We start from the raw sequence: 57,671 nt of genomic DNA, 5'->3' as shown, positions 1-57,671 counted from the left end.
TAAGCTAAGCCTTAATTTCTTAAGCCATCTTAGCTTTGTTCCTTTTTGTAGTAAAAGAAAGCGCCTTGGTTACCCTAGCGTTATCCCTTTTATATAAACGGGCAACTTCCAAAGTGTTTTCCAGACTAACTTCTTCCGTAGCAGTCTCGGTAACGATCGTCATTTCAACAGTGTCTATTTTAACCTCTTCAGTCGATGTTTGGGCTTGGGCGGTCAATCCGATAAAAAGAACAAAAATTAAAGTTGCGATAGTTTTCATGACTTGTGCGTTTATATATATAAAACGCCCAAAGCCCCATCCTGCCTAGGTTTCATTCGCTGAAAAACCCCATATTTTCGGTTAGCTGCACAACTTCGGTTCAAGTGTAAAAAACCACCGATGAACGTAATCGACCTACAAAACAGCTTATCGAGATTAAGTGTTTTTAATCGGAAAAGAATGCATTCCCCCTCGACAGATATCTCTATTTGGCCAATATCACAATTAGTTTCGTTCTAATATGTTTGCCATACCCCCATCCCATCAATAAAGTGCCTAACGATTATACTGCAATGTGATACATATTATATGTGAATTCCCTGTGGAATTATTCCCAAGACATCCCTATAGTTATATCTAGGCCGTACCAAGTCAATACGACTTTGTTCTATCGTGAGTATTTGCCACAAACAATTACCTAGAGAAATAGAAAAGTTATAAAAAGCCTAGGGAGACTGTTCTAAAAAAATATTGCTATGTATGTTGATGGGTTTGTAGAAAATAATCGATTAAGCCATTTTTGCTTTGTTCCTTTTTGTAGTAAAAGAAAGTGCCTTGATTACCCTAGCGTTATCCCTTTTGTACAAACGGGCAACTTCCAAAGTGTTTTCCAGACTAACTTCTTCCGTAGCAGTCTCGGTAACGATCGTCATTTCAACAGTGTCTATTTTAACCTCTTCGGTCGATGTTTGGGCTTGGGCGGTCAATCCGATAAAAAGAACAAAAATTAAAGTTGCGATAGTTTTCATGACTTGTGCGTTTATATATATAAAACGCCCGAAGCCCCACCCTACCGAGGTTTCATTCGCTGAAAAACCCCTTATTTTCGGTTAGCTGCACAACTTCGGTTCAAGTGTAAAAAACCATCGATGAACGTAATCGACCTCAAAAACAGCTTATCGAGATTAAGTGTTTTTAATCGGAAACAAGTGCTTCCTAGAACTGTAGATTCTTCATTTTTTAGTACCGCCACACACCTACTGTTTTTTAATTCTCCAAAAACCATGACTCGATGGTATCCATTCATATCTGATCAATCGCCGTAAGCTCCTCCGATTATTGTAAAAGTCTACAAGCTATAAGAAGCCCTTACATTCTAATATCCCCTTTATCATATTATCGAGAATCTTACAACGAAACCCACTGATTTTCAGACATTGTAATATTCCACTTACACAAAAAAGTTGGACTAACGATCAAGTCTCATCTTTTGTCGATTATTAGTTAATATTATTGTTCTGAGGCCGCCTTTTGAATATTTTGCAGCCACTTTTGAAAAAGAAAATGAATTAATTTAAAATCACTGAATTATGAGACGTAACTTACTAACAAGGTTAGTTCTGTTTGCCATGCTATTCGTGTCTTTCGTTATGGTACCGGTAGCATGCAGCAGCGATGATGGAGGAACTGGCACAGAACAACAACCCGAGCCAGACCCGGACCCAGATCCAGAACCCACTCCCGAAGCAGACCCAACAAATTCGAACACAACTTTAAACGCCACTGCTGCGGCCCATTCCGATGGAGTCAGTACTTCGACGGTAACAATCAAACTGGCGGATGCCGACGGAAATTTACTTAAGGCTAGTGGAGGTACCGTAGTATTGTCGGTTACCGGTAATGCCACCGTATCGGAAGTAACCGATAACGAAAACGGGACCTATACGGCAACAGTAAGTAGTGAAAACGAAGAAACCGTAACTGTATCCGCCAAGTTAGATGGCGTAGACATTACAAGCACTGTAGATATAACCTTTAATCCCGACGAATCGAATCCTGCACAAGAGGTCGCCCAGTCAACGGAGCCGCTTGGCCCAACCCTTCTTAGAATCAACTGTGGAGGCCCAGAGGCTACTTATGAAGGCAATCTCTTTTTAGCGGACCAACATTTTGACGGTCCTACCGAAGCCTATACCAATCCGCTTTTCACTGAAGAAGACACGGATATGAATGCCATCTTTTTAACGGAGAGAATCAGTGACAACACTAAGGTAAAGGGACCATTTTCCTATAAAATCCCTGTTACAAACGGCAGCTATACGGTTAAACTTTACTTCGCTGAAATCTATTGGGGCCTTGATAACCCAGAAGGACTAGAGGGCGGTGTCGGCAGTAGAATCTTTAATGTTACAATGGAAGACACTGAAGTTTTTACCGGATACGACCTTTACAAAGATATCGGAGCCGGAAAACCAGACACCCGTATGTACGATATTGAAGTTTCAGATGGTGAATTGACAATTACTTTTGAAGCATCTGTCAACAAACCTAAAGTTTCAGCTATAGAAATTTTAGGTACAGGAAGCGTCGAACCATAAGACACTCCCATCCCTATTAATAAGGCCTGTCCGATTTTTTCGAACAGGCCTTATTTTTTTGCCTATTTTTATTTTTAAGTAAGTTCTTCCCGTTTTTAAGAACTAATAATAAAAACAACAATGAAAATTCTAAAATTATACCTTTTGGCCCTTGGGCTTTCCCTTACCACTGCTTGCCAATCGAACAGCAATAAAAAAATCGCCCCTACAGAAAAAGAGGGTGTAAGCGAATTGACGAGACTCACGCCCCAAGACCTTGATACATATGAAACTGCATATTTTGCAAGTGGTTGTTTTTGGTGTGTTGAAGCCATTTTTGAAAGCGTAAAGGGAGTAAAGGAAGTGGTATCGGGTTATTCTGGGGGCACGGAAAAGAATCCTACCTACGAACAAGTTGGAGGAGGGATGACAAGCCACGCCGAAGCCGTTAAAATCTATTACGACCCAAAAGTCATTTCGTTTACGGCCTTGGTCCAAGTGTTCTTTGGTTCGCACGACCCAACAACCTTAAATAGACAAGGTCCCGACAAAGGGCCGCAATACCGTTCAATTGCGTTTTATAAAAACGACAAGGAAAAGCAGGTTATCGATGGGTATATACAAGCCCTAAAAGACCAAAACGTATACGACGGCGCTCCGATAACTACTGAAGTAGTCGAGTTCACCAAGTTTTACGATGCAGAAGACTACCATCAAGATTACGAACGCAAACACCCGAACAATCCATATATCACCAATGTATCGGTACCGAGATTAAACCGCTTTAAACAGAATTTTAAAGCGTATCTAAAAGAAGATGTCCATTGATCTGAGTAATTCCATTGTTTCAGGAATCGTTTCAAATTGCCTTTGCCTGTAAGAGCTGCAAGGCTAGTAATTTTAAAAAGATTTTGTACTGATGAGATTTCGTCTTCTGTTTTTTAAGTTTATTCCATTATAAGGACGAAAGAAGTATTCCCGTGTTGCAAAAAACCCATAATTTTGCAATAATTTTAATTCGAGACACTTGAAACAAGTTACGATACAGACAGAAAACATCATCTTAATCGTATTAGATTATGGTGCTGTTATTCAAAAATTGCTAGTAAAAGATAAGGACGGAAACTATACAAATGTAGTCGTTGGCCTTGACTATCCAAGTGCCTATCCGCAGGACAAAAAATTTATGGGAGCTTGCGTTGGTCGCTATGCCGGACGAATTTCCAAGGGTGGTTTCGTCATTGACAGACAGAACTACCCATTGCACAATATAAACGGGGTTCACTTACACGGAGGAAAAACAAGTTTTGCCCAAAAGACCTGGAAATTCGAGGAAGTCAACAATGGCCCTGAACCATTCGTCAAACTATCGTATTTCAGCAAGCATCTTGAGGAAGGCTACCCTGGCAACCTAAAGGTGGTCGTGACTTATAAACTATCGGGCAACGCCTTGGTCATCGACCATCAGGCCATTACCGACCGTACCACCGTAATAAACCTCACCAACCATTCGTATTTTAAGCTCGATGACACCGATTCTCTGGCCCACTACAACCTGCAGCTTAATTGCACCCACTATACGGAAGCCACCCAAGACAAGTTACCCACAGGCCAATTTGTTCCGGTAAAAGGAAATACGTACGATTTTCTTTCTGAACGTCCCATCGGCAACACGCGATTCGACATTCCCTTTGCCATTCACCCCAAGACAAATCTGGCGGCACGGGTTTCGTCAAAAAAATCAGGCATCAGTATGACGGTCAAAACCAATCAACCGGCCCTTATCGTCTATACTCCTCCTGAATTTACGGGCATATGTTTCGAGACACAGAACTTTCCCGATGCACCGAACCAACCGAGTTTTCCGAGTGCCCTGTTAAGGCCTAACGAAAAGTACCGCAATATCTCAAAGTATGAGTTTGCTCTCATATAAAGAAAGCCCTAAGAGCAATGCTTTTAGGGCTTTCTTCGTATTACAAGGCCAATCTTATTCCTCTACCAACAAATTCAGTTCCACCGTAATATTGTCTCTCGTGGCCTTACTGTATGGGCATATTTCATGGGCCGCATTGATCAAGTCTTCCCCTTTTTGCTTATCTACCGTAGGCAACAGGCAATCTAAAGTGGCATCGATGAAAAAACCATCTTCATCCTTATTAAAACCAACAATAGCGGTTACACTAAAATCACCTAAATCGTCAACATCGTGCTCTTTGGCAACTGCCTGAAGTGCCCCTGCAAAACATGTCGCATAGGCCGCTGCAAATAGTTGTTCCGGGTTGGTAGACTTTCCATCCGTATTACCTTGGGCATCCGGCATATTTATATCTAGGTCTAGGGTGCCATCGCTACTCTTTACGTGACCTCCCCTACCTCCGGTATTCGTTGCTTCTGTTTTAAAAATAGTTTTCATTACGTAGAATTTATAATTACACCATCAATTTAAGCCATGAATTTTTATAAGAAGATTATAGGTTATTAAATTATTGTGAAAAACATCTTTACGATTAAAAAAAGAAGGGATTACACACCTTATTCGTAACTTAGGTGAACCAAGACCGAATCATGAAACTATTAAAACGCTTACTCATCGGCATTGCGTGCGTCGGGCTACTTTTCGTTTTTGTAATAGGGCCCTATATGCGTAGACAGACCAAAAAGCATAGCCCAGAAAAAACGGCAACGTACACCCAGAACGGCATAGACCTACTGGTACGTTACTCCAGCCCTGCCAAAAAAGACAGAATCATTTTTGGCGAACTTGTCCCCTATGACGAAATTTGGCGTACAGGAGCGAACGAACCCACAACTTTCACTACCTCTACCGATATACTTGTAGCGAATTACCCTTTGGCCAAAGGCACCTATTCCCTATGGACGAGACCTGGCCGCCAGAGTTGGTCGGTCATATTTAACAGTCATATTCCCGACTGGGGCGTAACGGTCTTAAGTGGAGGAAAGAAGACGACCAGAATACCTAAGCACGATGTCTTAGAGGTAGAAATACCCACAGAAGAAACAAACCTGCCAATAGAAAACCTAACGATAGATTTCGAGAGGCAGAATCAACTATTTCTCGGTATTTCATGGGATAGAACAAAAATTAAAATACCTATTTCAAAATAACTTGAAACCAATAAAAAATACAGATTCCACCCATATTTCCGATATACGGAAAAAAAGGAAAGTTGCCCTGGACCCGAAAACATTGGCCGATGCCTTACAGCAAGGCGACAAAACGGCCTTGGGCAGAGCCATTACCCTAGTCGAAAGCAACCATCAAAAACACTATGGGCAGGCCAATGCCATCATTAAACAATGCTTAAAGCATAAGAACAAGAGTATTCGCATTGGTATTACCGGTGTACCAGGTGTGGGAAAAAGTACTTTCATTGAGACCTTGGGACGGTCATTGACCTCTGCAGGGCATAAAATTGCCGTATTGACGGTCGATCCCACAAGCACGCAAAGTAAGGGCAGCATACTTGGGGACAAAACCCGTATGGAAACCTTGGCCAAAGATTCCAACGCCTTTATCCGTCCTTCGCCCTCTGGCCTCTCACTTGGTGGTGTAGCCCGAAAGACCAGGGAAAGCATCGTTCTTTGCGAAGCCGCAGGCTACCCTATTATTTTGGTGGAAACGGTAGGTGTAGGACAAAACGAAACTACCGTACACGGAATGGTAGATTTCTTCCTCTTGCTCAAATTGGCCGGTGCCGGAGACGAGCTACAGGGAATTAAACGAGGGATCGTTGAAATGGCGGATGCCATAGTCATTAACAAGGCCGATGGCGACAACCGCCAAAAAGCAGAGGCGGCCAAAGCAGAATTCAAAAACGCCCTTCAGTTGTACCCACCGAAGGAAAATGGCTGGATACCAAAGGTATTGAGTTGCTCGGCATTGAAAAACGAGGGAATCACCGAAATTTGGACAATGATAGAGCAGTATGTCAAAGACACCCGAAAGAGCGGGGCCTTTGAAGAAAAACGCAAACAACAAAACGAGAAATGGCTTTATGAAGCCATTGAAGAACGGCTAAAATCAGATTTTTTTCAGACTGGGGAGATAAACAAAAACTTAAAAAAATACACCGAAATGATCACCGCAAAAGAAATCAGTCCGTTTCAAGCGGCCGAAGAATTGATAAGCATTTTTAAAACCAGCTCTTAAATAATTCACTTAATTTGCCACAAACTTCACCTGCCCCATGAATTTGGTAACAACATCACCGCTGTCTATTGTCATCCCTGTATTTAACGAGGTCGACAATATTGCCTTACTTACGAAGAAAATACACGAGAGCCTAGAAGGTTATAACTACCAGATCATCTACGTAGACGATTTTTCATTCGACGGTACGCGAAAGGCTATTAAAAACATGAAAGATGACCGGGTCCACCTTATCAGCCTCAAAAGAAATTACGGCCAGAGCTTGGCCTTGGCGGCCGGTATCGACTACGCACAGGGCGACTATATCATTACTATGGATGGCGATCTGCAGAACGACCCGAGCGACATACCCAAAATGCTGAAATACATAACGGAAAAAGACTATGACGTGGTTACGGGTATACGTGAAGAAAGGAAAGATTCCTTCGTAAAAAAAATCCCCTCGAAAATAGCAAACTCACTCATTCGTCGTACCGCAAAACTTGATATCAAAGACAATGGTTGCGCCCTTAAAATTTTCACCAAGGAAATAGCAAAAGACCTGAACCTATATGGTGAAATGCACCGTTTCATTACCCTATTGGCCCATTTTGAAGGTGCCCGCATCAAACAGGTTCCGGTAAAACACCATGCACGGCACGCAGGAAGCTCAAAATACGGCCTAGAACGCGTTTTTAAGGTAGTAGCCGACATTATGTTACTATTGTTCATCAGAAAGTATTTTCAGCGCCCTATTCACTTCTTTGGTATTTTTGGATTTGTACTTATACTTATTGGTATTGCCATCAACATGTATCTCCTCATCGTAAAATTCGGATTCGGGGAAGATATAGGAACAAGGCCCTTGCTTACTTTTGGTATGATGTTCATACTGGCCGGCATTCAATTGTTTACCATAGGCATAGTAATGGAGCTCTTGATACGTACTTACTACGAATCACAAAAGAAACGCCCCTACAGGATAAAGAGCATTACCATAGCCGACCAAGTTCAGCCGTAATCAGCAAAAAATTATCACCGCAAGTGGATAAGATGCATTTTTTTTAGGTTGCGTTTTCGTGTCGACGGGTTTAGGAACCCCATCGTAAGCATTGATATATTGTAGTCGTTCTCGATAAATTGTTGGTCCCAATCAAGACCGGCATCCTGCACCCTTCGTAAATCCTTATCGTTTACGTATAGCCAAATATCCTTTTTCTCCTGTACGTTCTTTAAAGACGTATGCTTTACACGCTGACGGTTGTAAAAATCAAGGGCCCAAGTATTAAAGTCCGATATCCTATAAATTCGATCTACCGGAATATTCTCATCCGCCACCACTTCTGCCATACTAGACCCGGCTTGGTACAATAGCAAATTAGGGTAAAAATGAAGGTTCATCACCGAATTCAAGAGTAATGAACTATACACCGATAGGGTAATTACACGTAAAAAACGAGCTTCCCTTTTTAAACAGAAATATACAATAATGCCGCAAAGAACGATTAAAAGCCCCCATGCCAGTAGGCTTTGGAATTCAAAGACGTAAAAACAAATGAACAATACCGCCGTAAATACCACGCTCAAGACAAAGTATTGAGCTCCCAAGAAGATTGTCAAGATTTTCTTATTATCAACTTTAACCAGATCAATTATATAAGAAGCGGTCAAAACCGCAAAAAGCGGAATTACGATATTCAGGTAATGGGGCAGCTTAAACTGTGAAAAACTGGCCACCAAAAAGAATATGGCGATGGTGCCCAAGGTCATGAATTCATATTGGGGATGATAAGCGAACCTTAGTTTGAATAGCGCCTTGACCCGAGATCCGACGGCAACCACTGCAGGAATGGTCCATGGAATGAACACCCAAAGAAATGTGTGAAAAAAGAAAAAATAATCGCTAGAAGTCTTCCCCATGGCACCTCCGCTACGCTCTAGACTCTGTTCCAAAAAAATAAAACGAATGCCACTATGACCCGTTGTACCGCGAATGACTTTCTCCGGATGCATATCGAACTGATGGTAGTATGCATAGAGCATAGGGGCAATAGCCATTGCAAAAAAGCCCAGTCCTACAAGGACTTTATAACTAAGGACACGTTGCCATTTATGGGTATATGCCAAATGACATATCAAAGCCGAACCAATAACAAACAGGGCTATCTGCCCTTTTGAAGAAAAGGCAAGGCCAGCCGCAACGGCACCTATGCATATCGAGGCCAATGAACCTTTTTCTATATAGCTGGTAAACTGCCAAATGGCAAGAATGGTAAATGCCGTAAGTGCGGCATCGGTTCGTACATCTATAACAGACAGAACGATCGTTTGGGCGGTCATAAAAATCAAGGCAGCCAACCTTCCCGTATCACGGTTGTAGAGCAACGTACCAAGACCGAAACAACTATATGCCCCGAGCAAGGTTACCAATATAGCGGGAAGCCTATAGGCCCATTCATAAAAACCAAATAGCTTAAAAGAGAATGCCGATAACCAAAAATGCAAATGGGGTTTATCGAGATATTGGGAGCCCCCTTTTATCAGGTTAAGAAAATCGTTCTCTTGCACCATTCGCATAGCCATTACTGCAAATTGGGCCGAATCGGGTTCAAAAAGGGTGACAAACATTCCGGCAACGTAGACCAGAACAATCAAAACTAATAAAAACCTATATCTAAGGTCTGATATCATACGTATATTTCTCAATTGCAAATATATACAACTTTGAAAATAACCAACTAAAAAACAGCCCTATTACAGCCCCTGAAAGCACATCCAATGGAAAATGTACCCCAATATACACCCGGCTAAAAGCAACCAAAATCGCCCAAGGTATCAAGAAAACTCCTATGTAGGCGTATTTATGTTTCAGTAAAAAAGTAAAGAAAAAAGCTACCGCAAAACTATTTGCCGCATGGGCCGAAAAATACCCGAATTTACCCCCACACGAGCTTTTTACCAACCGCATAAGTCCATCTAAGCTAGGATCATGGCAAGGTCGTAGGCGCTGTACCCCATATTTGAAGAAATTCGTCAACTGATCCGTAACTAAGATCATAAGGGCTACGGTTATCAAAACTCCCAATGTTTTCTTGGCCCCTAGTTGTTTATAGGTAATAAACAATAGCACGGCATACAAGGGTATAGCACTTAACTTATGGGTAATGAACAGCCAAAAGGGATCCCAAGTAGGGCTTCCCAAATTGTTCAAAAAAAGAAAAAGCTCTTTATCTTGTTGTATAAGTTCTTGCCACATGTCATTTAGTCTTCATATCGAGAGACCTCCCGATCATAAAATTCGGTGGCCTGCTCGATCAGGTTTTTGGCTTCCGATTCAAGTTCTTTTTCATCTTCCGCCGAAAAATCCTCCAACCATTCCACCTCATCGTTCTCTAGATTGATAATAAAGCGTGGGTACTCGGTATGTACTACGAATATAGCAGTCGGATAATCGGTGTTGTCACCTAACAAAAATTTCGGGAATTCCATCTTATGAATTTACTATTAACTTTTTGGTCAAATAATTGAAGCGAAGATACAACATAACGGCCGATGCACTAAGCCCGGTAAGTAACCCTACCCATATTCCTATGCTTCCTAAATCGGTATGTAGGCCCAAGTAATAGCTAACGGGAAAACCAATGGCCCAATAGGCGATAAAGGTGATCAGTGTAGGGATCTTTACATCCTGTAATCCGCGGAGGGCACCTAGGACTACCACCTGTACCCCATCGGATATTTGAAAAAATGCCGCAACCAGCAATAATTCCGCTGCAAGAACGACTACTTCCGTATTATCGGCAATGTTCATTGCATCGTCTAAATCAAGGTACAAAGTGGGAAACCAATGTCTTCCGAGAAGAAATAGGCCTGCAAAAAGTATTTCCAACAGAAGGGTCAGCAAGAATATTGACCGTCCGATCCGGCGTAGCTCCAAAAAATTGCGTAGGCCTTTTTGGTTACCCACCCTTATCATGGCCGCTATACCAAGTCCCATTCCGAACATAAAGGTCATACTGCTCAGGTTAAGGGCGATTTGGTTGGCCGCCTGGGCGTTCTTCCCTAGTACACCACTTAGCCATATGGCCGCCGTAAAGATGGCTACCTCAAAAAACATTTGCAAGGCCGAAGGAAAGCCCAGGTTTACAATTTTTTTGATAACCTTTTTTTCTATTTTTCTAAAATTGAACCCGGTTACGTAATCGTGAAATTTCTTTTTACTCTTAAGAAGGTACCAGATATAGGCCACCATCATAAAGCGTGAGACCAAGGTACCGATAGCGGCACCTACAATACCCATTTTCGGAAAACCAAAAGACCCAAAAATCAAAAGGTAGTTTATAATTACGTTTACCACATTGGCCATAATGGTAGCGTACATGGGATATTTGGTCTGCGAGAGTCCTTCCGAAAATTGTTTGAAGGCTTGAAAAATAATGAGCGGCACCAGTGAAAAAGCTACCAAATCCAAATACGGAACGGCCAAGGCCACCACCTCTTCAGACTGCTTCATGGAGTACATCAAGGGTTTTGCCAACATTATCACCCCAAACAACATCAGGCTAAGGACCGTACACAAGACCAAGCCATGCTTTAGGGCTTTTTTGGCATTCTCCTTATTACCCGCACCATCGGCCTCGGCCACCAAAGGGGTTATGGCCGTGGAAAAACCGATACCCAAGGACATGGCTATGAACACAAAACTATTGCCCAATGAAACCGCCGCCAACTCTGCCGTACCCAATTGCCCTACCATAATGTTGTCGGCCAATTGTACGAAGGTATGCCCTAACATTCCCAAGATTACGGGTACGGAAAGCTTTATGTTATATCTAAATTCTTTAGTGTATTGCTGAAACAAAACTGTTGTCTTTAATCTGAATCAAGTACAAAACGAAGTATTTTTTCAACGGCGTCATTGTACTTGTTCACTGCGTTATTTTTATTGTGCCTGTTTGGCTTCCTCCCAAAAAACATCCATTTCGGCCAAGGTCATTTCCTTAAGCTCTTTCCCCAGTTCCTTGGCCTTTCCCTCCAAATACTGAAAACGGCCAATAAATTTTTTATTGGTACGCTCCAATGCGTTTTCCGGACTGATATTAAGAAAGCGGGCGTAATTGACCATGGCAAACATGACATCCCCAAATTCCGATTCCATTTTATCTTGGTCGTTTATTTTTACTTCCGCTTGTAATTCACCGAGTTCTTCCTGAACCTTTTCCCATACCTGTTCGGGTTTTTCCCAATCAAAACCAACCCCGGCCACCTTGTCTTGAATACGACTGGCCTTTACCAATGCGGGCAAACCTTTGGGAACACCTTCTAAAACGCTTGTTTTCCCCTTGCCTTCTTTGAGTTTGATGTTTTCCCAGTTTCGTTTTACATCTTCTTCACTGGTCACTTTTACATCTCCATAAATATGGGGGTGACGGTTGATCAACTTCTCACATATATTGTTGCAAACATCTGCGATATCGAAATCACCGGTCTCACTCCCTATTTTTGAATAAAAGACAATATGAAGCAACACATCGCCCAGCTCTTTCTTAACCTCTTCAAGGTCATTTTCGAGAATGGCATCACCAAGTTCATATGTCTCTTCAATGGTCAAGTGCCGCAAGGTTTGCATGGTCTGTTTTTTGTCCCACGGACACTGCTCACGAAGCTCGTCCATAATGGTCAGTAAACGGTCAAATGCCTGAAGTTTTTGCTCTCTCGTATTCATACCCGAAAATTTCGGTAAAAGTACAAAGACCCACCTTTTAACGTGTCGAAAATTTAGAGTATTTTAGGAGTCTTTACCAAGATTTATCCATACCCAGTTATGATCTACACCAATAGAAGAAATTTTGTAAAACGGTCGAGCCTCGGCATTACCGGAAGCCTTTTACTACCCTCCATCGGTTTTGCCATGCCTAGCGGTGAGAAATACGGGGTACAGCTCTACACCTTTCGCAACGAAATGGCCAAAGACCCTAAAGGCACCCTAGAACAAATTGCGGCCCTTGGCATAAAAAAAATAGAATCGGCGCGAAGCAAGGCGGGACTCTACTACGGCTTATCGCCAAATGAAATGAAGAATACCTGCGATAGTTTGGGCATGCAACTCTGCAGCGGCCACGTGGCTTTGGATAAGGATTTTGACGATACCATGCGGCAAGCCGTTGAATCGGGCCAAGAATATGTAATCTGCTCTTCCCTCCCGAGCAAAGGCCAAAACATCGGGAATTACAAAAAGGTAGCCGAGGCATTCAATAAGGCCGGAAAAGCCTGTAAAAAATTAGGCTTGAAATTTGGTTACCACAATCACGAATACGAATTCGAATCCGATAAAGGCGAGGTACTTTACGATGTTCTTATGGACAATACGGATCCCGACCTTGTTCATATGGAGCTAGACTTGGGCTGGGTCGTCGTTGCCGGAAAAGACCCCTTGTATTATTTTAAAAAATACCCCGGACGCTTTCCCCTATGGCATCTAAAAGACATGAACATGCACGAAAAGATAAGTACCGAATTCGGTAAGGGCGGCCTTGATATAGCCACATTGCTACAGCACAAATCAGACTCGGGCATAAAACATATTTTTATAGAACAAGAAGAATATGCCAGTACACCTATGGAAAGCATGAAGCACAACATGAAATTTCTAAAAGCACTTTAAACATGAAAAACATTAGAATACCCTCCCTTTTATCGGTCTTCGCCGTTTTGGCGCTCTCTTCCTGCAAGGCACAACTCAATACACCCAAAGGAATTATCGCCCAAGACGCCCAACTGAGCTTGGTCTCGGAGGAATATGAATTTACCGAAGGGCCTGCCGTTGACAAAAACGGCGATGTTTATTTTACCGATCAGCCCAATGACCGTATTGTCAAATGGGATGCCAGCACCAATACGGTTTCCGACTACATGAAGCCCTCAGGACGGTCTAACGGACTCTATTTTGACCATGTGGGCAACCTTTTGGCCGCTGCCGATGAAAAGAACGAATTATGGAGCATTGCCCCAGATAAGAAAGTCACCGTGCTTATAGCGGATTACGAAGGAAAAAAGCTGAACGGCCCCAATGATCTTTGGGTCGATTTAGCAGGAGGAATTTATTTTACGGATCCCTTTTACAAAAGATCTTGGTGGGAACATACGGAGCCGGAACAAACTGCCCGAAGGGTGTATTACCTCCCAAAAGGAAGCACCGTTCCAAGGATAGTTGCCAACGGATTTGAACAACCCAACGGTATTATCGGTTCGCCGGATGGCAAAACACTTTACATAGCCGATATTGGCGCGAAGAAGACCTTTGTGTATACTATTGATGCCAACGGAAACCTTTCCAATAAAAAATTATTTACCGATATGGGCTCCGATGGTATGACCTTGGATAACCGCGGCAATGTTTACCTAACCGGTAAGGGCGTTACGGTATTCAATTCAAAAGGCGAACAAATAGAACATATCGATGTACCGGAAAGCTGGACGGCCAACGTAACCTTTGGGGGTGCTGAGCAAAAAACACTTTTCATTACCGCCATGGATTCGGTCTACACCTTAGAAATGACCGTTCAAGGCGTACGGTAAACCGTAAATTTTCAAAATCAAAAAAAGCCATTTCACGAATTTGTGAAATGGCTTTTTAAATTAAGAGTAAAAGTGTATTAGGAGTAAATCAGTTCCAACCGCCGCCCAAAGCACGGTATACATTAACCACGCTGCTCATTTGTTTTTGCTTGGTCTCTATTAGTTCAACCTTGGCTTCCAAGGCATCGCGTTGGGTCAAAAGAACCTCCATATAGTCTGCCCTAGCCGACTTAAATAGTCGATTCGAAATATCGATAGAGGCCGTAAGGGCTTCTACTTCCTTCGACCTTAAATCGTAACTTTTTTCCAAATTATCGATTTTGGCCAGCTGGTTAACGACCTCAACGTAGGCGTTCAAAATAGTCTGCTCATAATTATAGACTGCCTGCAGCTGTTTGGCACTCGCTCCATAGTATGCCGCTTTTATGGCATTCCTATTGATCAAGGGGGCCGTTACATCGCCCACTACCGAATAGAGTAGGGATTCGGGTGTTTCCAATAGGTACTTGGTATTGAATGACTGAAAGCCCACACCGGCGGAAATACCCAAAGAAGGATAGAAACGGGCCTTGGCGACTTTCACATCGAGTTTTGCCGCCATCAGATCCAGTTCCGCCTGTTTAATATCGGGCCTATTGGCCAATAATTGCGACGGAAGTCCCAAATGTACCGTTTCAGGCACCAAGTCTTCGAAGCCTTGATATTCCCTTTCAATAGGTTGCGGGTAACGCCCGAGCAAAAAGTTGATCCTGTTTTCGGTCTGTACGATTTGCTGTTGCAGTTCAAACTGTAAACTCTTGGTATGCAAGACTTCGGCCTCAAACTTCTTTACCGCCAGCTCGTTTACCTTGGCGGCCGCTTTTTGAAGCTTAACAATTTCCAAAGCGTTGCTTTGAATATCAATATTCTGCTTAACGATAGCCAATTGATTGTCTAAAGCCAACAATTCATAGTATGAATCGGCAATTTCGGCAATAAGATTGGTCACCATAAAATTACGTCCTTCGATAGAAGACAAATAACGGGTAACGGCTGCTTTTTTGGCATTTCTCAATTTATGCCAAACATCGATTTCCCAACTTGCCTCGGCCCCGATCAAGAAATCTCCCAGGGGTTCGGGAAATTCTTCGCCCGGACGTATATCGGTATTGGCATCATTGGCACCTTGACTGGTATAGCGCCCGACTTTCTCTAGGCCGGCACCGGCCCGTAGGCCTACAAAGGGAAGATACTCTCCTTTCTTTTCCCTTACTTCACTCTTGGCGATAGCAATTTCCTGTAAAACAATATTCAGTTCCTGGTTATTGGCTAGGGCCGTATCTATGAGATTACGCAAATGGGGATCCTTAAAATATTCGCGCCATGTAACCGTAGCCGTATTGGTCGAATCCTGCGAACCGTTATAACTTTCCGGCACCGCGGTATTCGCCGTTTTTTGCAATACGGCGGGGCTCTTACACGATGAAAACGTAAGGGATAGACATGCTATACCCAAACCCATATATATTATTCTTTTATACATTTCTCTAAATTTCGTTAGTGGTTTATTTATCCGCTATAGACTCTGCCAACAAGGGATGTTTGGGATCGTTATCAACGTAATCTTCCGACAATGGGTTTTCATCTTCGTATTTGATCAACTTGCGTTTCGCCGCGATTGTACCGAAGATGTAATAGAGTCCCGGTACCACAATCACACCGAAGACCGTACCAACGATCATACCTCCGGCAGCCGCCGAACCAATGGTACGGTTACCGATGGCCCCAGGACCGGTAGCAAAGACCAAGGGAATCAATCCTGCTATAAAAGCGAAGGAAGTCATCAAAATCGGCCTAAAACGCTCTTTGGCCCCGGCAATGGCCGCTTCAAGAACCGAAAGTCCCTGTTGGTGCTTCTGAACGGCAAACTCGACGATAAGGACTGCATTTTTACCTAAAAGTCCCACTAACATCACCAGCCCCACTTGGGCATAAATGTTATTTGACAGTCCCATTACCTTAAGCAATATAAACGAGCCGAAGACACCGGCGGGCAATGATAGAATAACGGCTAAGGGCAATAAGAAACTCTCGTACTGTGCGGCAAGGATCATATAGACGAAGGCCAGTACGATCAAGAAAATGTACAATACCTCGTTACCACGTCCCACCTCATCTTTTGAAAGTCCGGCCCAATCGATACCATAACCACGGGGCAATACCTCTTCCGCCACTTGTTGGATGGCCTCAATGGCCTCACCACTACTGTAACCCGATGCAGGGGATCCGTTTATTGAAGAAGTCGTATACAGGTTATAGCGGGTAATTTCATTCAGCCCTTGTTTTTTCTCCATTTTCATAAAAGCCGAATACGGAACCATCTCGTCATGATCGTTCTTTACGTACATTTTCATAACATCGGCCGGCAACCTTCTAAACTCGGGCGACGATTGCACATACACCTTAAAGAAGCTACCGAAACGCACAAAGCCCTGTTCATAGGTACTACCGATCAATATGGAAAGGTTGTCCATGGCGTTGGCAATGGATACCCCTTTTTGCATGGCGAGCTTATTATCGATTTTCAACTCGTATTGCGGATAATTTGCAGCGAAGAAGGTAAATAGACCCGAAAGCTCTTTTCGCTTTCTCAGTGCGGCCATAAACTCATCGTTTACCTTTTCAAACGCCTTATAATCGCCCGAATTCGTCTTGTCCAACAAGCGCAAGGCAAAGCCACCTGCCGCTCCGTAACCGGGCACTGCCGGTGGTTGAAAGAATTCAATGGTAGCCCCGGGAATATCCTTTGCCTTCTCCTCAAGCTCTTCTATGATCTCAACGGAAGACATTTCTCGTTCCGACCAGTCTTCAAGGTTGATGAGACAGGTTCCCGCATTGGATCCACGTCCCTCTGTCAAGACCTCATAACCCGCCAAGGCCGATACCGACCTGATGCCGGGTATCTCTTCCGCTATCTTCTGCAGTTTACGGGACACCTCGTTGGTCCGCTCAAGAGTAGAGCCCGGAGGGGTTTGTAAAATAGCATAGATCATGCCTTGGTCTTCATTCGGGATAAAGCCTGTCGGCAAGGTCTTACTCGTAAAAAATATACCCGCGCAAAAGGCAATCAAAAGTCCAAAAGTTACCGTCCGCCGGTTAACGATCAACTTAAGAAAGTTGGTGTACTTGCCCGTCAGCTTTTCAAAACGATGATTAAACCCGTCTAAAAACCGGTTCATCAGGTTTTTCTTTCTGGGTTCCCCATGATTATTTTTCAATATCATCGCACAAAGTACCGGGGTAAGCGTCAAGGCTACGACCCCTGAAATAACAATGGATGTGGCCATGGTAATGGCGAACTGTCGATAAAACACACCCACAGGTCCGGTCATAAAAGACACCGGAATGAACACAGCGGTCATCACCAAGGTAATGGCGATAATAGCCCCACTTATTTCGTGCACCACCATCTTTGAAGCCTTAAAGGGAGAGAGATGGTCTTCTTCCATTTTTACGTGTACCGCCTCGACCACCACAATAGCGTTATCGACCACGATACCAATGGCAAGAACCAGGGCAAAGAGCGTGATAAGGTTAATCGTAAGCCCGAACAGCTGCATAAAGAAAAACGCCCCGATCAAGGAAACGGGAACCGCTATGGTAGGAATCAAGGTAGAGCGCCAATCGCCCAAGAAAATAAAGACCACTAAGGCCACCAAGACAAAGGCTTCCCCAAGGGTGTGTACCACCTTGTCTATGGAGGCGTTCAAGAAACTGGAAACATCATAACTGATTTCGTAATCCATCCCCTTAGGGAAATTATCGCCTTTGATCTCTTCCAATTTAGCCTTAACCGCTTCAATTACATCGTTCGCATTACTTCCTGCGGTCTGTTTTAAGGTAATCGCCGCAGATGGGTGCCCGTCTAAGTTGGAATAGATATCGTAAAACTCACTTCCCAAATTAACATCGGCTATATCTTTCAAATACAGGATTTCACCATCAGGATTCGATTTTATGATAACATCCTGATATTGCTTCGGCTCGTTGTACCGCCCTTCATAGGTCAGCACATATTCCAGCGATTGTGAGCGTTTACCCGAACTACGGCCCAATCTACCGGGCGAACCTATAATGCTCTGCTCTTGCAAGGCTTCCATTACTTCTTCCGTAGAAACGTTATAGGCCCGCATTCGGTCGGGTTTTAACCAGACCCTCATGGCATATTGACGACTTCCTAATATTTTTGCCAGGCCTATACCTTTTATCCGCTTTAATTCCGGCAGTATATTTACGTTGGCATAGTTGTAAAGAAACTTTTCATCGGCATGTTCATCCTCGCTATACAGGTTTACGTACATCAACATATTGGGCTGAGCCTTTGAAATAACGATACCTTCACGCTGAACCAGTTCCGGTAAGCGACTGGTAACCTGCTCGATACGGTTTTTAACGCTTACTACGGCTTGGTTGGGATCTACGCCCAAGTCAAAAATAACCTGAATGGTAGCTTCGCCTGCACTAGTGGCATCGGATGTCATGTACTTCATACCGGGCGTTCCGTTAATGGATTTCTCCATTGGAATCAGCACCGAATTGACCAATACCTCGGCACTCGCCCCTGGATAGGCTATACTTACGTTTACCCTTGGTGGTGCAATGGATGGGAACTGTGATATGGGCAGTGTCTTGATGGCGAGCATGCCCAAGAACACGATGAACAGTGATATCACAATGGACAACACTGGTCTTTCTATAAATTTGTTAAACATATTCTTGCTATTTTTTTACGTTAGATTATTCAGAGTAAAGTTCTAGATGGGCGAGAACCTCATCGGGCTTTTCAAACTCGTAGGATATCTCATCGTTATCCCTAACCTTACGTAAACCTTCCAGCAAAATTTTATCGCCCTCCTTCAAGCCTTCGCTTACGGCGTAAAGGTCTTGCATATCGGCGCTAATGGTAATTTCTTTTGACACGACCTTATTGGTATCGTCCACTACAAAAACATATTTTTTATCGAGCACCTCAAAGGTGGCCTTTTGCGGAATGATCAATGCATCTTTCAATGGAACCGACATAAGCACATTACCCGTTTCACCATGTCTAAGCAATCCATCGGGGTTCGGAAAAGTGGCCCTAAAGGGAATGTTACCCGTTTCATTGTTGAAATCGGCTTCGATAGTCTCTACGATTCCCGGATGTTCAAATTGCCTATGATTGGCCATCAGCAAGTTTACCGTAGCCTTGCTATCATCCTTTAAATTGGTTTTATAATCAAGATATTCGGGTTCTGATACATTAAAGTACACCCACATTTTTCCATTGTCGGATAAACTGGTAAGCAACTCCCCTTCTTCAACTAGACTACCCGGCCTGACAAGAAAGCGGTCGATTATGCCATCAAAAGGTGCACGTATTTCGGTAAAGCCCAAATGCACCTGTGCCAAAGCCAATTCCGCATTGGCCTTGTCGAGCTTGGCCTTATCCATAGCCAGTTCGTTTTGTGATACTATGTTACTATCTGCCAGCGATTTGGTATTTTCATATTCTATTCTTGCCACTTCGGCTTCCGCTTGTGCCTTTTGCTGCTCCGCCCGATATAGTTTGGGCATAATTTGAAAGAGTAACTGGCCTTTCTTTACGAACTGGCCTTCATCGACAAACACTTTTTCCAGATAGCCCCGTTCTTGCGACCTGAGTTCAATGTGTCTTATAGACTGTATTTGACAAACGTATTCGTTAATTATGGTGGTATCTTTCTTTAAGGGGCTGGTTACCAAAAATTTTGTTTCCGATTCTTGGTGTTTTTTTTCCGATTTACAACTTGAGTGAAGCAATAGCACAGCCAAGCCCATGAGCATGAAAATTCTTCTCATAACTTAATATTTTAGTTTTGATAATGGTTTATGATGATGTCTTACAACATCGAAAATGATTGTTTTTCAAGTGCATTGTTCCGCATCGCACTGAAAAAAGAAGACAGCATTCGGCTTATAGTCACGACCGAACCCGATTTGAGATATCACAGTCGAAAAACGCTGAATATGAGGTGAAGGGACTTATACGTAGATAAGTAGGTAAAGTGTTCGTAAAACGAAAATTGCTTCTTTACCCGGTCAAAAAGGTAAGTAGTTCGATAGAAAATCGAGAAAGAACACAAAAAGGAAACCTTACTCGATTGATTTTTTAAAACGGTAGGTTCGCTCTCTTCTTCCTCACTATCGATACATTCCACCTTATGGCTGCGATGTTTTTCGGTGGAAGAAGAGCTCAAAATTGCTTGTTGCAACAATCCATCGACACTTATATCGACCGTGTCAGCATCGTTGGAATAATTCCCATAAATGAAAAAACCACCTTCAACAAGTGAATTTGCAACGCTTTGATTGCAAACACCTATCAGAAGTACAAAAAGAGATAAAAGATATTTAAGCACCTTTTTTTTCATCTGGAAGCAAAACTAGTACACGACCCTAATGTGGACAACATGTCTATCTTAAATGTTTGTTAACACAGACTTTTAATTCGTTATAAGCAGTTAAAGCCCCTTTTACCGACGAACTAAAAATAAAAGTTCCACTTTTTTTAAATATCTTTCGGTCAGACCATTTCACTTGTTGGTCTTTATTCTTTAAACCAGCCCACTATGAAAAATATATTCGACCCCACAGATGTTCAAGAACTTGTTTCGCGCATCAACAACCTCAACCCCCAAAGCCAGAACGAATGGGGCAAAATGAACGTGGCTCAAATGATGGCCCACTGCAATGTGGCCTACGATATGACCTATACCGACAAGTACCCGAAGCCTAAAGGCTTCAAAAAATTTATGATCAAACTTTTTGCAAAAAATATGGTGGTAGGCCCCAAGCCTTACAAGCGAAACCTCCGCACCGCACCTGAATTTTTGATTGTCGATGAACGCGACTTTGAAGTGGAAAAACAAAAACTAATCGCCTATTTGGAAAAAACACAACAACTGGGTGCCCCTCATTTTCAAAACAAAGAATCGCATGCTTTCGGGCCACTCACTTCCCAAGAATGGAACACTCTTTTTTATAAGCATTTAAACCACCACCTTCAGCAATTCAATGTTTGATTTTCCTTTTAGGGAAAAAATCTCAATATCAATCCATTAGTTACTTAAGGCTTATTTAATATTGACACCCCACGCCCTCAACAAGCGTAAAATTTTGTTTTTTTAGTATCTTTTCACCAACTAAACAACTCCACTATGATCGTTTACCTCTATGAATTTATCGGCACCGCCCTGCTTATTCTCATTGGCAATGGCGTGGTCGCCAACCTAGTTTTAAAAGGAACCAAAGGCCCCGACACGGGTTGGACAGGTATTTCCTTAGCCTGGGGTATTGCCGTCTTTATTGGGGTATATGTCAGTGCCGATGTAAGCCATGCCCATATAAATCCCGCCGTAACCCTGGCTTTGGCCGTAGCGGGGAAATTTAGTTGGCAATTGGTTCCCGGTTATATGTTGGCACAAATTTTAGGGGCCATGATGGGGAACTTTATGGTTTGGCTCAGTTACAAAAAGCACTACGATGCAACCGAAGACCAAGGTGCCATACTGGCCACCTTTTGTACCGCCCCGGCCATTAGGAGTCCTTTTTGGAATTTTGTTACCGAGGCCATAGGCACGTTTGTCTTGGTATTCGGTGTATTTTTTATCGCTGGTGGCACATTTGGTGACGAACCGATTTCACTCGGTTCCTTAGATGCTTTACCCGTAGCCCTCTTAGTAATGGGCATAGGATTTGGTCTTGGGGGACCGACAGGTTATGCCATTAACCCCGCGCGTGATTTTGGTCCGCGACTTTTGCACGCCATCTTGCCCTTAAAAGGAAAAGGAAGCAGTGATTGGGGTTACGCATGGATCCCAATTGTAGCTCCATTATGCGGTGCCGTTGTAGCCGCCTTGACCTATCTGGCCATTGCCGTTTAAACCGTAATCCATTACCCCTATTGTTACAACAACAGCACATGAAAAAACTTAGTCTCGTATTTTCTTTCTTGATCATTGTTCAGCTCGGCTTTGCCCAAGAATTTATAGAATTGCCCTATGAAGAGAGTACGACCGTGAAATGGGAGCATCAAGAAAAACAATACTTTTCGGAGATATGGAAAACAGAGGTGGTCACCAATGTATCGGTTCCTACGCTTCAAGTTTTTCAACCTAAAAAACCTAATGGAACTTCTGTTATAATTGCTCCTGGCGGCGCCCTGTACGCCCACAGTATCAATAGCGAAGGTAGAGACGTTGCCAAGTGGCTTGCCGATAAAGGCATAACCGCATTCGTTTTAAAATACCGCCTTGTGCCCACGGGCCAAGATGCCGTTCAAGAATATAGCACCGAAGGCAAAACCGATCCATCCCGTATAACCGAAAGAATAGCGGCCGTTTTCCCCTTGTCTATTGCCGATGGACTTTCAGCCGTTTCATATGTTAGGGAGAATGCAAAAAAATATCAATTAGATCCAAACAAAATAGGCTTTATGGGTTTTTCGGCTGGAGGCGCCGTGACCATGGGCGTAGCTTATAACTACAAAGACAAAGACAGACCCGATTTTATCGTTCCTGTATATGCATGGACAAGTGCCTACCCTGTTCAGGAAGCCCCGGAAAATGCCCCAGATATGCTTGTTATCTGTGCCAGTGACGATTCATTGGGCCTTGCACCCGGCAGCATTGAAATATATAATTCTTGGATCAAAGCCGGTCAACGGCCGGAACTACATATGTACGCCAAAGGCGGCCACGGCTTTGGCCTAAAAAAGCAAGGCTTACCGGCCGATCATTGGATACAACGATTTTATGAATGGTCCGTTGCCCAAGGAATTACCTCAACTTCTAATTAAATTCAAATGAAAACATCCCTTATCATATTCCTTTTAGCGAGCTTTTCCCTACATGCCCAAAGTGCCTTTAATAAAGAGGTAAAGGCCATTGTACAAAAATACGACAGCCTTTATGATGCCTCACAAGAGAGTATTGTGTTTACCGGAAGTTCCAGTATACGTGTCTGGAAAGACCTTCAAGAGCGCTTTCCCGAGCATCAGATCATCAATTCAGGATTCGGTGGCTCGCAGGCTATAGATTTACTTCAATTTACCGACGAGCTTATTCTACGCTACCATCCCAAAAAAGTTTTTATATACGAAGGGGACAATGACATCCAAAACAAAAAAAGGCCAAAAGATATTATTCGTACCATAACAGCGATCAAAGACAGTATCTTTAAGGAAAACCCACAGACCGAGATCGTTTTTATCTCAGCAAAACCGAGTTTGGCCCGATGGAAACTAAGAAGGAAATATAAAAGGCTGAACCGAAAGATGGAAAAAATGACATATACCGACGGCCGTTTGCTATATGTCGATGTCTGGAACCCTATGCTCGATGGCCGAAAAGTAAAGCAAGATATTTTTGTGGAAGACGGCTTGCACATGAACCCTAAAGGATATGAAATATGGTACTCCGTGTTAAAAGATTACCTCAACTAGACATGTAATACCCCAACCCCATAAAAACTACTTCGATGAAATCTAACTTGATCAAAGCATTGTTTATCAGCTGTATTTTCGTGGCGCTATTTTCTTGCGAACCAGAAAAAAAGAAACGCGTCTTGAACCTACCGCAGACCGATTTGGCCATGGAACCTATGATCCCTATGCCGATGAAGGTCATTCCTACGAATTCAGGCTTTGCCTTAGATAAGTTTACCGCCATATACACCTCGGAAAACGCCGATGGTTTTCCCGAAGTAGGTCGATTTCTTTCCGAAAAAATACACGCCAAGACTTCCTTGGATATCCCCGTAAATACGGAAGATACTCCAGAACGTGAAGGCGTTATCTACATCAACCAGTCCGACAGTTTAGAATTGAACGCCCCCGAGGCCTACCAACTGTACATCACCAAAGACTCCATAATTCTAAATGCGAATACCTCAACAGGTGCTTTTAGAGGGGTACAGACCATTCGTCAAATCATACCGGAAATACCGAACGATACCGTAGCTCCGTACCAAGTATGGAACATTCCCACCGGGAAAATTATCGACAACCCCGTTTTTGAGTACAGAGGAAGTATGCTCGACGTAGCCCGTCATTTTTTTAGTGTAGAAGATGTAAAAAAATATATAGACCTTCTCGCCTACTACAAATACAACGTCTTGCATTTACACCTATCCGATGACCAAGGTTGGCGTATTGAAATCAAATCATGGCCCAAACTCACGGAAGTAGGAGGAAGCACCGAAGTAGGAGGAAAATCAGGAGGATTCTATACGCAAGAGGAATATAGCGATATTGTCAACTACGCAGCCCAACGGCATATGACCATCGTACCTGAAATAGACATGCCAGGACATACGAATGCAGCCTCCGTTTCATACCCCTTCTTAAACGGAAATGGGAAAGAAGTAAAACTATACACGGGTATGCGAGTTGGTTTCAGCACCTTCGACACAAGAAAAGATACTACCTATGCCTTTATTGACGATGTAGTACGCGAGATTTCCGCTATAAGCCCTGGCCCCTATTTTCATATCGGTGGAGACGAAAGCCATGTTACCAAGAAAAAAGACTATGTGTACTTTGTTGAAAAAGTAGAAAAAATTGTGCAGAAATACGGCAAGCGGATGATCGGATGGGATGAGGTTGCTACCGCAAATATAGACTCCACCTCAATTTCCCAGTTTTGGTCAAGCAAAGAAAATGCCGACCTAGCCGTAGAAAAAGGAATGAAAATTATTATGTCTCCGGCAAAAAAGGCCTATCTCGACATGCAATACGACAGCCTATCTAAACACGGACTGCACTGGGCCGCCTATATCCCCACGGATACGGCCTATGAATGGTCTCCCGAAACCTATGAAGGGGTACCCCTGGAAAACATTTTAGGCATTGAAGCCCCCTTATGGTCAGAAACCATTAGTAACATTGACGAACTAGAGTACTTGGCATTTCCGCGTGCCATAGGTTATGCCGAATTGAGTTGGTCAACGCCCGAAAACCGCGATTGGGAGAAGTATAAAGTCCGTTTAGCCCAGCAAGCCCCTTTCTTGGATCGAATGAACGTAAAATACTATCCCTCTCCATTAATCGATTGGAAAAAAAGCGAATATACCTATAAAGAAATCAAAAAAGATTGACCCAATTTAAATAGAACCAGCTTACCCTATTGAAGGCAAAAAAATTGAAAATGGAAATGAAGTTAACATTCAAGTTTCTTTTTTTCCAAATTCAAAAGTAGGCGTTGTAAAACATCAAAATTCACGGGCTTCTCCAAATACTCATAGATATCCTTAAAAGTGGTCGCCTTAAACCTATCTTCCGGTCTTCCCGATGAAGTGGTTATGATAATGGGAATATTTGGACACAAACCCAGTCTTTTTTTAGCAGCAAGAAATTCCCAACCATCTAAAATTGGCATATTTATGTCCAATAAAATTAGATCCGGACAATCGTTGCCCTTTAAATAGTCTATGCCCATTTGGCCATTGGTTACAATGGCTATATGGTGCAGCCCTATTTCGTTCAACTTGGTTTCGGTAATAAAGTTGGTAACATCGTCATCTTCGATAATCAATATTTGAATCATTTTCATGGATTTTACTTGTTGCTAAAATTGGATCTTAAATTCAGTTCCCTTGTTCACTTGACTTTCGACCTCGATTTCCCCCCCGCTTTGGGTAACTATCGAATGAATAATGTAAAGGCCTATTCCCAAGCCTTCAACGTGTGTGTGCATTCTTTTGAAGAGTCCGAAAATTTTATCCGATAAAGCAGGATCAAAGCCCAAGCCATTATCCTTGAAACTCAAGTGTATCTTACCATGAACTTCCTTCGCCGATATTTTAATGATAGGCTTTCGCTTAGGATGTCGATACTTCAGGGCATTGGACATAAGGTTCTGAACAATACTCTCTATGTGGATAGGACTATATTTAAGAGATGGACAGCCCGAGAAGTCTTCCTTGATAATAGCCCTGCTTTTGATGATATCTTCTGAAAGGCCGGCCTTAACCTTGGCCACCACCTCGGAAAAAACCACTTTTTCGTGATTCCCGTTAAAATTGGACTTCACCGCAATAACTTCATTCAAGGCCCTAATTTTATCACACATAATTTTCGTCACCGACTGCATTCTGACAACTATGGGAGACAGTTCATCAGAAATAGGCCCTGCCTTTAAAAACATTTCAAAAAGGCTTTTTAAATTGGTAAGTGGAGCCCTCAGGTCATGCGCGGCCACATAGGAAAACTCTTCTAACTCTCGGTTCTTCCTTTTTAAGTTCACATTCACATCCTTTAAAGAACGCTGTGCTATTTTTAGTTGATCTATGGTGTTACTCAAGTTGGTTATATCACGAGTAGAAATCCCCAAATAATCTCCAATCTTGAAGGCTTTGACCATCCACTTATACTCAACATTGTCCCTTACGAAGGACAGTTCATCATATCCCGCCGGAACTCCCGTCTTAAGTACTTCTTTGTATGCATCATACCGCTCCGTACCTTTTAGATATGGAAATATGTCCAATAAATTTCTTCCTATAAAATTTTCTTTAGCAATTCCCACCGTAACTATGGATGCTTGATTAGCGTCCACAAAATTCATTTGGTCATCAAGGATAACAAAAGGAGAATACGCATTTTCGAAAAAGGCACTCTTTAAATCATTATTAATTGTAGTAGTAGGTTTTATCATATTTTTCGTATTTGGGACAAATCACAAGCGACTTATACCGCTAATTTATAGCCCTTTACAAAAAATAGTCGTTAGAAGAAGGTATAAAGCAAAAAGCTAAGGGTGAGTAACGATTAGTTGTAGACGAAAAACATTCAACAATGTCAAAATACAACACAAAACCCTAATAAACAGCTATTTAAACCACACAAGATTGTTATAAAAAAAGACAGCTATAACTCCCCCCTTCATTCTTGCCTCTTTAAATGTCGCATTGAAAAATATCAGGTATGGATACGTATGTGATCAAAAACCATTGATCATACAGGCATCTGGAATATTTGGGATTTGGGCACGCTATAGGTTATACCGAATTGGTATTTCTATGCCCCAACCGTGATTGAAAGAAATATAGAGGAATATGCCTTGAAACAGGCAAGTATACACCAACACTTTTTGAGGCACTACTGCCCTTTAGTCATTTTTACTGGCGTACTTGGTCTCCAATAATAGCTTGGTGGCGTTCCAGAACTCAATGGATGTGGGATTAGGAGATAATGAATTTTCAGGATTTTCAAAAAAGGTGCCTACCAATAATTTTAAATATTGAAGGTTGCTGTTCTCGGCCTTGAGGTGCTCGAAAGCCATACTCCAGCTTTCAAATTCCCTATTGTGGATCTTGCTTTCCGACAACAGGCTTACCTCTCGGTTTCTAGGGTCTTTCTTAATTCTCTCAAAAAGCTCTTTAACAACGGTCTCTTCACCTTCTAAGTATTGCACAAATCGGTCTTTATAGAAAAGCAAACAGCCCGTAATATTGTTGCGCTTATTGAAATCTCTCGCCCTTTCGAGCAATTCGTGAATTTCATGTGTTCCAAAATCAATATTCGCAATAGACGTATATACTAAACAGAACATGTAATTTGGTCGTATTTGGATTGGCTAGTTACTAGCTAAGGTAACGATAATATAACAAAGAAAATATGGAAAAAACTGTAATTCAGATAATTACAATATATTCTCTCAAATAAAATAAGTTTTATCTTACATGTTGATATTTGCATTAAATCGAGCCTATCAAAGGTCAAGAATGCAAAAAACCCTCGTTCAGAGGGTTTTATATTATAAATTACATCAGCAGGAAAACTTATTCTTCTTCAGTACTTTCTTTCTTATCCCCTGCAAAATCGGTAATACCATTATCATGTAGTATGTTGTACCATTGTATTACCTTCTTAATATCGCTGGCATATACCCTATCTTCATCGTAGTTGGGAAGAATTTCAAAAAAATACTCTTCCAACTTAATTTTTTCGGCTTTATGGGCAATTGAAGTTTTACCTCCCTTTTCCTTCACCTGTATCTTTAGGAATACTTCCCTTAGGGGCAATTCCTCATCCAAGGTATAAATTGCAATTTCAGACAGAATGCTTACGTTGCTTCGCATTCCAACGGTGATGCGTTTTTTATCGATAAGCGATTCAGCTACGAATCCCGTACGGGTTTGGGTGACCAATTTGTAAAGGCCTGGTTTACCTCCTATGGATAAGATTTTATCTAAACTCATATAAAAATTTACATTTTAGGAGCGCAAATATTGCACTTTTCAACGGATTACGATGAAATTTTAACGTCCTTTTTTTAGGTTTGGAAAACGCATGCGGTAATCGGCCCTAATGTTCCCTTTAGAAATATTGGTCAATTTGCTCTTTAGCATACGCTTCTTTAAGGTCGACAATTTGTCGGTGAACAATATGCCTTCGATATGGTCGTATTCGTGTTGAATGACCCGAGCCAGAAGTCCATCATAGGTTTCGGTATGCGCCTTAAAATTTTCGTCAACATAGCTTATGGTCACCGTATCCTTTCTCTTGACGTCTTCATGAATATCAGGAATACTCAAGCATCCTTCACTAAAGGCCCACTCATCACCCGTTTCTTCTTCTATTTGGGCGTTTATGAATACTTTTTTGAATCCGTTCAACTGCTTCTGTTCTTCTTCAGAAAGGTCTTCATCTTTTGAAAAAGGAGTAGTATCGACGATAAACAAACGGATAGGTAGCCCTATTTGCGGAGCGGCCAAGCCAACACCATTGGCGTTGTACATGGTCTCCCACATATTTTCTACAAGTTCTTTCAGCTTCGGATAATCATTGGGCAGGTCGGTACCTACCTTTCGTAATACGGGATCTCCGTACGCAACAATTGGTAAAATCATTTATATCTTATTTAAATAGGCTTGTAGGATAATCGTTGCGCTGATTTCATCAACCAGTGCCTTGTCTCTACGTTTTTTCTTTTTAAGGCCGCTATCGATCATGGTCTGAAAAGCCATTTTTGAGGTAAAACGCTCGTCTTGGCGTTCTATAGGAATTTGCGGAAAAACCTTGGCCAAACGATTTAAAAATGGAACGATCAAGGCTTCCGACTCGCTTGGCTCATTGTTCATCTGGCGCGGTTCGCCCACAATAAACCTATCTACCTTTTCTTTCGATACGTAATCTTTTAAAAAGTCTACAAGTCCGGCAGTAGGCACCGTCGTTAAACCAGAGGCAATCAGTTGTAACTCATCGGTAACGGCAATTCCCGTTCGTTTCTTTCCATAATCCAAAGCCAACAATCTTCCCACCCTCTCATTTATTTTTTGCAAAAATAACCTATAAATTGTTATAACCGTAAATTTGAATCCCGAAATCATATTTGAGCCCGTATATTTGCACTTTCAAAAAGACCTTGGTGATCATAAATCACTAAATGGCCTATGAAATACTAAACAAAAATTGGCATGTAGCGCAGCGTTAGCGCCATCGATAACATTTAATTCTACAAAAAATGACCGAGTTAAGAGAGACCATTGAAAAAGCATGGGACAACAGAGAACTTTTAAAAGAAACGGCTACCCAAGACGCCATCAGAGAAGTCGTAAACCTTCTGGATCAAGGTAAATTACGTTGTGCCGAACCAACGGCAGACGGATGGCAGATCAACGAATGGGTAAAGAAAGGTGTTGTTCTTTATTTTCCTATCCAAAAAATGGAAACACTTGAAGCGGGAATTTTCGAATACCACGATAAAATCCCCTTAAAGCGAGGTTATCAGGAGAAAGGTATTCGCGTGGTACCTAACGCCGTTGCCCGTCATGGCGCTTACATTTCTGCCGGTACTATTTTAATGCCTAGCTACGTAAATATCGGCGCTTATGTAGACGAAGGCACCATGGTCGACACATGGGCTACCGTTGGAAGCTGCGCACAAATAGGCAAAAACGTTCACCTCAGTGGAGGAGTAGGCATTGGCGGGGTCTTAGAGCCATTACAAGCAGCCCCGGTAATCATAGAAGACAACGCATTCATAGGATCTAGATGTATTGTAGTAGAAGGGGTTCGAGTAGAGAAAGAGGCCGTATTGGGCGCTAATGTGGTTCTTACGGCATCGACCAAAATTATAGATGTAACCGGTACCGAGCCCGTAGAAATGAAAGGTAGGGTACCTGCCCGTTCAGTTGTTATACCAGGGAGCTATACCAAGAAATTTTCCGCTGGCGAATTTCAAGTGCCTTGTGCTTTGATCATTGGCACACGAAAAGAGAGTACCAATAAAAAGACCTCTCTAAACGATGCTTTGCGCGAATATGATGTAGCGGTTTAAACGTGGTATAAAGGTTTTTTTTAAAAAAACATAATTTTTTTGTTTTTTAATTGTTATAAGAAGGTGGTAGTTTAATAAAGTTCGGAAACGCAACCCTTTCCGAACTTTTTAATCTACTAAGAAGAAGACCGAACCCTACCCAAACAAATTGCAATGATAAAAGAAAGAGAAAAGTTATCGGCCCTAATTATCACCTACAATGAAATGGGATACATTGAAAGGTGTATTGAGTCAGTTGAATTCGCCGATGAAATTATCGTAGTAGATTCTTACAGCACCGATGGTACTTACGAATATCTTTTAGCTCACCCTAAGGTCAAGGTCATTCAACACCCTTTCGCGAATTTTACTTCGCAAAAATCCTATACCTTAAAGCAAGCTACAAATGATTGGGTTTTGTTTTTAGATGCCGACGAAGTTGTCACCGAACCATTAAAGAATGAAATTAAAGAAGTTCTGAACGGCAACACGGAAAATGTAGCTTTTTGGTTTTATAGAAAATTTATGTTTCAAAACGAAGCTTTAAATTTTAGCGGATGGCAAACGGACAAAAACTATCGTCTTTTTAGAAAAAGTAAAGCAAGATTTTCTGATAAAAAAATTGTGCACGAGACCCTAGAAGTAAATGGGGCATCTGGTATTTTTAATGAAAAATTAATCCATTTCTGTTATAAGAACTATGAGGATTACAAACAGAAAATGCTTAGATATGGTAGGCTCAAGGCTAAAGAGTCGTTCTACCGAGAGAAAAAATTCACTTACCTGTTAATGATGGTTAAGCCTTTTTGGAAATTCTTTAATCATTATTTTTTACGTCTAGGCTTCCTTGATGGTAAAAAAGGAATTACAATATCCTATTTGAACGCTTTAGGTGTTTTGGAGTATTGTAAAGAATTAAAACGTCTTGAAAAAAAGAACGAACTAGCATATTATTTGGTAATGCCGTAATGTGTCCATACCAATTTTCTATTTCTGGTCTCCCTTCGTATTTTAACATTCTTGGCAATTGACTCAGGGGTTTTATACCCTCGTTTGTGGTCTAAGTGCACACATACCGCACTATATCTTAGTTGTTTGGATTTTATTCCAAAATTAAAGAGTCGTTCTCCCAACTCCCTATCCTGCCCCCCATATTGCATACGTTCATCGAAACCGTTAACATTCAGAATGTCTTTCTTCCAACCTGAAGAGTTATGACCATTCCAACTGGCTTTAGTAGGGGTTATTATATTCAACATTCTAGACATAAAGCCTTTAGCCGTTAACTTATTGTTTTTAAATGTCTTCGGAATACCTTTCTCTTTCAACCAATTAATATCAAAACAACTTTGTGCCTCTATATCTTCCTTGGTTATTAATTTTGAAATATTCATTGGCAACATGTAATATCCTCCTGAAATAAAGTAACCATGACTCTTATTCAGATAGTGTACATGCACAAAATCTTCTCGTGGTATACAATCCCCATCGGTCATGATAATATATTCCCCCTTACAATTTACCAGAGCCTTATTAAGTATTCTAGACTTTTGAAAGCCATCATCTTCCTGCCATACATGTACTATCGGATAAAAGACCTCTTCCCTCATTAAATCAATGAGGGCTTTCGTTTTAGGACCCGACCCGTCATCTGCTATAACTATTTCAAAATTCTTATAATTCTGACAGTTAAACCCCCATAACACTTTTTGAAGCCACTCTTCGGCGTTATAGGTACTGATAATTATAGAGATTTTTACACTTTCATCTACATTGGTATTCATAAGCTCAAAAATAGTAAACTACAAAGATATATCTTTGTACTATTCAATAATGTATTGCTATGCTAAGAAAATTATGGATAGGACTTCAGAAAAAACTAAAATTTTTGCCCCCACCAACATATGTTAAAGCATATTACGAATATTACGTAGGAAAGAAATTAGATTTAGAACGGCCTATAGAGTTCAACCAAAAAATACAATGGCTCAAAGTTTACTACAAAAGAGACCTTTTAACCCAACTAGTAGACAAATATGACGTTCGTGAATATGTCAAGGACAAAATTGGCGAGCAATACCTTAACGAACTTATCGGTGTTTATAAAAAACCTAGTGAAATAAATTTTGATGCCCTTCCCCAACAATTTGTCATAAAGGCCACACATGGCTTTCATTTTAACATTTTGGTCAATGACAAAACAAAACTCAACAAAAGAAAAGCCAAGCTATTACTCCATAAGTGGATTCGCAAAAACCAATATTGGCGTGGCGGGTTAGAATGGGCTTATAAGAACGCCGAGCCCAAAATAATCGTTGAAAAATATCTAGAGGAACTGGGCAAGGAAGATATCAACGACTATAAATTTTTCTGTTTTAACGGAGAACCCAAATTCTTGAACATAGATACAGATCGCGGTAGCACATTAAAACGAGCCTATTATGATATAGATTGGAACAAACTACCCGTTAGGCGCGCCCATATTCAACAATTGGAGGATGACCTCCCCAAACCTCCCAATTTTGAAAAGATGATAGAAGTTGCACGAACTTTGGCCTTTGATTTCCCCTTTGTACGTGTTGACCTCTATAACCTAGATGGGAAAATTATTTTTGGTGAAATGACATTTTACCCTGGGGATGGCAGATTAGACTTTTTCCCTGATGAATACAATACCATTTTCGGAAACTATATTAAATTACCAGAACCAATTTTATAGGCTTTGCTTAAATGTGTAATTTATGAAACTCATCAAAGAACTACCGATCTCCATTTACACTACGGTCAAACTCTCTTTAAAAAAATTCAATGTATCGGATTCGGGCCATCACAATGAAAGGACTGTACCGGTAATTGTTTCCTTAACCTCAATCCCTAGTAGATTGAACACCCTTCATTTGGTCGTAAAAAGTATATTAAATCAGTCTATGCTGCCCGAAAAGATTGTTCTTTGGCTTAATAACGACCTTAAGAATGCCATTCCTAAAAAACTTAAAGCTTTAATTGGTAACAGATTTGAGATACGGTTTTCTGATTTAACGTCATCCCATAGAAAGCTGATACACTCCCTCGTTGCATTTCCGGAGAAAACAATTATCACCATAGATGATGATTTAATGTATCGAAAGAATTTGATCGAACTTTTATACAAGGAACATCTAAAGGCCCCAAAGCATATCATAGCCAATCGCACCGTAAATTTAAGCTATGATGAAACGGGAAACCCTAAACCATTTAGACAATGGAAGAATTCTAAAAAAATGAATGATAAAGTAATGGTCCCTATTGGTGCATGGGGTATTTTGTATCCGCCAAACTCCCTGCACAAAGATGCTACCGACCTGGATAAGTTTATGGCCTTGACCCCAAAAGCAGACGACCTTTGGTTTAAAGCTATGGCCCTTTTGAAGGGCACACTATCCGTAGAAGCAACCCTTAGACCCAAAGACCCGATTCCTATTGGAAATACCCAGAAGGTATCACTTAAAAAAATAAATTTGGGCAAAGACCTAAATACCAAACAATGGGCACAGCTTGAGAAGGAATATAATATTAGAAGTATAATTTTTGATAAAAATGCAAAAGGAGATAGACCAAGCCATTAGCGTCTTACAACAAGGCGGCCTCATTCTCTACCCCACTGATACCGTCTGGGGTATTGGTTGTGACGCTACCAATGAGTCGGCCGTAAAGAAGATATACGACCTAAAGCAAAGGGAAGATAGCAAGGCCCTAATTTGCCTGGTAGCCAATGATGCCATGCTCGAACGAACCATAGAAGAGGTTCCCGATCTGGCCTATGATATCATGGACCTTTCTACCAAACCCACCACTATTGTCTACGACAATCCCAAGGGTATTGCCAAAAATTTGATCGCCGAAGATAATACCTTGGCCGTACGGGTAGCTTCCGACAAATTTTGCCGCTACCTGATCAACAAGTTCAAAAAACCTATTGTTTCTACTTCTTCCAACATTTCAGGGCGCCCAACGCCTAAAAGTTTCGGTGAAATAGACAAAGTTATTTTAAAAGGTGTAGACTATGTGGTAAATTTGCAGCCCGAAGAAAAAAACGCGGTGCCTTCTGCCATCATCAAATTGAGTAGTGACGGTACGGTAAAAGTAATACGCGAATAAATTTGATGTAACAAAATATTGGGCCTTATTTGTTATTCGTATTTTGGGCAGCCAACTAAAAATGAAATCTTTGAACTATAAACAAGCGCTTTCAAATCCAGTTTTCAAAATCGTTTCACAAGCTGCCGATGAATTGGGGGTGGACTGCTATGTTATCGGAGGATTTGTCAGGGATTATTTACTGCAAAGAGGCACTCCAAAAGATATCGATATTGTCGCCGTAGGAAGCGGTATTGACCTCGCCAGAAAAGTAGCTTCCTTGCTTGAAGGAAAGCCAAAGGTGAGTGTTTTCAAAAATTTCGGCACGGCCATGTTGCGCCACGGTGAAATTGAACTGGAATTCGTTGGAGCCCGAAAAGAAAGCTATCATAGGGATAGTCGTAAACCCGTAGTAGAGGATGGCTCATTGGCAGATGACCAAAACCGTCGTGATTTTACGATCAATGCCTTGGCCCTTTCCCTAAATCCAACTGATTTTGGGGAGCTACTGGATCCTTTTAACGGTCTTGCCGACCTCGACAAAAACATTATACGAACTCCCCTAGCTCCCGGAATTACGTATTCCGACGACCCCTTACGCATGATGCGGGCCATTCGCTTCGCCACGCAATTGAACTTTAAGATCGAAGATAATTCCCTCCAAGCCATTACGGTAAACAAAGAGCGGATAAAAATCATATCAAAAGAGCGAATCGTTGATGAACTCAACAAAATATTGGCCAGTAGCAAGCCTTCCATTGGCTTTTCCCTATTGCATAAAACAGGACTCCTGCCCTATATCCTTCCTGAACTGGTCGCATTACAGGGAATAGAGGAAATAGAAGGACAACGCCACAAAGACAATTTTTGGCACACCTTGGAGGTTGTTGACAATATTGCAATAACTACCGATAACCTTTGGCTGCGTTGGGCGGCCCTATTGCACGATATCGGCAAGGCTCCGACCAAGAAATTCCATAAAAAAATAGGATGGACTTTCCACGGACACGAGTTCGTTGGATCTAAAATGGTCTACAAATTATTCAAACGGCTGCGGATGCCCTTGAACGACAAGATGAAATTCGTTCAAAAAATGGTTTTGATGAGCTCTAGGCCAATCGTTCTATCCGAAGATTTCGCTACGGATTCAGCGGTACGCCGCCTCGTTTTTGATGCGGGGGAAAACGTAGAGGACCTAATGACCCTTTGTGAAGCCGATATCACCACCAAAAACCCAAAGAAACAAAGGAGGTATAAGAACAATTTTAAAATTGTCCGCCAAAAAATAATCGAGGTAGAAGAACGAGATCAAATACGTAATTTTCAACCCCCGGTGAGCGGTGAGGAAATTATGAAAACCTTCAACCTTAAGCCTTCAAAAGAAATAGGCATTATCAAAGAAGCCATTAAAGAGGCCATTTTAGAGGGCGAAATCCCTAATGAATACGAGGCTGCAAAAGAATTTATGCTCGCAAAAGGTAAATCTATCGGACTTACACCGGTCTAAATTTGTTGTAAGACCTTCTTTTTCCCATTGAAATACAATAAAAACAAAACCGTATCGTCTACTCCATTTCCTATTTTTTTTTTAAAAAGTGAAATCGATAAGCGCATCGATTTATTTTATCAATCGACGATTACAAGACTCCTAAACGGGAAAAATAAATATCTTTACCGAGATAGATACAACATTATCTTCTTTTTATCCAAATAAAAAGTCATGAAAAAATTCCTTCTGGCCGTACTCATTACCATTTCTTCATTAAGTGGTCTAAGTGCGCAACAAGACGCCCACTATACACAGTATATGTATAATACCATGGCCATCAACCCTGCTTATGCAGGTTCTAGGGGTGTTTTCAGTATTGCCGGACTACACCGCTCCCAATGGGTCGGAATAGAAGGAGCTCCCAAAACCCAAACCCTTAATTTTCACACGCCGGTTTCCGAAAGGGTCGGTGTGGGACTATCCATAGTCAATGACGATATAGGAAACGGCACTAGTCAAGAAACGTATTTTGACGGTGTTTTTTCATATACGGTACCTATTACCAGGGAAGCAAAACTTGCCTTCGGGCTAAAGGCAAGCGGACATGTACTGAATTTAGATTTTAGTAAACTGGCCAACTATAACGATGAAGTCGCCAGTACCAGCCTGACCAATATCGACAGAAAATTTTCACCGAATTTTGGCGCTGGGGTATATTATTACGACGAGAAGTTCTATATCGGTTTCTCCGTTCCAAACTTTTTGGCCACCAAACATTTCGATGGCAATGCTACAAGCTCATCCTTCTTGGCCAAAGAACGTATGAACTTCTATTTAATCACGGGCTACATATACGAATTGAACCAAAGGTGGAAGTTTAAGCCCACTTTATTGCTCAAAGCCGTAAATGGCGCCCCCTTACAGATCGACCTATCCGCTAATTTTATGTTCAACGACAAATTTATCTTGGGAGCGGCCTATAGATGGGATGCCGCGGTGAGCGGTCTTTTTGGTTTTCAAGCCTCTGACCAAATATTATTAGGCCTTGCTTATGACCGGGAAATTTCAGAATTGGGCGGTTCTAGGTTCAACGATGGCTCGTTTGAAATAGTGCTCAGGTATGAATTCCGATCTCGATTTGGAAGAAGGGCCATAGCTCCAAGATTCTTTTAAAAACTTAAATTATTCTATATCTTTTCTAAGATTGTTTCAAGGGGTTAAAAGCCTTGAAATCCACTTATTTATTCCAAAATACCTGCAATACATCCCTAAAAAAAGGTATTTCATCGAATTTAGCCTACACTTCACGGGTCTTATACATCTAGTTTTCCCCTGTATACAACATATAATTTGTCAGGTCTTACCATCACCCTAATTTTACAACATAACGTTGTAAGTCTTTATCTACAGCATCAAACGTGATATTTTTTTAGACTTTGTAAAATATATTCCCAATTGGCGAATCGTTTTAAACATTTTTTCGGGGCATTACTACTATTACTGTTCGCCCAAGTGGTAAGAGCACAGCAGACAACAAATTGGACACCGGTATCATCTTCCGTATGGGAGTCCGTAACCAATGATAGTTTGGTACGTGTCGAAGCCAGGGTTTCGGGTGGTGTTTCTATTGATGGTACCGGAGAAATGGGCTGTACCAGTGATGATACTTACAGCGAAACGAATGTCTTCGAAGAGCCTTCCTTGGAAATATCCGCCAGCTCATATGCTACCGGTACTATTAGTTTCTATTTCTTTGATGCCGTAACCGGTGATCCCGTATATATTGTGAAACCCATCCTACACGTAGACAAAGTAGGAACTTTTGACGTCGTTCCTTTTCTTGGAAGTGGTACTGCCACTGGAAATTTCAACCTTACCAACGGTACTTGGACGGAACTAGCATCCAACGGCCCCATCTTTCAATCTAGCCCTACCCAATTTAATATCGACGATGACGCGCTTTTGGCAAGTACCGGCGGCGAATGCGGGAATGGTATAAATAACGGAACTGGCGGAGGAAGTTTACGTGTTGAGAAAGTCACCCAATCCATTGAAATGGATGTAGACGTGACGGGCGGATTACTGAGCCTATTAGGGTTTATTCCCGTCATCGATGAAGTAGAGTTTGTTCTTACCGACCTAATTATCGCCGACCCTAAAATCGAAGCCACCAAAACGGTGGTCGAAAACTTTAGCGACCCTATCAGTACCGGAGATACCGTAGATTATACCATTACAATAGAGAACACGGGAAACACCACCCTTGACAATATAAGTCTAACGGACACTTTTACCGATATAGATACAAACTCTTTAACCCTAACAAGCGGACCTACGTTCCTCAGTGCCTCCGAGGGCTCTGCCGAAGGCTCCCTCGAAGCGGGTGAAACGGCAACCTATTCGGCAAGCTTTACCCTTAACGCACCGGTCTTGGAAGCGGGAGGCGTGGTAAACCAAGTAAGTGTTCTGGCCGACAGCCCATACGGAACCAATGATGTAAGTGATTTGTCGGATGATGGTATCGATACGGATGGAAATACCGAAAACGACCCTACAATCAGCTATTTTCCAACGACCACGGATGATACTGCTTCGGTTTGTGAAGAAGGAAGCATTGACATTGACGTACTCGCCAATGATGATTTTGGGGGAAACGGAGCTTCATCCGGAAGCATCTTTATTATTAGTCCTGCTAGCGGGGGAACGGCTGTCGTAAACGACAATGGTAGCCCTACTAACCCTACGGATGATTATGTCACCTATACCTCGTCTGTCGGTTACACCGGTTCGGATAGTTTTGTTTATGGTATAAGTGATAGCAAAGGATATACCCAACACGCCACCGTTACGATCACAGAACAAAAAGCTCCCAATGCAGGTACCGATGGGGCCTTGACCATATGCGCGGGAACCACAGTATCAGAATCACAACTATTCGCACGACTCAGCGACAACCCCGATTTAGGGGGAACGTGGTCGCCAACACTAGCAGGGGCGGGTACCTACACCTATACCGTAAGTGCTACTTCACCCTGTACCGTGGATGACACATCCGAGGTCGTGGTGACCGAACAGGCGGCACCCAATGCGGGTACCGATGGAACCTTGACCATATGCGCGGGAACCACAGTAACAGAATCACAACTATTCGCACGGCTAAGCGACAACCCCGATTCAGGGGGGACATGGTCGCCAACACTTGCCGGCGCGGGTACCTACACCTATACCGTTAGTGCAACATCACCCTGTACCGCAGCGGATACGGCCGAAGTGGTGGTAACAGAACAGGCGGCACCAAAAGCCGGAACCGATGGAGCCTTGACCATATGCGCGGGAACCACAGTAACAGAATCACAACTATTCGCACGGCTAAGCGACAACCCCGATTCAGGGGGGACATGGTCGCCAACACTTGCCGGCGCGGGTACCTACACCTATACCGTTAGTGCCACTTCTCCCTGTACCGCAGCGGATACGGCCGAAGTGGTGGTAACAGAACAGGCGGCACCAAAAGCCGGAACCGATGGAGCCTTGACCATATGCGCGGGAACCACAGTAACAGAATCACAACTATTCGCACGACTCAGCGACAACCCCGATTCTGGGGGAACATGGTCGCCTACCCTAGCAGGGGCAGGTACCTACACCTATACCGTAAGTGCAACATCACCCTGTACCGTGGATGACACATCCGAGGTCGTGGTGACCGAACAAGCGGCACCCAATGCGGGTACCGATGGGACCTTGACCATATGCGCGGGAACCACAGTAACAGAATCACAACTATTCGCACGACTCAGCGACAACCCCGATTCAGGAGGAACATGGTCGCCAACACTAGCAGGGGCGGGTACCTACACCTATACCGTTAGTGCAACATCACCCTGTACCGTGGACGATACCAGCATAGTTACCGTAGTGGAACAACCTGTTCCCGATGCAGGTTCCAACGGAGCATTGACTATTTGTGCGGGAACTATAGTAACGGAAGCAGACCTATTCGCGCAACTTGGGGGATCGCCCAACAGCGGCGGGACATGGACTCCTGCCCTAGCAGGCGCAGGAACCTACACCTATACCGTAAGTGCTACTTCACCATGTGCCGTAGATGATACATCCGAAGTGGTGGTAACAGAACAAGCGGCACCCAATGCAGGTACCGATGGGGCCTTGACCATATGCGCAGGGACAACCGTAACCGAAGCCCAGCTTTTTGCACAGCTAAGTGACAATCCCGATTTAGGGGGAACATGGTCGCCTACCCTTGCAGGCGCGGGAACCTATACCTATACTGTAAGTGCCACTTCACCATGTACCGTGGATGACACATCCGAGGTCGTAGTGACCGAACAGGCGGCACCAAAAGCCGGAACCGATGGAGCCTTGACCATATGCGCGGGAACTACCGTAACAGAATCACAACTATTCGCACGGCTAAGCGACAACCCCGATTTAGGGGGAACGTGGTCGCCAACACTCGCCGGCGCGGGAACCTATACCTATACCGTAAGTGCCACTTCACCATGTACCGTGGATGATACATCCGAGGTCGTAGTGACCGAACAGGCGGCGCCCAATGCAGGTACCGATGGTGTATTGACCATATGTGCGGGAACCACAGTCACCGAAGCCCAGCTTTTTGCACAGCTAAGTGACAATCCCGATTCTGGGGGAACATGGTCGCCAACACTAGCAGGGGCCGGAACCTATACCTATACCGTAAGCGCCACTTCACCCTGTACCGTGGATGACACATCCGAGGTCGTAGTGACCGAACAGGCGGCACCCAATGCGGGTACCGATGGTCTATTGACCATATGCGCGGGAACCACAGTCACCGAGGCCCAGCTTTTTGCACAGCTAAGCGATAATCCCGATTTAGGGGGAACATGGTCGCCAACACTAGCAGGGGCCGGAACCTACACCTATACCGTAAGCGCCACTTCACCCTGTGCCGTGGATGATACATCCCAGGTCGTGGTGACCGAACAGGCGGCACCCAATGCAGGGACCGATGGTCTATTGACCATATGCGCGGGAACCACAGTCACCGAGGCCCAGCTTTTTGCAACGCTAAGCGACAACCCCGATTTAGGGGGAACATGGTCGCCTACCCTTGCAGGGGCCGGAACCTACACCTATACCGTAAGTGCTACTTCACCCTGTACCGTGGATGACACATCCGAGGTCGTAGTGACCGAACAGGCGGCACCCAATGCAGGTACCGGTGGTCTATTGACCATATGCGCGGGAACCACAGTCACCGAGGCCCAGCTTTTTGCAACGCTAAGCGACAACCCCGATTTAGGGGGAACGTGGTCGCCTACCCTTGCAGGGGCCGGAACCTATACCTATACAGTAAGTGCCACTTCTCCCTGTACCGTGGATGACACATCCGAGGTCGTGGTGACCGAACAGGCGGCACCCAATGCGGGTACCGATGGAACCTTGACCATATGCGCGGGAACTACCGTAACAGAATCACAACTATTCGCACGGCTAAGCGACAACCCCGATTTAGGGGGAACATGGTCGCCAACACTTGCCGGCGCGGGAACCTATACCTATACCGTAAGTGCCACTTCACCATGTACCGTGGATGATACATCCGAGGTCGTAGTGACCGAACAGGCGGCACCCAATGCGGGTACCGGTGGTCTATTGACCATATGCGCGGGAACCACAGTCACCGAGGCCCAGCTTTTTGCAACGCTAAGCGACAACCCCGATTCAGGGGGGACATGGTCGCCAACACTTGCCGGCGCGGGTACCTACACCTATACCGTTAGTGCCACTTCTCCCTGTACCGCAGCGGATACGGCCGAAGTGGTGGTAACAGAACAGGCGGCACCAAAAGCCGGAACCGATGGAGCCTTGACCATATGCGCGGGAACCACAGTAACAGAATCACAACTATTCGCACGACTCAGCGACAACCCCGATTCTGGGGGAACATGGTCGCCTACCCTAGCAGGGGCAGGTACCTACACCTATACCGTAAGTGCCACTTCTCCCTGTACCGCAGCGGATACGGCCGAAGTGGTGGTAACAGAACAGGCGGCACCAAAAGCCGGAACCGATGGCGTCTTGACGATTTGCGCGGGAACCACAGTAACAGAATCACAACTATTCGCACGGCTAAGCGACAACCCCGATTCTGGGGGAACGTGGTCGCCAACACTAGCAGGGGCCGGAACCTATACCTATACCGTAAGCGCAACATCACCCTGTACCGTGGACGATACCAGCATAGTTACCGTAGTGGAACAACCTGTTCCCGATGCAGGTTCCAACGGAGCATTGACTATTTGTGCGGGAACTATAGTAACGGAAGCAGACCTATTCGCGCAACTTGGGGGATCGCCCAACAGCGGCGGGACATGGACTCCTGCCCTAGCAGGCGCAGGAACCTACACCTATACCGTAAGTGCCACTTCTCCCTGTACCGCAGCGGATACGGCCGAAGTGGTGGTAACAGAACAGGCGGCACCAAAAGCCGGAACCGATGGCGTCTTGACGATTTGCGCGGGAACCACAGTAACAGAATCACAACTATTCGCACGGCTAAGCGACAACCCCGATTCTGGGGGAACGTGGTCGCCAACACTAGCAGGGGCCGGAACCTATACCTATACCGTAAGCGCAACATCACCCTGTACCGTGGATGATACATCCGAGGTCGTGGTGACCGAACAGGCGGCGCCCAATGCAGGGACCGATGGAACGCTCATCATATGCGCGGGAACCACAGTCACCGAGGCCCAGCTTTTTGCACAGCTAAGTGACAACCCCGATTTAGGGGGAACATGGTCGCCAACACTTGCCGGGGCCGGAACCTACACCTATACCGCAAGTGCCACTTCTCCCTGTACCGCAGCGGATACGGCCGAAGTGGTGGTAACAGAACAGGCCGCACCAAAAGCCGGAACCGATGGAGCCTTGACCATATGCGCGGGAACTACCGTAACAGAATCACAACTATTCGCACGACTCAGCGACAACCCCGATTTAGGGGGAACATGGTCGCCAACACTTGCCGGCGCGGGAACCTATACCTATACCGTAAGTGCCACTTCACCATGTACCATGGATGATACATCTGAGGTCGTAGTGACCGAACAGGCGGCACCAAAAGCCGGAACCGATGGAGCCTTGACCATATGCGCGGGAACTACCGTAACAGAATCACAACTATTCGCACGACTCAGCGACAACCCCGATTTAGGGGGAACATGGTCGCCAACACTTGCAGGGGCCGGAACCTATACCTATATCGTAAGCGCAACATCACCCTGTACCGTGGATGATACATCCCAGGTCGTGGTGACCGAACAGGCGGCACCCAATGCAGGTACCGATGGAACGCTCATCATATGCGCAGGGACAACCGTAACCGAAGCCCAGCTTTTTGCAACGCTAAGCGATAATCCCGATTTAGGGGGAACATGGTCGCCAACACTTGCCGGGGCCGGAACCTACACCTATACCGTAAGCGCCACTTCTCCCTGTACCGTGGATGATACATCCGAGGTCGTAGTGACCGAACAGGCGGCACCCAATGCGGGTACCGGTGGTCTATTGACCATATGCGCGGGAACCACAATCACCGAGGCCCAGCTTTTTGCACAGCTAAGTGACAATCCCGATTTAGGAGGAACGTGGTCGCCTACCCTTGCCGGGGCCGGAACCTATACCTATACCGTAAGCGCAACATCACCCTGTACCGTGGATGATACATCCGAGGTCGTGGTGACCGAACAGGCGGCACCCAATGCAGGGACCAGTGGTCTATTGACGATTTGCGCGGGAACGACAGTCACCGAGGCCCAGCTTTTTGCACAGCTAAGTGACAATCCCGATTTAGGGGGAACATGGTCGCCAACACTTGCCGGGGCCGGAACCTACACCTATACCGTAAGTGCCACTTCACCCTGTACCGTGGATGATACATCCCAGGTCGTGGTGACCGAACAGGCGGCACCCAATGCAGGTACCGGTGGTCTATTGACCATATGCGCGGGAACTACCGTAACAGAATCACAACTATTCGCACAGCTAAGTGACAATCCCGATTTAGAGGGGACATGGTCGCCAACACTTGCCGGGGCCGGAACCTACACCTATACCGTAAGTGCCACTTCACCCTGTACCGTGGATGATACATCCGAGGTCGTAGTGACCGAACAGGCAGCACCCAATGCAGGGACCGATGGAACACTCACAATTTGTGAAATTGACTCCTTTACACAGGCCGACCTTTTTGCTCAACTGGGTAATTCTCCAGATACCGGGGGAACTTGGACGGACAACGGAGACGGCACCCATACCTATACCATAAGTGCCACATCACCCTGTACCGTAGACGACACCAGTATTGTTACCGTAGTGGTTCAACCCACTCCTGATGCTGGTTCCAATGGCGTACTAACCATTTGTGAAGGAACAACAGTCACCGAAGCACAGTTGTTTGCCCAATTGGGCGGAAGTCCTGATTCAGGAGGAAGCTGGTCACCTAGCCTAGCAGGCGCCGGGACCTATACCTATACCGTACCCGCGACAACACCTTGCACCGTAGACGATACCGCAAAAATTACAGTATCCGAACAAGCAGCTCCGGATGCCGGAATCAATGGAACGCTCACCATTTGCGTGGGAGAAACAGTTACTACAGCCCAGCTATTCGCCCAATTGGGTGGCAGCCCTGATTCTGGGGGAACATGGACACCTGCCCTTGCCGGTGCCGGAACCTATACCTATACCGTACCCGCAACAGCACCTTGTGCCATGGATGCTACCGCAGAGGTTGTCGTGACAGAACAGGCTTTACCGAACGCGGGTACCGATGGCACACTTACCATTTGTGAAGGAAGCACCGTAACCGAGGCTCAGTTATTTGCCCAATTGGGCGGAAGTCCTGATTCAGGGGGAACATGGTCGCCAACACTTGCAGGGGCCGGAACCTACACCTATACCGTAAGCGCATCGACACCTTGTACCGGGAATGACAGCTCAGAAATCGTCGTAACCGAACAGACTTTACCGAACGCGGGTACCGATGGCACACTTACCATTTGTGAAGGAAGCACCGTTACCGAGGCTCAGTTATTTGCCCAATTAGGAGGAAGCCCCGATACAGGGGGAACATGGACCCCTTCACTTGCAGGTGCCGGAACCTACACCTATACCGTTGAAGGGAATGCCTGCGAGGATGCGACCGCTATCGTAACCGTTACCGAGGAAGTGGAACCGAATGCCGGAACCGATGCTACACTTACGATATGTCCAGATACCACAGTTACCGAAGCCCAACTCCTTTCACTTTTGGGAACAGATGATAATCGAGGAACTTGGAGCCCTAATCCCGATGGTGCCGGTGCCGGAGTGTACACTTATTCCATCATGGGCAATATCTGTGGTGGCACCTCGACCGCCACGGTTACCGTTACTATTTCCAACCTGGATTCAGATGGGGATACTATATTGGACTGTAAGGAAATGACAGATGGAACCGATCCTTTTGACGATTGCGATTCCATCGGAGGCAAACCCTTACCTAGTAGTGATTGCGACAATGACAATCTTACCAAAGAAGAGGAAGAGGCATTGGGAACCGACCCTACCAACCCCGATACGGATGGAGACGGTGTCATTGACGGGCAAGAGGTAACCGATGCCACCAATCCTTTAGACCTTTGTGATTTTCTATTGGTGAGCCAGACCCTTACCCCTACAAACCATTGGAATATCGCCGATTGTGATATGGACGACCTAACCAACGAACAGGAAATAGATAGAGGAACCGACCCCACCAACCCCGATACGGATGGTGACACCATTAACGATGGCCAAGAAGTACGGGACCATACCGATCCCCTTGACCCTTGCGATTCAATCGGTGGGACCCCTCCAAGCCATATTGCATGCGAACTTTACGTAGAATTAGACTTGGTCAGGCCTGGGGATATTTTAAACGGCAGCTTTAGAATTATCAATATTGATCGTTACCCCGACCACCAAGTAGAGATATACAACAGATGGGGAATCTTAGTTTGGGAGTCTTCCAAATACGACAATAAGAACAATGCCTTCGACGGTCTGTCACAAGGAAGGATTACCATTACCGAAAATCAAAAACTACCCTCCGGAGTCTATTTTTATAAAATAAAGTATGTAGCTAAGGGCGAGGATAAAATGAAAGAAGGATATCTCTATTTACAGGACTAAGGAGAATAAATAAACATGAAAAGTACAATAACAAAAATCTTGTTTTTACTCTGTACGATGCCATTCTGCTTCGGCCAGCAAGACGCGCAATTCACTCAGTACATGTATAATACATTGTCAGTGAATCCGGCCTATGCAGGTTCTAGGGAGGCGCTCGGTGTTTCTGTATTGCATAGATCGCAATGGGTTGGCCTTGATGGGGCCCCTAGCACACAAACCTTTAACATTCAAAGTCCTTATAAGGATAAAATGGGATTAGGACTTTCCATTGTTCACGATGAGATAGGAAACAACACCAACCAAAACACAAGCTTCGATGTTGCTTTTTCATACAGCGTTCAGACCTCTGAGAAATACAAACTCTCTTTCGGGGTGACAGCTGGCGGACACTTATTGAACGTTGATTTCAATAAGTTGCGAAACTACAGTGCAAGTCTCGCGCCCTCGGTAGAAAACGAACTGTATAAAAAGTTCTCCCCCAATATCGGTGCCGGGGTTTACTTTCACTCCAACAAGTTTTACGTGGGCCTCTCGGTGCCCGGTCTGTTAGAGACCGAACACTTTCAAAACCCTGATGACGAAGGTTCCGTAATAGCTTCCGAACGAATGAACTTTTACTTGATTTCCGGATATGTCTTCGACCTTAACCCTACTTTAAAATTCAAGCCTGCATACCTTATAAAAGCGGTCGCCGGGGCCCCACTCCAAGTTGACCTATCCGCTAATTTCTTGATCAATGAAAAATTCACCTTAGGAGCGGCATATAGATTAGATGCGGCAATAAGTGCCTTATTCGGGTTTCAAATGGGGAAAAAACTCATGCTCGGGCTGGCCTATGACCGCGAAATATCGGAATTGGGCGGCACCCAATTCAATGATGGTTCCTTTGAAATATTCCTTAGATATGAATTTATCAAGAACAATAAAATTGACCTAACCCCAAGATTTTTCTAAAATGAGCATCCTGCCAATACATAAGCTAGTTCCGCTTCTTTTGCTCTTTTTGGGTGCTTACGGCCATTCCCAAATAAACAAGAAAGAAGGCGACACGGATAATTTTGACCACTATGCCTATATGCAAAATATTGAATCATATCCATCCCTATTAAAAAAAGGATATGACGAAATTACCATTTATAAAAAGCTGGGCAATGCCAATTACCACAACGCCAACTATGACGTAGCCACCTTCTGGTACGAAAAACTTCTTGAAAACGATGAGATCGCCATCTCACCCGACTACCTCTATCGCTATGCCCTTGCCCTTAAATCGATAAAAAGATATGAAGACTCGCACCATTGGATGGAAAAGTTCAAAAAGATAAAGAAGAATGACATCCGCGCCAGTCTTTATGCCGACAATACGGATTATTTAAAGGAAATACAGATTCCAAAAGAACAATACACCATAAAAAACCTGATCGACCTCAACTCTGAGGAATCTGATTTTGCCCCCTCATACCTTTCGGGGAATTTAGTCTTTACCACGGCCAGAGATCTCGATGTACAGACATACAATAAATTACCCTACCTTAATTTATACCAAACGGAAATTAAGGAAGATGGCCAAACAGGAAAAGCTTCGGGACTTTCAGAAACCTTGAACACCAAAGCCAATGAATCTTCTACCGCGTTTTCAAAAGACGGCAAAACGGTTTATTTCACTAGAAACAACTTCTCTAAAAAATCGTTTAAAAGAGATAAAAACGGAATAAGTAGGCTAAAAATATACAGGTCTCGGCTTACCGATGGTACTTGGAGCGAACCGGAAGACCTTCCCTTTAACAACTCTAATTATTCGGTAGCCCACCCCTCTTTAAGTAGTGACGGTACCAAGCTCTATTTTGCATCCGACATGCCCGGAGGTATGGGCGCATCTGATATTTATGTAGTGGATATACTATCCAATGGCAAGTTCGGGGAGCCCAAAAACCTAGGTAAACTTATCAATACGGAGGAAAAGGAAACTTTTCCGTTCATTTCCGATTCGGGTATACTATACTTCGCTTCCAATGGACATCCGGGCCTTGGAGGTCTCGATATCTTTAAAATAGACATCAACAAAAACGATAAGGTCTCCAATATGGGAAGCCCCATTAATAGTCCTGATGACGACTTTTCACTGGTAATGGACGCATCTGGCGAAATCGGCTATTTCGCTTCAAACCGAAAAGGGGGTATTGGCAATGACGATATTTATATCTTAAAGCGAAGTGATTCGGATTGTTTCACCTTTATTGAAGGAATCGCCCGTGACAAGGACACCGATAAGCCCCTGGCCGAGACCTTAATAGAAGCATTTGCCCATGACGGGGAAACCCTGTCGCAGACGGTAACGGCTTCGGATGGTTCCTACACCTTACGCATACCCTGTCAAAAGGAACAATACCAGCTGTCAGGCACCAAGGAAGGTTATGAAGCGTCCAACCTATATATGCTCACCCCTAAAGACAAAAAACAGGTTCAAGATGTCCATTTAGAGCTAGAACAATCGACCAAGGTGGCCGATTTAGGTTCCGACTTGGTCAAACTCTTGGAGCTCACTCCCATCTATTTTGACCTGAACAGTTCTTACTTACGGAAAGATGCCTATGCGGAACTGGACAAGGTGGTCGATTATATGAGTAAAAGACCCGATATAAAAATAGCCGTAGGTTCACATACCGATAGCCGGGAAGGGGATGCATACAATTTATGGCTCTCTAGGCGAAGGGCCATGAGAACGGTCGAGTATATTACATCGAAAGGAATCGACCCCTCTCGCATTTCAGGTAAAGGCTATGGGGAAACCCAATTATTGAACCGATGTGCCAACGGTGTCAAGTGCTCGGAAAGTGAACATCAGCTGAACCGACGTTCTGAATTCATCGTCATAGAAAAATAAGCTTTTCCTCTATAAGAAATAGCGGAAGAAGGGCCAAAATTCTTCAACTAGTCCTATTTTTGCACAAAGGAAACACACCTATGCAAAAAAAATTCAGACAAGTTGCGAAAGTAGCTTTGGTTCTCGTGTATTTCGTCATTATTGCCGGTGCCGTAGTACGTATGACCGGCAGTGGTATGGGCTGTCCGGACTGGCCCAAATGTTTTGGACATTATATTCCCCCGACAGAAATTTCAGAGTTGCAATGGCAACCCGATACCCCATTTAAAAAGGGCCAAATTATCATTGTTGACCAAACCCTTCAAGTTGCAGTGGAAGATTTTAATACCGGTTCTTCCTTTGACCGGTCGAAATGGAAAACCTACACAAAGCACGATTACGCCGAATTTAACGCTGCCCATACTTGGATCGAATATATTAATCGTCTTTTCGGGGCCTTGGCCGGTTTAGCTACCCTTGCCCTAGCTATTTTCTCGCTCAAGCTGTTGAAAACGAACAAAAAAATAACCTTTTTATCTTGGTTGGTGGTCTTCGGAATGGGATTTCAGGCGTGGCTGGGTGCCACTGTAGTCTATTCCCTTTTAGAGCCTGTAAAGATCACCGTGCATATGGTCATGGCCTTGGTAATCGTAGCGTTTATCCTCTATATTATACATGAGACCAAGCCCCTGGCCGAACGACCCAAAACGCATAAAAACATAGTACCGCTTTTATGGCTTGTATTGGCCTTGACCATAATTCAGGTAGTATTGGGCACCCAGGTCAGGCAATTTGTCGACGACCGTATAGACCTCCTTGGCGAAGCGGCAAAAGACCAATGGTTGACGAATGCCAACTGGCAATTTTACGTACATCGGACCTTTTCTATAATAGTTGTCTTGCTCAACCTATTATTGGCACAACGTATCTACAAGTACAAACTTCATTTTTTAAAGATCAATTGGGTATTGGCCTTTTTGTCTATTGAGGTCATTTCGGGCATTGCCATGTATTACTTTGATTTTCCGTTCGGTTCACAAACGGTTCATCTTGTATTGGCAAGCTTACTTTTTGGGGTTCAGTTTTATTTGCTTTTAGAGGCTTTAAGTGCCAAAAGAAGCTATAAATCTTCGTAACTTTGTCTTCCCTTAAAAATTGCGGTTATGATTTATAAGATACGTGTCATTTTAGATGCCCAAGAGGATATTTTCAGAGACCTCGAAATAGAGGCCAGTACTTCTATGGAAGAGTTTCACAATGCCATAGCACAGTCTTTTGGCTTTTTGGGCAATGAAATGGCCTCGTTTTATACCTGTGACGAAGAATGGAACCAAGACGAAGAAATAGCCCTTTTCGACATGAGTGAAAACGGGTCTGACGTTCGTTTGATGAACGAAACCTTCTTAGAGGATGTCATGACCGAAGAGAGTCCGAAACTTATCTATGTCTACGACTTTTTGAGTATGTGGACATTTTATGTCGAACTCGCCGATATTGTTTCCTATGAGGCCGGCATAACCTACCCGAACCTGTTGTTCAGTTTTGGGGAACTTCCGGAAACCCCTCCGGAAAAAAACTTTGAGTCGAAGCCTACCTTCGATTTCGACGATACCTTTGAAAATTACGATGATTTAGATTTTGATGAAAACTGGAACTGATATTTTCCTAAAATAGCATTCCCTTTCATTACATTTCATCCTTCTGGACGTACGGCACGTACCCAGACCTTTCTAAAATTAAAAAAACTATAGACATATGATTAACCTCTACCCTACCCAAATCGAAACGATTTCCCTGCACCGAGTGGGGAACAAGAATAAGAGTGAAGGTATTTTTCTTTCCGAAGAACCCTTCTCGCTCAATGATGAGACCACTGGTCTTTTAAAAGAGTATTTCTTCAAGCCTTTCCGCGAAAAAGAGGAGAACTATTTTAAATTGACGAATGATGTAGATGTAGAGTTCAACGAACTTTACAAGATCGTTTCCGCCATATTCGACGACCCGGAGAGCATGCATGCCAATTCGAAAAAAATTGCCACCCACCTTTTCGAACAATCGAACCACCCACATATTAAGAGCGGAGAGGTTTACGTGGCCCATTTATCAAACGTAATGCTCGACAATGTCAAGACCGAAGCCATCGGTATCTTTAAAAGCGAGCTTAAGCACGACTTTCTTCAGTTTGAAGAAAGGGGCAACAACCTAGATATCGTTATTCAACAAGGTATCAATATAAATAAGCTCGACAAGGGCTGTCTTATTTTTAATGTCAATAAGGAGGAAGGATATAAAGTACTTTCCGTAGACAGCAACCGCTACGACACCAAATACTGGCTCGAAAACTTTTTGGGTGTCGACCCCTTGGCCGATGAGAATTTCTACACCAAAAACTACTTGAAATTTTGTCAGAATTTCGCCAAAGACGTGGTATTACCTGCCGAAGACAAACAGCAAGAAGTGCTTTTCATGAATCGCGCAGTCAACCATTTTGCCAAAAACGATGCTTTTGAAGAGACCAATTTTTTAAACGAGGTACTCGAAAACCCCGAATTGGTGCCCGAATTCAAACATTACAAAGAAGAAAAAGGCCCAAAATACAGTATTGAAGATGTCTCCAATTTTGACATTGCCAACAAAGCGGTTTCCGATGCCCGTAAAAAGATAAAGAACGTCATCAACCTTGACACCAATATTCAGATAAAAATGGATTTTATCAACCCTGAGTCGGCAGAAAAATTTGTTGAAAAAGGGTGGGACGAAGAACGTCAGATGTACTATTACTTGGTATACTTCAACAAAGAGGAAAAAAGCTAGTACAAAATTGTTTCTTATCAAAAGCTATCGATTGCCAGTGCACTCGATAGCTTTTTTTTTAGATTTTTATTCGGTGTTCTATAATCTGTTTCATACTTACATCTTCGTAATTACGGCGTACAAAGTTCAAGGCCAGATCCAATACTTCCCCCATAGTTTTCGACTTTCTGAACTGCTGATCTAGCGTAAGTTCATAAATCTGCTCACGCAACATTTCAATATTTTCCTGGGTAGAAATAGTGTCTTTTTTCCCAATAGACCGCAATCGTTTTATACGTGCCCCCGAACTCAATATTCTCTTGGCTACGATCGATCTTTCCTCTAGTTTATACTGATCTACGGAATCACGCTTCAACTTCTTCCTGACCAACTCTACCATTTCAAAGTTCTCCTTAAAAAATTGAGGTCGATAGACCTTTAACTTTCCTTCAAAACACTGCTGGTCGAAATCTATGGCCCGTATGCGGTAGACAACATGATCAAAATCGTGTACAGGAACAATAACGTAATTATAAGATCTCATATCACCCAATAAGCGGATCATACAACGCTCATTGAACTTTACGAACTCTTTGGCCAATTGTGATTTTTCCGACTCGGTACAATTGGGCAACATATCCTTAATAAAAACATCACCGGGTATACCCGCTATGTGCTCTTCTATGAGCGTATCCTTATAAACCAAAAAATTCAGGTTATAAGGCGAAAGCATGTGCTCCAGTTCAAGTCCGTATATCCGCGACGCATCGGTTTTCTTTACATAGAAATAGGTGAAGTTATCGTTGAGAATATTTCTTACCTTGATTCGAAAAGGCTTTGAGTTTCCGAAGGTGCAAAAATCGACGGCATCTATATTAAGGTATTGGTGAATATTATTGCTTCCATCGGAATGTAGAATGGAATATACCTTTTTTAGGCTATTATCTATTTCAATCCTATCGAATTCAGAGTAGTAGACCCTGACCCACAATGTATCTTCATCATCCGCATCATAAACGACAACCGACCCTGAAAACCGCAACAAATCTTCATAAAAAATAGGGATCTCAATTTTTCGGCTGTAATGCTCTAAATATTGGTCCAATTTTTTACACACCGGATAGGCCGGCTTTTTTTTCGACATTAACCTCTCTTCTGACATACTATCAATTTACTTACAAATTAGGCAATTCTGCAAAATAATTTAAACCTAAAAAACAGGTTTTGCACTTAAAACAACAGAATATATACGATTGCCAACATTTTTTTAGCCATGTTATCAAAGTACGTTTTATTTGTTTGTTGTTCCACATCAAACCATCCATACCGATGATTAATTTGCTTAAACCATACCTTAAAGTAGTTCTTTTCTTTTTAACAGCGTTTAATGCATTTTTAGGTTTCTCCCAATTGAGCGACCTGCATTACCTTCCCCCATTAAAACAGGGGCAAAACAACCAAGCGATACAGCAACAGGCTATTTATCTTTCTACGCCTGAGCCCACCTCTTTTACGGTAAACGCCTATAGGGGAACAAGCGGTACTCCGATTGCTACTTTTAATATCAATAATGTTAGTCCGGCCGTTTATACCTTGAGTAACGGTGACAACAATATCACCTTAGTTGACAACAATCACACCGGAGTGGTATTGGACGATGCAGGCCTAAGGTTTGAATCTCCTAGCGGTAACCGATTTTATGTCAACTATCGCGGTGTTTCAGCGGCCCAGGCAGCATCTCTGACCTCCAAAGGTAGAGTTTCTATGGGTACCCGTTTCAAATGGGGAGGCTTGCCCAACCTTGGTTCACATAGTTCAAAATCGAACACCTTGGGCATTATGGCCACCGAAGACAATACCACAGTGCGTTTATACGGCTATGACCCCCGATGTGAATTCCGCCTACAAGGAGATCCCGATGGGCTTACCGACGATTCGTATACCATAACCCTAGATGCCAACGAATCTTTCGTATTCGAAACGGTTTTATCGGAATCTACCGCCCATGTAGACGGTTGGATCGGAGCAAGCATAGAAGCCAATAAAAATATAGTTATCAGTAATGGTGGACTTAACACCGGTAGACAGGCCGGCAACAGCAATAGGGATGCTGCCATCGACCAACCCGTGCCCGAAAATAGATTGGGCAAGGATTATGTTTTTGTTAGGGGAAATGGTACCAATTCGACCGAATTCCCCTTGATTATAGGTATTGCCGACAACACACAAATATTTGTGAACGGTAGCGCTACGCCTATTGCCACTATAGACAATGGCGAATATTTTGAAATTCCCGGCACCTACTATTCCAGTAGCTCGGCCGGAGCCAATATGTTGGTAACGACCTCAAAAGATGCCTATGCCTACCAATCAATGGCCGGTGGTAGTGCGGTTTATACCCACGGACTTAACTTTGTTGCCCCGGTAAACTGTCTCTTACCCGATGTAATGGACAACATTCCCGACATCAGAAATATAGCGGGCACTACGGTAACCGGAGGTGTTACCATCATTGCCGCCACCACCACTCCTGATGCCAATATTTCCGTAACCGATGGCAGCGGCCCGGTTGCACTACCGGCTTCGACCCCGGTGGCGGGATCTACCGACTGGAAAACGATTTTTATACCCAGCCTCACCGGAAACGTAAGCGTTCAATCAACTGGCCCTATTGCGGTCGGATTTTTTGGTTTGAACGGTGCACGTGGCGTGGCCGGTTATTTCTCCGGTTTTGACACCGTACCTGTCGTTGACCTAGGTATTCGCGGAGGAAGCGGTTGCTTTGTAGGTTCCGAAATTTTTGAGGCTACGGGAAATTTTGATGCCTACCAATGGTTTGGGGACGGAGTATTGATTCCCGGAGCAAATGGTGAAAGCTATGCCCCTTCCGTAGCGGGAGACTACTTCGTTAGAGGTACCAAAGGACCGTGTACCTACGATTCCCAACCGATATCGGCCTATTATTGCGACCCTGATGTCGTGGTGAACAAAACCGTAGACAAGTCTGAAATCGTGGAAGGCGAAATGGCAACCTTTACCATAAAAGTCAGAAACCTTGGTGTTGGCCCATTGACCAATTTAAGAATTACGGATGATATTCCCGCAGGACTGAGCCTTGTAAATGCACAGACCATAACAGGCACTTGGAGTGGTAACACTTGGAATATTGGAACCTTGAACGGTGGTGAAACCGCATTTTTGACCCTAGAGGTACAAGCGGATGAAATCGATACGCTGCCATTGCTAAGTTTGACCAATACAGCATATAACACACAAGATCAACCCGACACCAATATTACGGACGACAACCCCTCTGCCCATATCATCGTTCATAATGATTTTGACAAAGACGGTGTAATCGACATTGTTGACCTTGATGACGATAATGACGGTATTTATGACGAGGACGAGTGTGACACACTTTCCTACAACATTACTAACGGCACCCCGGTTACCAGTAACCTAATGAGTCTCAACAACTATTTGGTACTCGACGTATTTTCATTGGACAACTCGTTCTACTTAAGCATCAATGGGAATGATATTGCCGGGGAAATACAATTTGAAAATGGTGCCGGAGGGAATTACGCCCGCTTTTTAGATGGCAGCATACATGGAACAAACGGCAATTCGAGCATATGGACCGTAAGTGGCTCCAACGGTAATCCCGTAATTCGGATTGTAATCGACCAAAGCGGTACATTCGAACTATTTGGCAAAAGGACCACTGGTAGTCCCCTTGAACCCATGGTTCTTGACACCCCGCCCAGTACCATTGCCTGGAACCCCTCTGGAAATAATACCGTTACCATAGACCAAGATGTAAGGGGCCCCACCAATATGCGTGGCGTGCTTTTAACGGCCGGTTGTGATACCGATGGTGACAATTACCCCGATTCATTGGATTTAGATAGTGATGGCGACGGTTGTAGTGACGCCAACGAATTTTACAAAGACGACACCGCAGATGGCGGCGACGGTGGAGAGTACGGCACGGGAGTACCTGTAGTCGACCCTATCGACGGAACTGTAAATGCAGCTTCATACACCCAAGTCTATGCGCCTATCATTGTTTTAGGAAATACTTCAGAGGAACTTGGCGGAACAAACATTAACGGCCAAGACCTGAACTTGGGAGACACTTTTAACTATGTCATCCGTTTTCAAAATACAGGTGATGACGATGCCACCAATTTTACGATAAGAGATGTACTTCCCGACAACGTAACTTTAGACAATGTAGATTATAGTGATGCCCCAGGGGCTTCGCATACCTACGACCCCAATACGCAAACCATCAGTTTTACCATTCCTGATGATTTGGTGCAGATTGGCGACCCGGAGTACAAGATCAAAATAACGGTTTCCATTTCCGGTAATTGTTCCGAGTTCGTTGCCGCCTGTGCATCGCAACTTGAGAACCAGGCCTATGCCACTTATACCGGCACGGTGAACACCAATACTTTTTCGGACGAGGACGGCAGTAACCCTGCAGGAGCCTGTACTACTACATTGGAGGTTGCCACCAATAACGTAGCCAATGCGCTCACCAACTGTAATCTAGCCAGAACGGTCCTACTTTGTGGCGATAATGTAACCCTTACCGCCGGTTCCGGTTTTACCACGTACAACTGGGCAATTGATACTAACAACAACGGACAAATCGATTCTGGGGAGACCCTACCCAACAGTGGCGACCCAAGTACTTTTACCGCCACCACAGTAGGAAACTACATTGTTGAAAAATCAGGAGCTGCCGGATGTTCCGATCATGTGGAACGAATCACCGTAAATCGTTTTGGAACGGTCCAGACCAACCCTATTATCGATTACTTCAATCAAGTCAATAGTGATTCCAACCCCGATAATGACATTCAAGGTGAAGTTGTAGAATGCTCTATAGACGGAAGTTTGCTGCCCAACATTTTCCTTTGCGGCATCAATGACAGTGCTTCCATCCAATTGGGGATCACTGATGCACAAAGTATAACATGGCAAAAACTGGACGAATCAAGTTGTGGGGCCGTTAGCGATAAATGCGCCAACACAAACAGTACATGTAGCTGGGACGTACAGACGGTACAAAATAATTTTACAGTAACCGAAAGCGGAAGCTTTAGAGTGGTTATCGCGTATGAAAATGGATGTTTCAGCCGATTCTATTTCAACGTTTATCAAAACACCTTGGATTTCGATTATACCCCTTCGGATATTATCTGTAATACCGATGGCTCCATACGTATTACTGGTGTAGGTAACGGCTATGGTTATCAATTGTACAATGTATCGAACAATACTATAGAGGTTCCATTCAGCGCGGGACAAGGCCCTGATTTTAGCATTGCCACTAGTGGCACTTATAAAGTACAGGTTACCCAACTCGACCCTGCTACGGGAGCCCCTATTCCGAACGGTTGTGTTTTTGAAACCGAGGATATAGGAATTCAAGAACGAAACTTTCAGGTCAACCTAAGCAGTACCCCAGCGGATTGCGACGAACTTGGAACCGTTGCCGTACAAGCCTTGAACGTTTCACCTACTTACAGCTATGAGTTGTTCTTAGATGACGGCAGTAATGGAGGT

The 57,671-nt window shown here is 43.8% G+C and carries 47 protein-coding genes (1 of these 47 running past the window's edge); 27 read left to right on the top strand and 20 right to left on the bottom strand.

Annotated features, from left to right (window positions below; genetic code table 11):
- Positions 1–19 precede the first annotated feature (19 nt).
- Both ZOBGAL_RS13895 and ZOBGAL_RS13890 read right to left on the bottom strand, forming a co-directional pair.
- Positions 20–259, bottom strand: a complete 240-nt coding sequence (locus ZOBGAL_RS13895) for a hypothetical protein (RefSeq protein WP_046287501.1) — start codon at positions 257–259, stop codon at positions 20–22.
- Between the two features lie 509 nt (positions 260–768).
- A complete protein-coding gene (locus tag ZOBGAL_RS13890) occupies positions 769–1,008 on the bottom strand; it encodes a hypothetical protein (protein ID WP_013994277.1) in 240 nt (79 codons plus the stop codon).
- A gap of 561 nt (positions 1,009–1,569) precedes the next feature.
- On the opposite strand from ZOBGAL_RS13890, the gene ZOBGAL_RS13885 reads away from it, so the two are divergent.
- The 3 genes from ZOBGAL_RS13885 (at position 1,570) to ZOBGAL_RS13875 (ending at position 4,489) form a co-directional block, all read left to right on the top strand.
- Positions 1,570–2,577 carry a malectin domain-containing carbohydrate-binding protein gene (locus tag ZOBGAL_RS13885; RefSeq protein ID WP_013994275.1) on the top strand — a complete coding sequence of 336 codons (1,008 nt, stop codon included), beginning with the start codon at positions 1,570–1,572 and terminating at the stop codon, positions 2,575–2,577.
- A gap of 120 nt (positions 2,578–2,697) precedes the next feature.
- Complete coding sequence (gene msrA / locus ZOBGAL_RS13880) at positions 2,698–3,384, top strand: peptide-methionine (S)-S-oxide reductase MsrA (RefSeq protein WP_013994273.1); 687 nt, start codon at positions 2,698–2,700, stop codon at positions 3,382–3,384.
- Between the two features lie 199 nt (positions 3,385–3,583).
- The gene (locus ZOBGAL_RS13875) at positions 3,584–4,489 is read left to right on the top strand and encodes an aldose epimerase family protein (protein ID WP_013994272.1); all 906 of its coding nucleotides are present in this window, start codon (positions 3,584–3,586) and stop codon (positions 4,487–4,489) included.
- Between the two features lie 54 nt (positions 4,490–4,543).
- Here the strand turns inward: ZOBGAL_RS13875 and ZOBGAL_RS13870 are convergent, their stop codons facing one another.
- On the bottom strand, positions 4,544–4,969 hold the full coding sequence (locus ZOBGAL_RS13870) for an organic hydroperoxide resistance protein (protein ID WP_013994271.1): 426 nt from the start codon (positions 4,967–4,969) through the stop codon (positions 4,544–4,546).
- Between the two features lie 152 nt (positions 4,970–5,121).
- Here ZOBGAL_RS13870 and ZOBGAL_RS13865 point away from each other — a divergent pair, with 152 nt between their 5' ends.
- The 3 genes from ZOBGAL_RS13865 to ZOBGAL_RS13855 are packed head-to-tail and all read left to right on the top strand — an operon-like array spanning position 5,122 to position 7,727.
- Positions 5,122–5,682, top strand: coding sequence for a DUF2911 domain-containing protein (locus tag ZOBGAL_RS13865; protein ID WP_046287499.1), 561 nt, complete (start codon positions 5,122–5,124; stop codon positions 5,680–5,682).
- 1 nt (position 5,683) lies between these two features.
- Complete coding sequence (gene meaB, locus ZOBGAL_RS13860) at positions 5,684–6,727, top strand: methylmalonyl Co-A mutase-associated GTPase MeaB (protein WP_013994269.1); 1,044 nt, start codon at positions 5,684–5,686, stop codon at positions 6,725–6,727.
- 37 nt (positions 6,728–6,764) lie between these two features.
- Positions 6,765–7,727 (top strand): glycosyltransferase family 2 protein, encoded by a 963-nt coding sequence (locus ZOBGAL_RS13855; protein WP_013994268.1) that lies wholly within the window; start codon positions 6,765–6,767, stop codon positions 7,725–7,727.
- 14 nt (positions 7,728–7,741) lie between these two features.
- On the opposite strand, the gene ZOBGAL_RS13850 is transcribed toward ZOBGAL_RS13855, so the two are convergent.
- The 5 genes from ZOBGAL_RS13850 to mazG all read right to left on the bottom strand — a co-directional run bounded on the left by ZOBGAL_RS13850 (position 7,742) and on the right by mazG (position 12,431).
- Positions 7,742–9,397: an ArnT family glycosyltransferase gene (locus ZOBGAL_RS13850; RefSeq protein ID WP_013994267.1), complete on the bottom strand. Its 1,656-nt coding sequence runs from the start codon at positions 9,395–9,397 to the stop codon at positions 7,742–7,744.
- The gene (locus ZOBGAL_RS13845) at positions 9,381–9,962 is read right to left on the bottom strand and encodes a phosphatase PAP2 family protein (RefSeq protein WP_013994266.1); all 582 of its coding nucleotides are present in this window, start codon (positions 9,960–9,962) and stop codon (positions 9,381–9,383) included. Before ZOBGAL_RS13845 ends, ZOBGAL_RS13850 begins: the two co-directional genes overlap by 17 nt.
- Before the next feature lie 5 nt (positions 9,963–9,967).
- Positions 9,968–10,195 (bottom strand): hypothetical protein, encoded by a 228-nt coding sequence (locus ZOBGAL_RS13840; protein WP_013994265.1) that lies wholly within the window; start codon positions 10,193–10,195, stop codon positions 9,968–9,970.
- A 1-nt stretch (position 10,196) separates the two neighbouring features.
- Positions 10,197–11,567, bottom strand: a complete 1,371-nt coding sequence (locus ZOBGAL_RS13835; protein ID WP_013994264.1) for an MATE family efflux transporter — start codon at positions 11,565–11,567, stop codon at positions 10,197–10,199.
- An 81-nt stretch (positions 11,568–11,648) separates the two neighbouring features.
- Positions 11,649–12,431, bottom strand: a complete 783-nt coding sequence (gene mazG / locus ZOBGAL_RS13830; RefSeq protein WP_013994263.1) for a nucleoside triphosphate pyrophosphohydrolase — start codon at positions 12,429–12,431, stop codon at positions 11,649–11,651.
- Between the two features lie 99 nt (positions 12,432–12,530).
- On the opposite strand from mazG, the gene ZOBGAL_RS13825 reads away from it, so the two are divergent.
- Together ZOBGAL_RS13825 and ZOBGAL_RS13820 are read left to right on the top strand one after the other, a co-directional pair.
- Complete coding sequence (locus tag ZOBGAL_RS13825) at positions 12,531–13,370, top strand: sugar phosphate isomerase/epimerase family protein (RefSeq protein WP_013994262.1); 840 nt, start codon at positions 12,531–12,533, stop codon at positions 13,368–13,370.
- A 2-nt stretch (positions 13,371–13,372) separates the two neighbouring features.
- A complete protein-coding gene (locus ZOBGAL_RS13820) occupies positions 13,373–14,284 on the top strand; it encodes an SMP-30/gluconolactonase/LRE family protein (protein WP_013994261.1) in 912 nt (303 codons plus the stop codon).
- An 88-nt stretch (positions 14,285–14,372) separates the two neighbouring features.
- Here ZOBGAL_RS13820 and ZOBGAL_RS13815 read toward each other — a convergent pair whose 3' ends face one another.
- The 4 genes from ZOBGAL_RS13815 to ZOBGAL_RS13800 all read right to left on the bottom strand — a co-directional run bounded on the left by ZOBGAL_RS13815 (position 14,373) and on the right by ZOBGAL_RS13800 (position 20,715).
- On the bottom strand, positions 14,373–15,806 hold the full coding sequence (locus ZOBGAL_RS13815) for a TolC family protein (protein WP_013994260.1): 1,434 nt from the start codon (positions 15,804–15,806) through the stop codon (positions 14,373–14,375).
- Positions 15,807–15,828: 22 nt separating this feature from the next.
- Positions 15,829–19,035: an efflux RND transporter permease subunit gene (locus ZOBGAL_RS13810; RefSeq protein ID WP_013994259.1), complete on the bottom strand. Its 3,207-nt coding sequence runs from the start codon at positions 19,033–19,035 to the stop codon at positions 15,829–15,831.
- A 25-nt stretch (positions 19,036–19,060) separates the two neighbouring features.
- On the bottom strand, positions 19,061–20,143 hold the full coding sequence (locus tag ZOBGAL_RS13805) for an efflux RND transporter periplasmic adaptor subunit (protein ID WP_013994258.1): 1,083 nt from the start codon (positions 20,141–20,143) through the stop codon (positions 19,061–19,063).
- A gap of 146 nt (positions 20,144–20,289) precedes the next feature.
- Positions 20,290–20,715, bottom strand: a complete 426-nt coding sequence (locus tag ZOBGAL_RS13800) for a hypothetical protein (RefSeq protein ID WP_013994257.1) — start codon at positions 20,713–20,715, stop codon at positions 20,290–20,292.
- 198 nt (positions 20,716–20,913) lie between these two features.
- Here ZOBGAL_RS13800 and ZOBGAL_RS13795 point away from each other — a divergent pair, with 198 nt between their 5' ends.
- From ZOBGAL_RS13795 to ZOBGAL_RS13775, 5 genes are all read left to right on the top strand, one after another.
- Positions 20,914–21,366: a DUF1569 domain-containing protein gene (locus tag ZOBGAL_RS13795; RefSeq protein ID WP_013994256.1), complete on the top strand. Its 453-nt coding sequence runs from the start codon at positions 20,914–20,916 to the stop codon at positions 21,364–21,366.
- 135 nt (positions 21,367–21,501) lie between these two features.
- Entirely contained in the window at positions 21,502–22,227 is a 726-nt protein-coding gene (locus ZOBGAL_RS13790) for an MIP/aquaporin family protein (protein WP_013994255.1), read from the top strand.
- Positions 22,228–22,265: 38 nt separating this feature from the next.
- Entirely contained in the window at positions 22,266–23,141 is an 876-nt protein-coding gene (locus ZOBGAL_RS13785) for an alpha/beta hydrolase (protein WP_013994254.1), read from the top strand.
- 6 nt (positions 23,142–23,147) lie between these two features.
- Positions 23,148–23,786, top strand: coding sequence for a GDSL-type esterase/lipase family protein (locus ZOBGAL_RS13780; RefSeq protein ID WP_013994253.1), 639 nt, complete (start codon positions 23,148–23,150; stop codon positions 23,784–23,786).
- 35 nt (positions 23,787–23,821) lie between these two features.
- Entirely contained in the window at positions 23,822–25,438 is a 1,617-nt protein-coding gene (locus tag ZOBGAL_RS13775; protein ID WP_013994252.1) for a family 20 glycosylhydrolase, read from the top strand.
- 62 nt (positions 25,439–25,500) lie between these two features.
- Here ZOBGAL_RS13775 and ZOBGAL_RS13770 read toward each other — a convergent pair whose 3' ends face one another.
- The 6 genes from ZOBGAL_RS13770 to ruvX all read right to left on the bottom strand — a co-directional run bounded on the left by ZOBGAL_RS13770 (position 25,501) and on the right by ruvX (position 29,605).
- Entirely contained in the window at positions 25,501–25,887 is a 387-nt protein-coding gene (locus ZOBGAL_RS13770) for a response regulator (protein WP_231854763.1), read from the bottom strand.
- Between the two features lie 21 nt (positions 25,888–25,908).
- Positions 25,909–26,997: a sensor histidine kinase gene (locus ZOBGAL_RS13765; protein WP_013994250.1), complete on the bottom strand. Its 1,089-nt coding sequence runs from the start codon at positions 26,995–26,997 to the stop codon at positions 25,909–25,911.
- A gap of 453 nt (positions 26,998–27,450) precedes the next feature.
- Positions 27,451–27,894 (bottom strand): BLUF domain-containing protein, encoded by a 444-nt coding sequence (locus ZOBGAL_RS13760; RefSeq protein WP_013994249.1) that lies wholly within the window; start codon positions 27,892–27,894, stop codon positions 27,451–27,453.
- A 229-nt stretch (positions 27,895–28,123) separates the two neighbouring features.
- Entirely contained in the window at positions 28,124–28,543 is a 420-nt protein-coding gene (locus ZOBGAL_RS13755; protein ID WP_013994248.1) for a DUF5606 family protein, read from the bottom strand.
- 60 nt (positions 28,544–28,603) lie between these two features.
- Positions 28,604–29,194, bottom strand: a complete 591-nt coding sequence (gene def / locus ZOBGAL_RS13750) for a peptide deformylase (RefSeq protein WP_013994247.1) — start codon at positions 29,192–29,194, stop codon at positions 28,604–28,606.
- Positions 29,195–29,605, bottom strand: a complete 411-nt coding sequence (gene ruvX, locus ZOBGAL_RS13745) for a Holliday junction resolvase RuvX (RefSeq protein ID WP_046287935.1) — start codon at positions 29,603–29,605, stop codon at positions 29,195–29,197.
- 203 nt (positions 29,606–29,808) lie between these two features.
- On the opposite strand from ruvX, the gene ZOBGAL_RS13740 reads away from it, so the two are divergent.
- Together ZOBGAL_RS13740 and ZOBGAL_RS13735 are read left to right on the top strand one after the other, a co-directional pair.
- Positions 29,809–30,624 carry a 2,3,4,5-tetrahydropyridine-2,6-dicarboxylate N-succinyltransferase gene (locus ZOBGAL_RS13740; protein ID WP_013994245.1) on the top strand — a complete coding sequence of 272 codons (816 nt, stop codon included), beginning with the start codon at positions 29,809–29,811 and terminating at the stop codon, positions 30,622–30,624.
- A 153-nt stretch (positions 30,625–30,777) separates the two neighbouring features.
- Positions 30,778–31,572: a glycosyltransferase family 2 protein gene (locus tag ZOBGAL_RS13735; RefSeq protein ID WP_013994244.1), complete on the top strand. Its 795-nt coding sequence runs from the start codon at positions 30,778–30,780 to the stop codon at positions 31,570–31,572.
- Here ZOBGAL_RS13735 and ZOBGAL_RS13730 read toward each other — a convergent pair.
- A complete protein-coding gene (locus ZOBGAL_RS13730; protein WP_013994243.1) occupies positions 31,554–32,387 on the bottom strand; it encodes a glycosyltransferase family 2 protein in 834 nt (277 codons plus the stop codon). The two genes, ZOBGAL_RS13735 and ZOBGAL_RS13730, sit on opposite strands and share 19 nt — an antisense overlap.
- Positions 32,388–32,446: 59 nt before the next feature.
- Here ZOBGAL_RS13730 and ZOBGAL_RS13725 point away from each other — a divergent pair, with 59 nt between their 5' ends.
- From ZOBGAL_RS13725 to ZOBGAL_RS13675, 11 genes are all read left to right on the top strand, one after another.
- Entirely contained in the window at positions 32,447–33,322 is an 876-nt protein-coding gene (locus tag ZOBGAL_RS13725; protein WP_013994242.1) for an ATP-grasp fold amidoligase family protein, read from the top strand.
- Positions 33,323–33,344: 22 nt separating this feature from the next.
- Positions 33,345–34,208 (top strand): hypothetical protein, encoded by an 864-nt coding sequence (locus tag ZOBGAL_RS13720; protein WP_013994241.1) that lies wholly within the window; start codon positions 33,345–33,347, stop codon positions 34,206–34,208.
- Positions 34,180–34,740 (top strand): L-threonylcarbamoyladenylate synthase, encoded by a 561-nt coding sequence (locus ZOBGAL_RS13715; RefSeq protein WP_013994240.1) that lies wholly within the window; start codon positions 34,180–34,182, stop codon positions 34,738–34,740. Before ZOBGAL_RS13720 ends, ZOBGAL_RS13715 begins: the two co-directional genes overlap by 29 nt.
- 61 nt (positions 34,741–34,801) lie before the next feature.
- The gene (locus ZOBGAL_RS13710; protein ID WP_013994239.1) at positions 34,802–36,226 is read left to right on the top strand and encodes a CCA tRNA nucleotidyltransferase; all 1,425 of its coding nucleotides are present in this window, start codon (positions 34,802–34,804) and stop codon (positions 36,224–36,226) included.
- Positions 36,227–36,439: 213 nt separating this feature from the next.
- Entirely contained in the window at positions 36,440–37,381 is a 942-nt protein-coding gene (locus tag ZOBGAL_RS13705) for a PorP/SprF family type IX secretion system membrane protein (RefSeq protein WP_013994237.1), read from the top strand.
- A 282-nt stretch (positions 37,382–37,663) separates the two neighbouring features.
- The gene (locus ZOBGAL_RS13700; RefSeq protein WP_013994236.1) at positions 37,664–46,432 is read left to right on the top strand and encodes a T9SS type B sorting domain-containing protein; all 8,769 of its coding nucleotides are present in this window, start codon (positions 37,664–37,666) and stop codon (positions 46,430–46,432) included.
- A gap of 15 nt (positions 46,433–46,447) precedes the next feature.
- Complete coding sequence (locus tag ZOBGAL_RS13695) at positions 46,448–47,386, top strand: PorP/SprF family type IX secretion system membrane protein (protein WP_013994235.1); 939 nt, start codon at positions 46,448–46,450, stop codon at positions 47,384–47,386.
- 1 nt (position 47,387) lies between these two features.
- Positions 47,388–49,316 carry an OmpA family protein gene (locus ZOBGAL_RS13690; protein ID WP_013994234.1) on the top strand — a complete coding sequence of 643 codons (1,929 nt, stop codon included), beginning with the start codon at positions 47,388–47,390 and terminating at the stop codon, positions 49,314–49,316.
- 80 nt (positions 49,317–49,396) lie between these two features.
- Positions 49,397–50,431: a COX15/CtaA family protein gene (locus ZOBGAL_RS13685; RefSeq protein WP_013994233.1), complete on the top strand. Its 1,035-nt coding sequence runs from the start codon at positions 49,397–49,399 to the stop codon at positions 50,429–50,431.
- Positions 50,432–50,458: 27 nt separating this feature from the next.
- A complete protein-coding gene (locus ZOBGAL_RS13680; RefSeq protein WP_013994232.1) occupies positions 50,459–50,953 on the top strand; it encodes an IS1096 element passenger TnpR family protein in 495 nt (164 codons plus the stop codon).
- Between the two features lie 97 nt (positions 50,954–51,050).
- Positions 51,051–52,109: a nucleoid-associated protein gene (locus tag ZOBGAL_RS13675; protein WP_013994231.1), complete on the top strand. Its 1,059-nt coding sequence runs from the start codon at positions 51,051–51,053 to the stop codon at positions 52,107–52,109.
- Between the two features lie 58 nt (positions 52,110–52,167).
- Here ZOBGAL_RS13675 and ZOBGAL_RS13670 read toward each other — a convergent pair whose 3' ends face one another.
- Positions 52,168–53,250 carry a hypothetical protein gene (locus tag ZOBGAL_RS13670; protein ID WP_013994230.1) on the bottom strand — a complete coding sequence of 361 codons (1,083 nt, stop codon included), beginning with the start codon at positions 53,248–53,250 and terminating at the stop codon, positions 52,168–52,170.
- A gap of 167 nt (positions 53,251–53,417) precedes the next feature.
- Between ZOBGAL_RS13670 and ZOBGAL_RS13665 the strand changes: the two genes are divergently transcribed.
- Positions 53,418–57,671, top strand: the start of a protein-coding gene (locus tag ZOBGAL_RS13665) for a T9SS type B sorting domain-containing protein (protein ID WP_046287498.1). Its footprint extends 8,049 nt past the window's final position; the window shows 4,254 of its 12,303 coding nt (coding positions 1–4,254); the start codon lies at positions 53,418–53,420; its stop codon lies off the right edge, out of view.

It is taken from the genome of Zobellia galactanivorans (genome assembly GCF_000973105.1).
Lineage (GTDB): Bacteria > Bacteroidota > Bacteroidia > Flavobacteriales > Flavobacteriaceae > Zobellia > Zobellia galactanivorans.
Note: the sequence above shows the minus strand (reverse complement) of the source record. Positions and strands in the feature narration are given on the sequence as shown.

What these genes read in the sequence shown, in the direction of transcription:
- ZOBGAL_RS13800 (WP_013994257.1), bottom strand. Translation starts at nt 20,715, where the DNA reads ATGAAAAAAAAGGTGCTTAAATATCTTTTATCTCTTTTTGTACTTCTG.
- ZOBGAL_RS13765 (WP_013994250.1), bottom strand. Translation starts at nt 26,997, where the DNA reads ATGATAAAACCTACTACTACAATTAATAATGATTTAAAGAGTGCCTTT.
- ZOBGAL_RS13795 (WP_013994256.1), top strand. Translation starts at nt 20,914, where the DNA reads ATGAAAAATATATTCGACCCCACAGATGTTCAAGAACTTGTTTCGCGC.
- ZOBGAL_RS13720 (WP_013994241.1), top strand. Translation starts at nt 33,345, where the DNA reads ATGAAACTCATCAAAGAACTACCGATCTCCATTTACACTACGGTCAAA.
- mazG (WP_013994263.1), bottom strand. Translation starts at nt 12,431, where the DNA reads ATGAATACGAGAGAGCAAAAACTTCAGGCATTTGACCGTTTACTGACC.
- ZOBGAL_RS13710 (WP_013994239.1), top strand. Translation starts at nt 34,802, where the DNA reads ATGAAATCTTTGAACTATAAACAAGCGCTTTCAAATCCAGTTTTCAAA.
- ZOBGAL_RS13890 (WP_013994277.1), bottom strand. Translation starts at nt 1,008, where the DNA reads ATGAAAACTATCGCAACTTTAATTTTTGTTCTTTTTATCGGATTGACC.
- ZOBGAL_RS13855 (WP_013994268.1), top strand. Translation starts at nt 6,765, where the DNA reads ATGAATTTGGTAACAACATCACCGCTGTCTATTGTCATCCCTGTATTT.
- ZOBGAL_RS13690 (WP_013994234.1), top strand. Translation starts at nt 47,388, where the DNA reads ATGAGCATCCTGCCAATACATAAGCTAGTTCCGCTTCTTTTGCTCTTT.
- ZOBGAL_RS13810 (WP_013994259.1), bottom strand. Translation starts at nt 19,035, where the DNA reads ATGTTTAACAAATTTATAGAAAGACCAGTGTTGTCCATTGTGATATCA.
- ZOBGAL_RS13740 (WP_013994245.1), top strand. Translation starts at nt 29,809, where the DNA reads ATGACCGAGTTAAGAGAGACCATTGAAAAAGCATGGGACAACAGAGAA.
- def (WP_013994247.1), bottom strand. Translation starts at nt 29,194, where the DNA reads ATGATTTTACCAATTGTTGCGTACGGAGATCCCGTATTACGAAAGGTA.
- ZOBGAL_RS13705 (WP_013994237.1), top strand. Translation starts at nt 36,440, where the DNA reads ATGAAAAAATTCCTTCTGGCCGTACTCATTACCATTTCTTCATTAAGT.
- ZOBGAL_RS13805 (WP_013994258.1), bottom strand. Translation starts at nt 20,143, where the DNA reads ATGAGAAGAATTTTCATGCTCATGGGCTTGGCTGTGCTATTGCTTCAC.
- ZOBGAL_RS13775 (WP_013994252.1), top strand. Translation starts at nt 23,822, where the DNA reads ATGAAATCTAACTTGATCAAAGCATTGTTTATCAGCTGTATTTTCGTG.
- ZOBGAL_RS13760 (WP_013994249.1), bottom strand. Translation starts at nt 27,894, where the DNA reads ATGTTCTGTTTAGTATATACGTCTATTGCGAATATTGATTTTGGAACA.
- ZOBGAL_RS13850 (WP_013994267.1), bottom strand. Translation starts at nt 9,397, where the DNA reads ATGATATCAGACCTTAGATATAGGTTTTTATTAGTTTTGATTGTTCTG.
- ZOBGAL_RS13695 (WP_013994235.1), top strand. Translation starts at nt 46,448, where the DNA reads ATGAAAAGTACAATAACAAAAATCTTGTTTTTACTCTGTACGATGCCA.
- ZOBGAL_RS13895 (WP_046287501.1), bottom strand. Translation starts at nt 259, where the DNA reads ATGAAAACTATCGCAACTTTAATTTTTGTTCTTTTTATCGGATTGACC.
- ZOBGAL_RS13725 (WP_013994242.1), top strand. Translation starts at nt 32,447, where the DNA reads ATGCTAAGAAAATTATGGATAGGACTTCAGAAAAAACTAAAATTTTTG.
- msrA (WP_013994273.1), top strand. Translation starts at nt 2,698, where the DNA reads ATGAAAATTCTAAAATTATACCTTTTGGCCCTTGGGCTTTCCCTTACC.
- ZOBGAL_RS13770 (WP_231854763.1), bottom strand. Translation starts at nt 25,887, where the DNA reads ATGATTCAAATATTGATTATCGAAGATGACGATGTTACCAACTTTATT.
- ZOBGAL_RS13680 (WP_013994232.1), top strand. Translation starts at nt 50,459, where the DNA reads ATGATTTATAAGATACGTGTCATTTTAGATGCCCAAGAGGATATTTTC.
- ZOBGAL_RS13780 (WP_013994253.1), top strand. Translation starts at nt 23,148, where the DNA reads ATGAAAACATCCCTTATCATATTCCTTTTAGCGAGCTTTTCCCTACAT.
- ZOBGAL_RS13825 (WP_013994262.1), top strand. Translation starts at nt 12,531, where the DNA reads ATGATCTACACCAATAGAAGAAATTTTGTAAAACGGTCGAGCCTCGGC.
- ZOBGAL_RS13730 (WP_013994243.1), bottom strand. Translation starts at nt 32,387, where the DNA reads ATGAATACCAATGTAGATGAAAGTGTAAAAATCTCTATAATTATCAGT.
- ZOBGAL_RS13670 (WP_013994230.1), bottom strand. Translation starts at nt 53,250, where the DNA reads ATGTCAGAAGAGAGGTTAATGTCGAAAAAAAAGCCGGCCTATCCGGTG.
- ZOBGAL_RS13840 (WP_013994265.1), bottom strand. Translation starts at nt 10,195, where the DNA reads ATGGAATTCCCGAAATTTTTGTTAGGTGACAACACCGATTATCCGACT.
- ZOBGAL_RS13675 (WP_013994231.1), top strand. Translation starts at nt 51,051, where the DNA reads ATGATTAACCTCTACCCTACCCAAATCGAAACGATTTCCCTGCACCGA.
- ZOBGAL_RS13870 (WP_013994271.1), bottom strand. Translation starts at nt 4,969, where the DNA reads ATGAAAACTATTTTTAAAACAGAAGCAACGAATACCGGAGGTAGGGGA.
- ZOBGAL_RS13735 (WP_013994244.1), top strand. Translation starts at nt 30,778, where the DNA reads ATGATAAAAGAAAGAGAAAAGTTATCGGCCCTAATTATCACCTACAAT.
- ZOBGAL_RS13885 (WP_013994275.1), top strand. Translation starts at nt 1,570, where the DNA reads ATGAGACGTAACTTACTAACAAGGTTAGTTCTGTTTGCCATGCTATTC.
- ZOBGAL_RS13790 (WP_013994255.1), top strand. Translation starts at nt 21,502, where the DNA reads ATGATCGTTTACCTCTATGAATTTATCGGCACCGCCCTGCTTATTCTC.
- ZOBGAL_RS13865 (WP_046287499.1), top strand. Translation starts at nt 5,122, where the DNA reads ATGAAACTATTAAAACGCTTACTCATCGGCATTGCGTGCGTCGGGCTA.
- ZOBGAL_RS13845 (WP_013994266.1), bottom strand. Translation starts at nt 9,962, where the DNA reads ATGTGGCAAGAACTTATACAACAAGATAAAGAGCTTTTTCTTTTTTTG.
- ZOBGAL_RS13685 (WP_013994233.1), top strand. Translation starts at nt 49,397, where the DNA reads ATGCAAAAAAAATTCAGACAAGTTGCGAAAGTAGCTTTGGTTCTCGTG.
- ZOBGAL_RS13785 (WP_013994254.1), top strand. Translation starts at nt 22,266, where the DNA reads ATGAAAAAACTTAGTCTCGTATTTTCTTTCTTGATCATTGTTCAGCTC.
- ZOBGAL_RS13715 (WP_013994240.1), top strand. Translation starts at nt 34,180, where the DNA reads ATGCAAAAGGAGATAGACCAAGCCATTAGCGTCTTACAACAAGGCGGC.
- ZOBGAL_RS13820 (WP_013994261.1), top strand. Translation starts at nt 13,373, where the DNA reads ATGAAAAACATTAGAATACCCTCCCTTTTATCGGTCTTCGCCGTTTTG.
- ZOBGAL_RS13755 (WP_013994248.1), bottom strand. Translation starts at nt 28,543, where the DNA reads ATGAGTTTAGATAAAATCTTATCCATAGGAGGTAAACCAGGCCTTTAC.
- ZOBGAL_RS13815 (WP_013994260.1), bottom strand. Translation starts at nt 15,806, where the DNA reads ATGTATAAAAGAATAATATATATGGGTTTGGGTATAGCATGTCTATCC.